Below are 56,416 nucleotides of genomic sequence, written 5' to 3' on the forward strand. Positions count from 1 at the left end.
ATTCCAATTTTAAAACTATTTATAAGATAATTGAAATTTTATTTGATTGTTATTTAATCAATATCAAAGCACTCATAATTGCCATTAAAAGATTTTCAATAAAACTAATAATTCCTAAAGGAGTTTTTGTATATCCGCCAACGCATGCACAATTTAATTTTAATTTATCTAAATAAACAGCTTTAAATACTGATGCCATTCCAACAATTCCTAGAATTAAAGCAATTAAAATAATTGAAGAGGGTGGTGCAGAAAGTAAAAAGCATATGCCAATTAATAATTCGCAAAAAGGATAGATATAAATCCAATTTTTAAATCGAGAAGTAATTAAATCATATTTTTTATAACTCAAACCAAAAGCTTCAATATCCATAAGCTTCAGCATCGCTAAAAGACATATTGATATGCCCATAAAAACTTGGAAGCTTTTAATCAAAGTAATAGTTATAAGAAATGAAGTACCAAATACTGCAACCAATGGTGTAAAAGACTTTAATTGCATTTTTTTAACTTTTAAGAACAGAGTCACAAATACTAGATGGATTTGCCTGCTTAACTATTCTTAGCTTTTTGATAAGAGTGTCTCGATCTATTTGATGTTTTAAATATTTAATACAAAGATTCTTTTCCCTATTTAAATAAGCTTCTGTTCTTAAACTGCTAGCAATAGAGAATAAATTAATAGCAATAATCGCTAATAAAATGCTCATTGGGTATTTTTTGATAAAAGGAAAAACTTTATTTTTCATTATTTATACTCTTTATTTTAATCTAAATAGCATAGCAATATTTTAAATTTCGCAGCCGCGATATGAAGGGTTCTCTTCACACTTAAGTTTCCAATAAATTACTTTAATATTTGCTCCATTATCTATATCGTTAATAGTCCTAAAGTATTTAGGAATGATTGTATAAGGAACTCTTTTATTCATGATTTCCTCCTTCTTACTACACCTATGTTCTAACTACCAACGCATATCATTTATGAGTATCAAAATGTACGGTTTAAGGAAGAATAAAGTACGGGTAGAGGACCAAATTTTGAGACTGTTATTTAATTACCAGTCCTAGGATTAATACATGGTTGTCATGAGGCAGTTGCAGGCATATAACTGAAGCCAACCATAAATTATTTGAGATAAAGTCGAGAGAGAGATATCACTCATCAATCAGTAAATAGATGATTGACAGTGGATCTAAAATATTTAAAAACAAATTCATTATCTTGTGTGAAAAATTATCTAATATCAGGTTTGGTTGATGACTACAGAATAAAGATAAATCTTTTCGCTATTTCTCCTAATCATGCAATAAAAGTGTTTCAGCAGAAGTATCCAGAAGCAACCGATATTTATGTGATACAAGATCTATTTAAAGGGAATAAATGACTTAATAGAACTTTGGGATTTATTAGCAGTCAGAAATACCATAAATAATGTCTGCGATAATGCAGTGATCTGATCCACTAGTTAGGTAGAAATCGTTTTGGACTAGGTTGTTTTTAATTTGCTCTTGGGTCATAAGATAACCATTATCTGCCTTAACTTGGCTTGGGCTTATTAGTGCGATTACCAATCCTGTACCAATTACTGATAAAGCAGTAAATTTCTTAAAAAGATTTGTTTTTTTCATTTGACTAAATAAATTACGTTACATCTTTATGTTGTTCTGAATCTTATTTAGTGATTCCAATTCAGAATCAATAAATTAATTAATAGTCATTAATAGATTATTGATTGGATTAGAGGTATTCACTATGATTCCTGTTAATTAACTCTTTATTTTTGAGAAGGTTTCTACTCCCATTACTAGCTGCTCTCGCTCTACCTACTACTGTTAATGCAGCTAAAATTAACTGTAATTCTCCTGTTTGGAAAAATAAACCGCAATGCAAAAATGAATCTGTAAGAAAAAAGGTAAAAACAATACTTGATGAAGAAACAGGTTTAATGGTTATAGAAATGGAAGCAGATATACCTTGGAGATCGACATCTAATCCAAAAATTCCTTATAAAAATATAGTTAAGCTTACGTCGAGCTTTGACGGAAGTTCGGAATATGTTGTTTTTGATAGAGACTACATAAGAGGTGCATTTAGTAGATTTACTGTTTTAACTAAATGGAGTTCAGATTATTTAAGTGCAACATATTTTTTAGAAAATGATTGTTCCTATGTTTTTAATACATGTTTTGGTGGTATTTCTGATTCTGGTGAATTAGATTCTCCAATTGAATTAAAATTCAATAACCGAAATTACACATTATATGGAGAGGATGGTCAATTCTCATTACCCAATGATTTTATTGAACAAGTAAAAAATACAAGATCATATACCGGGCTCTCGGTAAGAGGTAACAATAGAATTATTCCTATCGGAGAAGTTACTGTTGAGAAATTATCTGAGTTGTATAAAAAAGTTTTAAAAAAATGGACAATACCAGAAATTAACTTCAAAGCTAAAAATATAAAATTAAAACCATCAATTAAAGAGATAGCAGGAAATACACTTCCAAAAGTTGTGACTGTAAGGTCAAGCAGAGGTCAAGGTACGGGCTTTTTTATAAATGATGAGGGTTTACTAATTACAAATAGACATGTAATTGGCGCTGGAAAAAAAATTGATATCCAAATAGAAACTGCTACTGGATCAGAATTAACTGCGAAAACCATTTATGTAAGTAGAAAAGATGACTTTGCAATTCTTAAGGTTCAAGGGGAGATTTTTCCCGAGGCTCTTCCAATTTGTTATGCAACCTATCCTACTGCTGGAGAAGAAGTAATAGCTATTGGTTCACCGAGGGGATTAACAAATACAATTACTAGAGGAATTGTAAGTGCATTTAGGAGATCAGGAAATTATTCAGAGGGTTTTGCTACAACTGGCACCTCATTAATACAAACTGATGCTGCAATAAATCCAGGTAATAGTGGTGGTCCTTTATTAAATGAGAATGGAGAAGTTATTGGTATAAATACTTTCGGAGCAACCTCATCTGGTGGGTCTCAAGGTTTAAATTTTGCTGTTTCAATGATTGATGTACTTCAGCAATTAAATGTTAGAAAACCTGATCTAAAAAATATAAATGAATCATCTATAAATGAATGTGGAAATATTAAATTGTGATTCTCCAGTTAGGGGAAATAAGCCTAGATGTAATTAATAAGGGATCTGCCGTCCAGCTATAGAAGCCCGCATCCAACCCCTATCTATTAAATTAATCAGCTCTAAACTTTTGGCAGAAATTTGTGAGGTGTCGTATTTACGTATAGGCAAAGATGATTACCCCCATGCCACCCCATCGAAAACCACTCATAGATAACTAATCAATTAAAACTTAAAACAAATGGACAGAACACAACAAATTAAGGATGCTCATCCTTGGCTTTCCTACGAAGAAGTAGTGAAGGTAATTCTCTATCATCATCATCAGGGTTCAATGTGGATTCATAACCTTCAGAGAGACAAGCTTGAGAGGTCGATGGAAGCGTTCACAAAGCTTCTTAAATCAAAGAGCATGAAAGCCCTTAAACCCTTTGTAGAGTACGTTCTAGGCGTCTACTACAGGGGTGTAGATAAGTATGGTAATCAGACAGAAGTAAACAAAGAGTCCTTCGAGAATAGATGGCATAAAGCAAGAACAATTTTACTAACAAGCAAATAAGTTTATTGACCTCCAACCTTTACTAATGATATAAATATTAGTACACTTGTACTAACTAATCATGGAGGACTGGCAGGAATGGGAATACTTCGATTATCACGGAGAACTGAGAAGCAAACGCACAAAGATTTGCATTACTTGCACTCACTTTCGTTACAGCACGACAGATCAATGTGTAACTATCTTGACCTGTCCCTTTCACCAGAAGCTTATTCCTCAAGGAGATCATTTAGTTAAGGGCTGTACTTACTGGAGGAAAGATAGTCGAATATTTGCTCCAGAAGCAGCTTAAGGATCTGGCACGTAGTTCAGTAGAGAGAGTATTAAACCTTTTCTATAACTAGGTTTTATATCTCTAGCTGGTATAGATTATTAAAACTGCTGGTATAAAAGACTGTCTAACTCCTTAAAAAGCATTGCAAATACTGGGTTTATTGAACTCAGCAAAAAGTTTGCTCCAAGCGATCTGTTTCTATATTTTTCTAAACTTTCTTCGACCAACTATCTTCGATAAACTAAATAAAATGCTTTGGATTTAGCTGGCTTATGAAAAAGTTAACATAATGCCATACCAGCATCATACCAGCAGCACAATTTCCCGAAAATTATAGACTATGACTGAACCTAACTACTGGCTAATGAAAAGTGAACCAGACGCTTACAGTATTGATACTTTAAAAAAAGATGGAGTTACTTTATGGGATGGCATCCGAAATTATCAGGCGCGCAATTTTATGAGAAGAATGTCTCTTGGAGATAAAGTATTTTTTTACCATTCAAATTGCAAACCTCCTGGAATAGTTGGATTTATGGAGGTTATCGATCTAAATATTATTGACCCAACTCAATTCCAAAAAGAATCTAAATATTATGATCCTAAATCAAGTCAAGAGGAACCAAGATGGGATTGTGTGAAAGTCAAATATCTATTTAAAGCAAATAAATTTTTAAGCTTAACTGAATTAAAAATTTTATTTAATGAGGAGGAACTGTTATTAGTTAAGAAAGGTAATAGATTATCTATTATTCCAATAAAAAAAGAAATAGCTAAATTGATCTTAGAGAAAATTAAATAAAGTTAATTCTTGATTAGTTATCAAAATCCATAGAAAACATTTTACCTATATAAAGCCTTGTGAGATCCCTATTTTGAAATCCTTTTTGCATCAAAAAGCCAGCAATTGCTGCTTGTAAGATTCTATATTGATCCCAATTAGGATGTTCCTCAACAAATTTATTCATAGCTTGTTGAAGGTTTTCATGAAGGTCACATTTAAAGCTAATTATTTCTTCTTTATTGTTGATATTTTTTTGTTTAACATCACAATTTAATTCTTGCATAATTCAAATAGGGGGAAAAGATCAATAGGGCATGGGATCAGTTTTCTCTAAAAAAAGTAAATAGTCAACTTTTTAATATTTATATATGTCTCATTCGTATTAGAGATGAGACCCCTTAAGAAGACTAAGTTTCTATAGAAATTTGTCTGAATAACATAAATCTCATTAAGTAATATAAAAATTGCTTAAAATTACAAGTTTTCCACATAAGGTTGATCTGCAAATATTTTTTTAGAAATTAGCTGTGGAAAAGATGTTAAAAAAGATTTTTAGATCGGGGAATTTTTTCAAAAAATTTCCAATTTAATTAATTTTTCAATCCATTGATTCCCACATTTTTTTTATTTCATAAAATAAATTTTCAGCTATTGGTATAGGCCAATACATTTCAAATGATCGAGTTTGTTCTGAGCTTTCAAATATTAGTCTTAAATTCCATCCATATTTTTTACCCTCCAATTCTGCGTACCAGGGTAATTGTTCTATTTCTAAATTAATAAACTCTTCGTCCATTAATTCATCCTTTATTTCCAACAATTGATTATTCAGTTTTATAAGTAATTTATATAGCAATTCGAATTCATGTTTCTGTAACTCAATAGCCCAATTATTTACACCAATCAAAAAACAAAATTTACCTTTTTTAGTATCTTTAATTAATCTCCAATTATTTTCTTCAAATGACAAAGCTAACCTGGAAGTAAATCTGGTTGATCTTGTTCATCGCTTAATTCAATAATTGATCTTTGAACTGGTTTAATAGCTGATTCTTCTAATAAACCATCAAAATCGTCAAACCTTCTTTGTTTAGCTCTAAAAGCAATTCTTACAGTTGTTAAGTATCTATTTGTAGATTTCCTTATTAAACTTTCGCCTCTTTTTGCAAGATCATTATGATCCATATTGGAATTATTCGATACGTTCATAAAAAAATATTTTTAAATATACAATATAGTTTACATTAATATTAACATCATTAAAATTATAAATTTTCAAACGAACTTAAAAAAATAATAAGAAATCTGTTATGGAAAATAATTGTTCAGGAACCCTTGCTCTTGATTTAGGAAATACTAATACTGTATTAGCTTTTCAAGCGGAGAAAGATAGAGATTTTATTTTAATAGAAATACCAGGTATTACGTCTTCTCCTGGAGTCATCCCATCAGTAGTTTGGTTCGAAGGTGGAGATAATGTTGGAAGGATAGGATTATCTGCATTGAAAAAGAAAAATTTATCTTATTCAGAAAAATATTTTCATTCAAATTTTAAAAGATTAATTGGTAATCCTATTGAAAGGCAAAAAAAGAAAGTTTTAAGTCCCATAGAATCAGGTGAAAAATTTTTCAAAATTCTTTGGGAAAACATTCCACTAGAATTTAACATTAAAAGGCTGGTTTTAACAGCCCCAATTGACACTTATAAGGGTTACAGAAAGTGGTTAATAAGTCTATGTGAAAGTTTACCTATTAATGAGGTAGCACTTGTTGATGAACCAACTGCAGCCGGGATAGGAATGAATGTTCCACTAGGTTCAATTATTATGATTATCGATATTGGTGGGAGTACTATCGATATGAGCGTAATCAAAACACAAGGTGGGGAAGGTAAATCTGCACCTATTGCAGAACTATTAAAGTTCCAAGGAAAGGATGTAAGTGCAATATCAAAGCAAAAATTAAGATGTGCTGAAATAATAAGCAAATCGGGTTCAAAAGTCGGAGGTAAAGATATAGATCAGTGGATTGTTAATTACTTTTTACCATCAAATCAAGATGAGAGGAATTTTTCCATAGCAGAAAAATTAAAATGTAAGCTTAGTGGCCAAGAAATTGAATCTGAGAGAAAATACCTTATCTCTTTATTTACAGCAGAGAACGAAGAAAAAGAATTTTTCATTAGTAAAGAAATTTTTGAAAAGATTATGATGCAGAATAATCTTTTGAGTCACTTAAATTCCCTACTTAAGGATTTATTAAATGAGGCTAGAGGAAAATTTTTTAATTTAGATGATTTAAACTCTGTGATTTTGGTTGGAGGAGGAACACAAATTCCATTAATAAAAAAGTGGATCACTAATAAGATGTCAGGAATACAAATCAATTCTCCACCACCGATTGAATCAATAGCAATTGGAGCTCTTGCTATGACTCCTGGAGTAAAGATTAAAGATATCTTAATTAAAGGCTTATCAATTAGATTATTTAATAAAAGAGAACAAAAACATTTCTGGCATCCAATTTTTTATAAAGGGCAAACATGGCCTACAGAAAAACCATTTGAGTTAATTCTTCAAGCCAGTAAAGATGGTCAGAACATTTTCGAGATAATTATTGGAGAAACTAAAACGAAGAGAAATTTTGATGTAATTTTTGAGAATGGATTACCAAAGTTATCAGAATCTCAAAATGAAGAAGAGGTTTTTAAATGGAATAAAAAACCTCTTCAAATAAATGTGAACAATGAGTGTAAAATTGGAGAAGATAGCTTAAAACTTTATTTCAGCATTAAAAAGGATTCATCTCTTTATCTCAGATGTCTAGATATTTATGAAAAAGAATTAGGTGTATTTAATTTAGGAAATATCTTTTAAATTTTATCCAAGTAGACACCATCTTCTCCATCAACTTCTTTTAAACTTAAATAAACAATTTCCTTTTTGCTAGTCGGAACTTTTCTTCCGCAAAAATCAGGCTGAATTGGTAATTCTCTATGACCTCTATCAATCATTACCAATAACATAATACTTTTTGGTCTTCCCCATAAAAGAAGAGCCTCAATTGCAGCTCGAATTGTTCTTCCTGTATAAATGACATCATCAATTAAAACAATATCTTTTTTTTCTATAGATGTAGGAAAATCAGTTGCCTCTATTAAACGAGTTCCAACTCTATTTTGATCATCTCTATAAAAAGTTGGGTCAATTATTCCTTTTTTTACATCAACGCCTGTTTTATCCAACATTTCTTTTCTCAAAACTTCAGCGAGATGAACTCCTCTCGTAGGGATACCAACCAATAAGAGATTTTCTAAATTTGAGATCTTTTCTATAATTTCGAAAGTTAGTCTAGAGAAAGTTTTTCTTAGCTCATCTTCAGTAAGTATTATGATTTTTTTATCTGGTTTGGACATGATTCATCTAAAAATTAACTTTATTCAATATCCTTAATAAATTAGCAAAAGCTAACTAAATTACATATAAATTGTATGGAACAGCTTTTACGGCTAAATTAAAGATTACTTCTTTAAAACCATGCATTTTAATTAAGAGATGTCAAAGTTTAGCAGCAAGAATATAAATAAAACAAAAGTTCCTGAGAGTCCAGTGGTTCTAGCAATTCTGGACGGATGGGGACATCGTGAAGAGAATTTAGATAATGCCATAAAAAATGCCAATACTCCTATAATGGATTCTTTATGGCACGCTTATCCTCATACTCTTATTAATGCGAGCGGAGCTGATGTAGGTTTACCCAATGGTCAAATGGGTAATTCCGAAGTAGGGCATCTCACGATTGGATCAGGGAGAATCATTCAACAAGAACTTGTAAGAATTACAAATGTTGTGAAAAACAACCAATTAACTCAAGTAAATGAGTTAAAGGAAATGGCTAATTCAATTAAGAAAAAAAAGGGTACCTTACACATAACTGGTCTATGTTCAGATGGAGGGGTTCATAGCCACATTGATCACTTATTAGGATTAATAAAATGGGCTTCAGAAGAACATATAGAAAAAGTAGCTATTCACATTATTACCGATGGTAGAGATACTCCAGCAAAAAGTGCTTATAAATACATAAGACAAATAGAAGATTGCATAAAGAAATTTAAAGTAGGAGAAATAGCATCTATATGCGGAAGATATTGGATAATGGATAGAAATTTAATATGGGAAAGAACAGAAAAAGCTTTTGTAAATTTAACTGATCCAAATGGCAAAAAAATTGACATTTCCCCTGCAGATTATTTAAATAAAAGTTATAACGCAAATATTACAGATGAATTCTTAGAGCCTATAAGAATATCTAAAGACTTTTTAAAAGATGAAGATAGTTTAATTTGTTTTAACTTCCGACCTGATAGGGCCAGACAAATAATAAAAGCTCTTTCGGAAAAAGAATTTGATAATTTTAAAAGAAAAAGTATCCCTGATGTAGATATATTAACTTTCACTCAATACGAAGCAAATTTACCAGTTAAAATAGCTTTTCCTCCTGAGTCTCTCAATAACTTTATTGGCCAAATAGTTTCAGAAAATGGACTTAAGCAATACAGAACAGCAGAGACCGAAAAATATCCACATGTTACTTATTTTTTTAATGGAGGAGTAGAAGTCCCCTCGCCAGGAGAACAAAGACATTTAATTCCTTCGCCAAGAGTTGCAACTTATGATATGGCACCGGAAATGTCTGCCGAAGAATTAACTATTAGTTGCTCAAATGCTATAAAAACTGGACAGTATTCTTTTGTAGTTATAAATTTTGCTAATCCTGACATGGTTGGACATACAGGTAATATGGCCGCAGCTATAAAGGCCATCGAAACCGTCGATAGATGTATAGGTAAGATAGTAAATGCTACAGGAGAAATGGGAGGCAGTATTCTTATTACTGCAGATCATGGCAATGCTGAACTGATGAAAGGTCCTGATGGAGAACCCTGGACAGCTCACACTATTAATAAAGTCCCCTTAATTTTTATTGAAGGTGAGAAAAGAAAAATTCCAAATATGGGAAATGAGATTTATTTGAGAGAAAATGCTGGATTAGCAGATATTGCTCCAACATTATTGCAATTATTAAATCTTCCTATTCCAAAAGAGATGACAGGAAAATCACTTATTAAAGAAATCGAATTAAAAGGATTTAATAAAGTCGTTCAACATGTTTAAATTAGATATATAACAAATACAAAATATGAGTCAAATATTTACTTGGATATGGGTTAGTTCTGGAATACTACTAATACTTTTAGTTCTACTTCATAGTCCCAAAGGCGATGGTATGGGAGGAATAGCAGCTAGTGGAAGCTCAATGTTTACTAGCGCCAGCAGCGCTGAAGCATCCCTAAACAAAATAACATGGACCATTTTAATTATATTTTTATCTCTCGCAATCATTCTTAGTGCAGGTTGGATATAGAAATATTCAATTTAACTATCTTTAAAATAAATCAATAAATAAGAAAGGGATTGTCAAAACAATCCCTTTAAAACTAAAAATTTTAGTTATTTAATAGTCGAAGTCTCCCCCCATTCCTGGAGCTCCAGCAGGTGCTGCATCTTTTTTCTCTGGCAAATCAGCGACTATGCATTCAGTGGTAAGTACCATTCCTGCTATAGATGCTGCATTCTGTAATCCTGAACGAGTAACTTTTGCAGGATCAACTATTCCAGCTGCAGACATATCTACATAATCTCCAGTAGCTGCATTAAATCCATCATTGAATGGTTTTGATTTAACATTTTCAGCAATTACTGCTCCATTTGAACCGGCATTTTCGGCAATTCTCATGAGCGGAGATGTTAATGAGGCCTCAACAATGTTAGCTCCTATTAATTCCTCTCCAGATAAAGCTTTATCAGCCCATTCCTTAAGAATCGGAGCCAAGTGAGCTAAAGTCGTACCACCTCCGGGAACAATTCCCTCTTCAACAGCAGCTTTTGTTGCATTAATAGCATCTTCTAAACGAAGTTTTTTATCCTTCATTTCAGTTTCAGTAGCTGCACCGACTTTGATAACTGCAACACCTCCAGCCAGCTTAGCTAAACGTTCCTGAAGTTTTTCTTTATCGTAGGAAGAGTCCGTTTCATCCATTTGCTTTTTAATCTGATCGCATCTTGCAGTAACAGCCTTTTCATTACCCTCAGCGACAATAGTTGTTGTCTCTTTGTTGATAGTGATTCTTCTACCGGTGCCTAACATCTCTAAAGTTGCGTTTTCTAATTTTAAGCCTGCATCTTCAGTAATTAGTTGACCATTGGTTAAAACAGCCATATCTTCAAGCATTGCTTTTCTTCTATCCCCAAATCCTGGAGCCTTAACTGCAGCAACATTAAGTACACCTCTTAATCTATTTACTACTAAAGTTGCTAAAGCTTCTTTTTCAATATCTTCTGCGATGATCACTAGTGGCTTTCCTGTTTTAGCTATTTGCTCTAGAACTGGTACTAAATCTTGTACTAAAGCGATTTTTTTATCAGTGAGTAAAATGTAAGGCTCATCTAAAACTGCCTCCATACGCTCAGTATCTGTCGCAAAATATGGAGAAATGTAACCTTTATCAAATCTCATTCCTTCAGTAACTTCCAACTCAGTGGTCATTGATTTTCCCTCTTCGAGAGAAATAACACCCTCTTTGCCAACTTTATCCATTGCGTTGGCAATCATTTCGCCAACTTCCTCATCATTACCTGCCGCTATAGTTCCACATTGAGCTATAGCAGTGCTATCACTAATCGGCTTTGAATTCTCTTCAATTTTGCCAACCAAGAATTCTGTAGCTTTATCAATACCTTTTTTAAGCGTAATTGCGTTAGCACCAGCTGCTACGTTTCTTAAGCCAGCTTTTACCATTGCATGAGCTAAAACAGTCGCGGTGGTGGTACCATCACCTGCAGCATCATTTGTCTTTGAAGCAGCTTGTCTGATTAGAGCAACACCAGTATTTTCAATATGGTCCTCTAATTCAATTTCTTTTGCGATTGTTACCCCATCATTAATGATTTGAGGGGCCCCAAATTTTTTCTCTAAGACAACATTTCTTCCTTTTGGTCCAAGCGTTACAGCTACAGACTCAGCAAGGATATCAATGCCTCTTTCAAGCGCTCTACGAGCTTGCTCGTTGTAAATAATTCTTTTAGCCATGTTAGGCAAGTAATTTAATAATAAGTTTTAATAATTTTTGAAACAAATAAATTAGCCAACTACAGCTAATATATCCTTTTCTGAAAGTAAGACGTACTCATCTCCTCCCAATTTGATGTCAGTTCCAGCATATTTGCTGTATAAGACTTTATCGCCAATACTCACTTCGGGAGTTTGTCGAGAACCATCGTCGTTGAGCTTCCCAGGGCCGACCTGAGCAACTTCTCCTACCTGTGGTTTTTCTTTAGCTGAGTCGGGCAAAAGGATGCCACCAGCAGTTTTTTCCTCAGATTCGGAAACTTTGATAAATATTCTATCTCCCAGTGGTTTGACTGTAGAGACTGTAAGTGAAACAGCTGCCATAGATTAATGGTGGATCATAAATGCGACGCAATGCGTCAAAAGTCTGGTGAGAGTATTACTCAAACCGTATGGTAAATAACATAATCTGTTAAGCAGCAATTAAACCACTCTTTAACTGTGCGGTTGGCCGAACCCAGTTAACGAATATACCCTCGGGATGGTAATATTTCGCATTATGAGCTGTTCTAAAATCAGCTAATCCTCACCAAGTCAATAAAAAATGGTAGCAACTCCATCAACTTCAGCACCAGCAAAAGGTGTAGTACGTCAAGTCATAGGTCCAGTTCTGGATGTAGAATTCCCAGCTGGTAAATTACCAAAAATTTTGAATGCTTTACGAATAGAAGCCAAAAATCCAGCAGGGCAAGACATAGCGCTCACCGCAGAGGTTCAACAACTACTTGGGGATCATAGAGTAAGGGCTGTTGCTATGAGCGGCACAGATGGCCTTGTAAGAGGCATGGAGGCGACTGACACAGGTGCTCCAATATCAGTTCCTGTAGGAGAGGCGACTTTAGGAAGAATATTTAACGTATTAGGTGAACCAGTAGATGAACAAGGTCCAGTAAATACTTCAGATATCGCGCCAATTCATAGATCAGCCCCTAAATTAACTGATTTAGAAACTAAGCCTAAAGTTTTCGAAACTGGAATTAAAGTCATCGACTTATTGGCCCCTTATAGGCAAGGTGGAAAAGTTGGTTTGTTTGGAGGAGCTGGGGTAGGTAAAACAGTACTAATACAAGAGTTAATTAATAACATTGCCAAAGAGCATGGTGGTGTATCAGTTTTTGGAGGAGTTGGTGAAAGAACGAGAGAAGGGAATGATTTGTACGAAGAATTTAAGGAGTCAGGTGTCATCAATGCAGATGATTTATCTCAATCTAAAGTTGCGTTGTGCTTCGGCCAAATGAATGAGCCCCCAGGTGCAAGAATGAGAGTCGGCTTATCGGCATTAACTATGGCTGAACATTTTAGAGATGTAAACAAGCAAGATGTGCTTCTTTTTGTAGATAATATATTTAGATTTGTACAAGCTGGCTCTGAAGTCTCTGCTCTGTTAGGAAGAATGCCTTCTGCTGTTGGGTATCAACCAACTCTAGGAACTGATGTTGGAGCATTACAAGAGAGAATTACATCAACTTTAGAGGGTTCCATTACATCAATTCAAGCAGTATATGTTCCAGCGGATGATTTAACTGATCCTGCTCCCGCTACAACTTTCGCACACTTAGACGCTACAACCGTTCTTGCTAGAGGTCTCGCTGCAAAGGGTATTTATCCAGCAGTTGATCCTCTAGATTCAACCAGCACGATGCTTCAACCCTCAGTAGTCGGTGATGAACATTACAAGACAGCTCGCGCGGTTCAATCAACCTTACAAAGATACAAAGAGCTCCAGGATATTATCGCGATTCTTGGATTAGATGAATTATCTGAAGAAGATAGATTGACAGTAAGCAGAGCGAGAAAAATTGAAAAATTCTTATCTCAGCCTTTCTTCGTAGCAGAAATCTTCACAGGAATGTCTGGTAAATATGTCAAACTAGAAGATACAATTGCTGGCTTTAATATGATATTAGCTGGTGAACTGGATGATTTACCCGAACAAGCTTTTTACTTGGTAGGTAATATCGATGAAGTAAAAGCAAAGGCAGAAAAAATAAAAGAAGAAAAATAAATTATCAACTTTCATAAATAATTTTAATCTCTTTAAAAATTTAAATTCATGGCAATTTCACTCAAGGTTTTAGCTCCAAATCAGAATGTTTACGAAGGTGATGCTGAAGAGGTAATTCTTCCAAGCACCACTGGTCAAATTGGGGTACTCCCTGGACATATATCTTTAGTAACGGCTATCGATATTGGTGTCTTAAGACTAAGAATGAATTCCAAATGGAAATCTATAGCTTTAATGGGTGGCTTTGCTGAAATAGAGTCAGATGAAGTTATAGTTCTTGTTAACAGCGCTGAAATTGGGTCCGAAATTAATATCCAAAATGCTGAAGATGCTCTTAAAAAAGCAAAATCCGCAATTAGTAAATTTCCCGAAAATGAGAAAAGCTCAGAAAAGATTAAAGCCCTTAATGAAGTCTCAAAAGCTGAGGCAAGAATTCAAGCTTCAAAAAACTAAATTTTAAGCAGTCCCACAGAAAGCGACTTCAGGAAATTTAAGCTTTGCTTCTTCCAATTTTTTCGTTTTACCTTCTTCTTGCCAGTAATTAATTACTTCAGTAGCTTTATTCAATATTTCAACTCTTTCATTATCTGTAATCCAACTTTTATTCTCTAATTCGCTCTTTAATTTTTCCCATGCGTCATCTCTTGGCCAAAAATAGTAAGCAGTTAATGGACTTGAACCTCCTCCAACTATTTGATCTACTGCCAATGCGACATTATCAGGTAACCATAAGATTTTGATAATAAATCTACCCTCATCTGGTTTTGGAGTATAGCCTGTGGGAACTCCATCTTCATCAATTTTAGCAGCCGCTAAAACGGCGTTTGCTCCCATCATCCCTGCATTTGGTGAGGTTATTTTTGATTTTTGAGAAACATTTTTTTGTTCTTGCTGCTCCTTAGCATTCTCATTACCCTTATCTGATGAAGTCATTCAGTAATATTAGATTTATTTTTATAATTTATCAGTTAATGGTCACTAATTGATCATTTTGATCAAAAATTCTTGCTTTTATTTATTGATTATCACTAAAAGTTAATCTTATCTTTCTCTTGATACTTCATAAAAATCATAAATTTTTGCCTCTAAAGAATCCCAAAGATCTTTAGGAATATCATTTTCTTCTGCAAACATTCCAAGTTGACTAGCCAAGCCTCTTGCTTGAGATAATTTAGAATCATAAGAACTAGTTTTATCCATGTTAAAATTTTTAATTATCTTAAAAAATTAAATCTATTAACTGTAAAAGTCAAATATTCAATACTCTAAATCAGAAATTTCTTTAAGTGCGGCGAAGCTAAGAATTTCTGGCTCTTTTTCATTTACAAGGACATCATCTTCTATTCTTATTCCTATACCTTTCCATTTTTCTTCAATAGTAGGTTGACCTTCTGGAACGGGAATTCTGTCACTTATGTAAATACCTGGTTCGACAGTAAGTATCATCCCATTCTGTAAGGGAACATCATATTCTCCCATCCTATATGCACCAACATCGTGAACATCTAAACCAAGCCAATGTCCAGTTCTATGCATATATAAATGTTTATAAGATCCGTTTTCAATTATTCCATCAGTATCTCCTCTTAATAGTCCAATTTCTTTTAATCCCTCTACCAGAATTCTCAAAGCAATATTATGAACGTTAGTAGAATTAGATCCTTTAACAGAATTTTTGATTGCATTTTTTTGTGCTTCTAAAACAATTTCATAAATAAGTTTCTGCTCCTTAGAAAATTTACCACCGATAGGAAAAGTTCTTGTAATATCACCATTGTAATAATCAATTAATGAACAACCTGCATCTACTAATAATAAATCCCCATTATTCAGCTCAGAGTTATTTAATGTGTAATGCAAAATGCATGCATTATCACCTGAAGCAACGATAGAGTTATAAGCAGGACCTCTTGCACCTTTTTCTAAAAAGAATCCTTCTATTAATCCTTGAATTTGTCTTTCATTTTTCTTTGATGAAATAGATTCCCTTACTAATTCATGGGCTTCAGCTGAAATTTGAGTAGCCTCTCTCATTCTATTTATTTCAAAATCACTTTTAATTAAGCGCATTTCATTGAGATATATTTCAGGCGATTTTATAGAATTTGCTCCTATTCCTACCCTTGACCTAGCTTCTTGTTGTTGAGAAAATATTTCCAAAACAATTTTTTCAACTTTGCTATGTTTACCAATTGAATAAACAATCTCTTCTGATTCACCGATATAAACTGGAAGCAGATCCTTAAACTCATTAATTGAATGAGCTTTATCAGCCTTAAATTCTCTTTCGGCACCTTCTATTCCCCACCTAAAGCCATGCCATACCTCACCTAAAATATCCTTTGGAGCAACAAACAAAATAAACCTTTCCCCTTTTGGCTTATGAGATAAGAAAAGAGCAATAGAATCAGGCTCATCAAAGCCAGTCAGATACCAAAAATTACTGTCTTGTCTAAAAGGATATTCACAATCTGCATGATGCCTAACCAAGCTAGAACTTGGAATAATAGCAGCTTTGCCATTTAATTTTTTGAAGAAAATTTCTCTTCTTTCTTCAAATACTCTACAGTCAGGTTTAAACATAAAATTTTGGATTGGCGAATTTTATAAAAAAATGGAAGAATGAATTAGAAGATATTTAAAAACTAATCTTTTTAATGGAACCAAATGTCTACATTCTAATTTTACTTATAATTATAATTTTAGTAGGTTCAGCATGTTGTTCAGGAGTAGAAGCAGCTTTTTTAGCAGTCAATTCAATAAGGATTTTAGAATTAGCATCAAAACAAAAACCCAAGAGTTCTGCAAATCAACTACTTAAACTTAGAAAACATCTTGGGAGAACTTTAACTGTAATTACCATAACTAATAATGGGTTTAACATAATTGGTAGTCTCCTTTTAGGAGTCTATGGGGCACTAATAATTAAAAGTAGTTTGGGATTAACATTATTTTCAATCGCTTTTTATGTATTAGTTGTATTACTTGGCGAAGTACTTCCAAAAGCATTAGGTACAAGATTTTCCCTACAAATAGCCATGTTTTCTGTTCCTATTTTGAGGATGTTAAATAGTTTAATGAGGCCATTTTTATTATTAATAGAACAATTATTTCCTGTTATAACTGCGGAGAACGAAATATCGACTGATGAAGCAGAGATTAGACAAATGGCGAAAATAGGCTCACAGAAGGGATTTATAGAGGCTGATGAAGCAGAAATGATACTTAAGGTTTTTCAATTAAATGACTTAAAAGCGAAAGATTTAATGATCCCAAGAGTGTCAGCGCCTAGTCTTGATGGGTCCTCAAATCTTGATGAAATTTCCAAACTTATAATTTCAAATAATTCTCCATGGTGGGTTGTTTTGGGAGATAAAGTTGACAAAATACAAGGGATAGCTAAACGTGAGAACTTACTAACTAGTCTTATCAAAGGAGAAAATAAAAAATTAATATCTGAATTATGTGATCCTGTCGACTACATCCCGGAAATGATAAAAGTAGACAAGTTGTTAACAAGATTTGACAAGGATCATAAAGGAGTGAAAGTAGTAGTAGATGAATTTGGAGGATTCGTGGGAATAATCGGATCAGAAGCTGTGCTCTCGGTATTGGCAGGTTGGTGGAAAGAATAAAAATGAAGCAAATTAATATTGATAAAAGTTATTTACTTTTGAAAAAATGGTGGGAAAGTATTGATCTTACAAACTATGAAAAATGTAATTTAAACAATGAAATTATTTCTTTAAATCAACAACTTTTCAGACTTAACGAAAAGCAATTAAGAATTGGAATATATGGCAAAGCAGGAGTTGGTAAATCCTCTATTTTGAATTTAATATTAAATAAAAACGTATTTAAGACAGGCATTATAAATGGGACCACAAAAAATATTGAAAGGGAAGAGTGGAATTTCAAGCATCAAAGTCTAAGAACAATCGAATTAATTGATGCTCCAGGCTTTGATTTTTGTGACATCAAAGATCCAGAAAATATATTCTCGCAAATCAATAGTTCAGAACTAATTTTATTTACAATAACTGGAGATATAAACAGAAATGAAGTATCTCAAATCAATTCATTTATTAAGAATGGGAAAAAAATTATTCTTGTTTTTAATAAAATTGATATGTGGGAAGGGCATGATTTAAAAGAAATTTTAAAAAATATAAGGTTAAAACTTCCACAATATATAAAAATCCCGATAATAATAAATTCGAAAAATAATATTAGGAACCAGTTAAGTGAGTTAATTAATAATTATGGAGAAAGTCTATTGACTTTAAACTCTCTTCAATTAGCTGATAAATTATTCTTAAAAATAAAAGAACAAAGATTAAAAAAAAGACAACGCGAAGCTCAATCGATTATAGGTAAATTTGCAACAATAAAAGCATCAGGTGTAGCATTGAATCCATTGATTTTGCTTGATATTGCAGGAGGTTTTGCATTAGATACTGCATTAGTTAGTGAGTTGAGCAAAGTTTATGGATTAAATCTTAAAGGTGAATCAGTACGAAAAATCATCAAAAAGATTTCTATAAATAATATCTTCCTTGGAGCCACTCAAGTTGGTATAAATACATCTTTTAATTTATTGCGTAAAATTTTCTTGGCCACTGCTCCTTTTACAAATGGTTTATCATTATTACCCTACGGACCTATTGCTATTGTACAAGCAGCTATATCGGTTCGCTCAACAAAAATAGTTGGTAAATTAGCCGCTAAAGAAATATTTAGAAAAAGTAAAGGATATCTTTTAGATCCATCTCACATAATCAAAAAAATCGCAATTAAAGAACCTGAGATTTTTGATTATACAAAGATTTATTTATCTAGTAAAAAGTTAGATAATAATTTTTCTATTTTTCTACCTTGAAATTTGATACTAAAAATCGAATTGCCTTATTTGGGACTAGTGCAGATCCACCAACCATTGGTCACAAAAAAATACTTGAAGAATTATCAAACATTTATTCTTGTGTTATTGCTTATGCAAGTGATAATCCAAAAAAAAAGCATAAAGAAAATATTTTCTTTCGAAACCTTTTATTAAAATCACTTATAAAAGATATAAATAATCCTAAAATCATTTTTAATCAAAAAATAAGTAGCCAATGGGCTATCGAATCTATTGAAGAATGTCAAAAAAATTATCCCTCTAGTAAAGTAGATTTTGTAATAGGAAGTGATTTAATTACGGAAATTTTCTCATGGAAAAATTTTGATAAGATTATTCATGCAGTTAAATTACTTATCATCAAAAGGGAAGGATATCCAATTGAATCTAAGACTCTTAAAATGTTAAAAATTAATAAAGTTATCTTTGAAATTTCTTCATTAAACATTCCCAATATTTCTAGTTCAATGGTTAGATTAAATAATAATTATTCTGATTTACCTGAATCATTAATCGATATAGTGAAGAAGAATAACTTATATAAAACGATTAGGTAGTTGAATGAATTTTTTCATTGCACAATTGAATCCAATTGTGGGAGATCTAGAGGGGAATGCGAAAAAAATACTTACTGAAACTGGTAAAGCATATTCAAATTGTGCTGATATGGTTCTCACCCCAGAATTATCATTATGGGGTTATCCTGCTAAAGATTTACTTCTAAAAAAAAATTTAATTGAAAGACAATATTCTATTTTAGATCAATTATCCATATCAATTTTTAAAAAATATGGGAATTTAAGTGTTGCGGTAGGGATTGCAGAAAAGATTGATGATTCTTTTTTCCCAAATCTTTATAATTCTATTGTTCTTATTGAGCGTGGCAAATGGAAAACAATTGCACGTAAAATTATTCTCCCAACTTATGAAGTATTTGATGAAAAACGATACTTTCGATCTGAGCAAAGAGTATCTGTAATCTCCAAAACAATAAAAAACAAAACTTATAAGCTTGGAATAACTATATGCGAAGATTTATGGGTTAATGAAAATATAGAAGGAAGAGGTATTCATAAAAAGAATCCGATTATAGATTTAAAAAGCAAAAAAATTGATCTTTTATTAAATTTATCTGCCTCTCCTTATACGTTCAAAAAATTCAATTTAAGAAATAAAATTTCAAGTTTTGCTGCTAAATATCTTCAAGTCCCCTTAATATATGTTAACCAGATAGGGGCAAATGATGATTTAATTTTTGATGGAAATAGTTTCATTATGAATAAAAATGGATCAAAAATTAAACAATTAAAATCGTTCTCAGAGGATACCTCTAGTTGGGATATTAACGAAAATTTAAATTTAGTAGACGAAAAAATCTCTTCTGAAATTTCTTCAGTTTTTGATGCTTTAGTTTTAGGAGTAAAAGACTATGCTAAAAAATGCGGATTTAGATCCGCTTTAATTGGCCTAAGCGGAGGAATTGATTCAGCATTAGTTTCAGTAATTGCAACTGCTGCATTAGGAAGTGAAAAAATTTTTTGCGTTTCAATGCCTTCAAAGTGGAGCTCAGAGCATTCTAAAATCGATGCAAAAGATTTAGTCGCAAGACTAAACATAAACTTAAATACAATTTCAATTGAGAATATTATGTCCTCTTTTGAAAAATCTTTTATAGAAAGCTTAAACTTCAAAACAGAAGGAATAACAAATCAAAATATTCAATCAAGGATAAGGGGTACTCTCTTAATGGCTTTAGCTAATCAAGAAAATCATTTGTTACTTTCAACAGGTAATAAATCAGAACTAGCTGTTGGATATTGCACTTTATATGGTGACATGAATGGAGGATTATCTGTAATAGGTGATTTATATAAAACTAACGTTTTTAAATTGTGTAGATGGCTTGATAGTAAAGATTCAATAGAACATAGAAAAGCATATAAATTAGATACCAAAGTCAAAATAATAGGCGATCAAATCTGCAATAAGCCTCCAAGCGCTGAACTTGGTCCTGATCAACTTGATACTGATTCACTACCTCCATACTCTTTATTGGATAAAATTCTGAAGGGAATTATTGAAGAAAAAAAAGATTTACAACTTCTTGAACAAGATGGTCATACCAAAGAACAAATTTTAAAAATAATTACACTTATTAAAAAAGCCGAATTCAAAAGAAAGCAAGCTCCTCCAATACTAAAACTAAGTAGTCAATCACTTGGTAGTGACTGGAGAGTACCAATTGCAATCTCTAATTAAAAAAGCTATTTCTTAAAATTTAATTCTTGGACTTTATTCAACGGTCTTTTAATTGATTTTAGATTAATTCCCTGTCTAAGAGCAAGAATTAAGCCTGCAGCCTCGAAGTAACTATCCACTTCAATGAGTTTGGGATAATTTAAATTATGATTTCCAAGATTTAATATATTTTTATTTTTTACAGAGATTACATTTAAACCTCTCTCAATACAAGCTAATACTCCTTCTCCTCCTAATGCCCCACTTGGAACAACAATAGATTCGATATGACTTGGGTGTAAGGTTATATTTTCATTGTTATCATTCAATTCTATAAGATCTGGTGCATTACTTAATCCAATCAGTACTGATGGCAAAAATGTATATCCTATTTCTTCTGAAGCAGCACGAGGATCTAAATTTTCGTTCAATTCAATTGGACTTAATGCAGGTGCATGTGCACAGGGGACTTTGAGATACTTACTTATCAAGTGACTTATTACAGCCTCCACTCCAGCAATAGGATCTACCCCCTTTCCCTCCCTATATGAATTTGTCTCAATCAAATCAGTATTATCAGGGAATTTGGCTACTATCGCTATTGCAGTTATCCCTTTCTCTATAAGCCTTTCTCCTGCTTCAATTAAAGTATCGGGATTTTCAATCAAACCTTCGCTTATACCTTGTAATTCAGACTCAATAACTATTCCTAGCGGTTCTTTTGTTAAAACATATGAATCAACATCAATCCCTAAAGTTGCGACACAAGCATCTGCGGCTTGTAAATGTCTCATTAATATTTCATGTTCAATACTTGAATCAAAAATTATTCCAATTTTCTGCTGTTTTACACTTTTGAGACCAATTTCTCCTTTAGCAAATCGATCTAAACTATAACCTTCCACGTAAAAAATATCTTTATTCTGTTCAGAAAGAGATCCCCCATTCATGACATTTGGATGAGTAATTAAACATCCACTCGCAGATGCTAATAATTTTGCAGCAGGAAGGGCATCACCAGCGAATCCTCCTATTTCACATCCAATTCCTGTTGGAATAATAAATATTGTGGGGGATATTGACATTGAATTATATTTTTGAATTCACTGGATTTACTAAAACAGCCTTAATTCTTATTTTTTTTATATTAAGGGACTCTACTGAATCTTTAATATCTTCGATAGACCATCTTATAACTTCCCCTTTTTTCATAAGATTTTCAGTAATAAATCTCCTCAAATGAATAATGTTTTTTGATCCTGGCCAATCTAAATAAAAATCAACCTTTTTTAAGTTCATATTTGATATTTACCAAATTGATTATTATATAGATTATCTTCAACTTCATCGCCGATAATAATATGTAGATCAGATTTTGGATACGCAACACATAAAAGAGCAAAACCCTTTTCCTTCAAATCATCATTTAAACCCATTGCATCCTCTTGTTCAACTGATCCATCAATCACCATTGAGGCGCAGCTTGTACATACTCCCGAACAACAACTACTTGGTAAATCAATTCCATTAGCTTTAGCAGCAGATATTATATCTTGATCTTCAGGACATAAAAAAACATACGTCTTTTTTTCTAATTCAACTTTTATATTATATTCCGACATTTTTAAAGATTCCGCTAGACTGCTGAACCTCCAACTACTTCAAGTATTTCCTGAGTTATAGCAGCTTGTCTTGCTTTGTTATAGGTAAGGTTTAGAGTACTTGCTAATTCTTTAGCATTATCACTCGCATTATTCATAGCTGTCATTCTACAGGCAAGTTCTGAAGCAGCTGACTCTTGCAGCGCTCTAAGAATCTGATTCTGTAAGTACAAAGGTAATAAGGAATCTAATAACTGATCAGGACTTTGTTCAAAAACAATATCAGAAGGTAATTTATCTGAATCATTCTTTTCTATATTTGATTTTTCAACGAGTAACTTACTATTTTTTGTAGTTAATCTAAAAATCTCATCATTATCCTCAGCAATTCCTTGAGGATCTAATGGCAACAATGTTTGCACAACTGGGGCACAACTCACGAGAGTGATGAATTTGGTATATATAATCTCTACCCTATCTGAGTTTTCTGATAAAAATTCGGCTAAGACATCATTAGTTATTCCTTCAGAATCTATAGCTGTTGGTACTTGTTCTAGCTCTTTGAATGTACTTTTTATTACGTATCTATCTTTCCTATTTTGGAAATAACCTATTGCCTTTTTGCCAACTAAAATCAAGTTAGGTTCATAACCTTGTTTGATCAACTCTGCGTACCTAATTTCAACCTTTTTAATTATGTTCGTATTGTATCCCCCACATAAACCTCTATCGGCAGTTATGCAAACTAAGGAGATTTTTTTTACGTTCCTTTTGGATAACAGAGGAGAATCTACAGCTTCAAACTGAACCCTAGATTGAATATTCTCGAGGACACGGGCAAGTTTGTCAGCGAAAGGTCTACTTTTTAGTACTTGATCTTGTGCTCTCCTCACCTTTGCAGCCGCAACTAATCTCATGGCTTCTGTTATTTTTCTAGTATTTTTAACAGAAACAATTCGATCTCTGATTTCTTTAAGATTTGCCATGATATCTCCTTAGAATAAATTTAAACTGTGGCAAGCATTGAGGATTTAACTTCTTTTATTACCTCTTTTAAAGTTGTTTCTAAGCCTTCATTAAGTTTCTTCTCTTTAAGAATCTCCTCAATAAATTCCGCTTTATTTAACTTGAGGTATTCTCTAAGTTCAGCAGCAAATTTTGTTACATCTTCAACAGGTACCTCGTCAATAAGCCCCTTAACACCTGCATAGACAACTGCAACTTGTTCAGCAAGATTTAACGGTGAGAATTGTGCTTGTTTTAGCAATTCTCTTAATCTTTTACCTCTTTCAAGTTGTTGCTGAGTAGCCTCATCGAGATCAGAAGCGAACTGAGAAAATGCTGCTAATTCATCAAATTGAGCTAATTCTAATTTTAGTGTTCCAGCAATCTTCTTAATTGCTTTTGTTTGTGCAGCTCCACCAACTCTACTAACTGAAATACCAACATTTATTGCAGGTCTTAAGCCTGAGTTAAATAAATCTGCGCTTAAGAAAATTTGTCCATCAGTAATTGATATGACATTTGTTGGAATATATGCTGAGACATCTCCAGCTTGAGTTTCAATAATTGGCAAAGCTGTCATTGATCCACCACCCATATCGTCTGATAATTTTGCTGCCCTTTCAAGTAATCTGCTATGACAATAAAAAACATCTCCAGGATAAGCTTCTCTTCCTGGTGGCCTTCTCAAAAGAAGAGACATTTGTCTGTAAGCTTGTGCCTGCTTAGTTAAATCATCATAAATAACAAGAGTAGCTTTGCCTTGGTACATGAAATGCTCAGCTATTGCAGCTCCAGTGTAAGGAGCTAAATACTGTAAAGCTGCCGCTTCAGAGGCTCCAGCACTTACCACAACAGTATATTCAAGAGCTCCTTTTTCTCTTAAAACTTCAACAACGTTTGCTACTGATGCAGATTTCTGACCAATCGCTACATAGACGCAGACTACGTCTTGGCCTTTTTGATTAATTATCGTATCAATTGCGATAGCAGTTTTTCCAGTTTGCCTATCTCCAATAATCAATTCTCTTTGACCTCTCCCCACAGGTATCATCGCATCTATAGAAGTGATACCAGTTTGCATAGGTTCATGCACTGATCTCCTCTTAATTATTCCTGGAGCCATTTCTTCAATAAGTCTATTATCACTTGTCGGAATCTCACCTTTTCCATCTATTGGCTGCCCTAAAGGGTTAACAACTCTCCCCTTCATAGCTTCTCCGACTGGGACAGATGCTATTTTTCCTGTTGATTTTACATTACTTCCTTCTTGTACACCCAAAGCTTCACCCATCAAAACTGCACCGACATTATCGTCTTCAAGATTAAGAGCTATACCTTCAGTCCCATCCTCAAATTCTAATAATTCACCAGCCATGACCTGATCTAAGCCGTATATTCTTGCAATGCCATCACCAATTTGTAGAACAGTTCCTACATTGCTTACATTTACGGATTGGTCATAATCAGTTATCTGTTGTTTTAAGATTGAGCTGATTTCATCAGGGCGTATAGATACCATGGATTTAAGAATTTAAGGTTGGATTTTGAATTTACTTGGATAGTGACAAACCAAGCTTTCTAATTTGAGAGGCAAGACTAGCATCAATTACTTTAGATCCTACACTCGCGACGAAACCACCAATGAGGGATGGGTCGATTTTAGTTACAAGTTCTAATTTTTCAGTTCCAGCTATATTGATAATTTTTTTGGTAATTAAACCTTTTTGATCATCAGTAAGCTCAACAGCAGAAGTAACAGTTGCCAAAGCAATATTACTATTTTCTCTGTAAATTTCTAAAAATCTATCGAGAATTGAAGTTACAATTCCAATTCTTTGCCTATCAGCTAATAGTTTTAAAAAATTTAGAAGAGAAGAATTAATCTTTTCTGAAAAAATTTCAATTATTATTTTTTTCTTAGTATCTGTCTCTAAAACTGGAGAAGATAATGTTTTTTCTAGATCAGGGGAATCATTTATTAAGGATAGTAGTTGTTTTACCTCCTTAACCATTTCTTCAGTTTGATCGTTTTCACTAACAACCTGAAGTAAGGCTTCTGCGTATGGGGTAGTAACGGAATTTAAAAGTGGCATTAATTCATCTCAATATTATTTATGGATTGAGTTACCAAATTTTCTTGAGTTGTTTGATCAAGTCTATTTGGTAGAGAATCTAAAGCTTTCTTAATAGCTAATTCAACAGCTTCTTTTCGAAGTTGAGAAATCGCTCTTGAGGCTTCTGAGCTTTCATCAGAGATTGCACTTTGTTTTATTCGTGCCATCTCTTCAATGGCTTTTTTCTCACTTTCCATCCTGATTGATTCAGATCTTTTAAGAGAATCTGCTTTTATTTGACCAGCTTTTTCTTCTGCTAAAGATAAGTCAGTCTTTGCTTTCTCTAAAGCTTGTGTAGCCTTAAGAAGTCGGTCTTCTGCATCTTTTAATTCAAGAAGAATTCCCTCTCTTCTTTTTTGAAGCATTTTCCCTAGAAAGCCTGGTAAAAATTTATAAAGGCCAAAAACAACTACAGCCCAATTAAGAACATTAGTTTCGAATAAATTAAGATTTAATCCAAAACCTTCTGTAGCTAGAAGAGGTAAATTCATTTTTCTAGAATTAATCTATTAACAATAAGTTCGCTTAAGTCATCAGCTTGCTTAAAAAGCTGGTCACGAGCTGAAGATGTCTGATTTTCTATTTCTAACCTTGCTTTTTCCTTAGAAGCGTTTGCTTCATCATTAGCAAGTGCAAGAGCCTCTTTATAAAGCTTATCAGATTCATTCTCAGCTTCGCTCACAATCTTTTGAGCTTCATAGCGAGCGCTTTGGAGCTGACTTAATAAATCAGCTTCTAATTTTTCAACTTCTGAAAGTTTATTTTTGGCATCCATAATATTGTTACTTACAAATTTTTCTCTTTTTTCAACAACATTGCCTACTGGCTTAAAAAAAAGAGAATTTAGTATGTAAGTAAGAGCGACTACTTGTATTGCCATGAGAGGCAAAGTGGCATTTATATCAAATAAACCACCTTCAGTAGCACCAAAAAAATCAAAGGCCAACATATCTTTCAGTTGAAATTAAAAAATTATTTTTAAATATTGCTAATAAGAATTAAAAGCAACATTAACTTTTAGGAAAAAGGATTCGCAAAAAGTAATACTAGAGCAACAACTAATCCATAGATTGTTAATGACTCCATGAAAGCGAAAGATAAAAGTAGAGTTCCTCTGATTTTACCTTCAGCTTCAGGTTGGCGGGCAATACCCTCAACAGCACCTTGAGCTGCGTTACCTTGTCCAAGGCCCGGGCCAATAGCGCCTAAGCCAACTGCTAAGCCAGCAGCTACAACAGATGCAGCGGAAGTAATGGAATCCATAATTTTGAAATAAAGAGCTTAATGCTTGTGATAAATCTTTTTGTCTAACACGCTTGGACATTCTTTTTTTTTTAAGAATGGGTCTGAATTTTTCAGACCTACGCGATTAAATATTTTGCCAGATTACAGGCCCTTTGTAAAAGAGTCTGAATGTATTAAAGAGAAACTAATGATGTTCTTCTACGGCTTCTCCTATGTAGTAAGCAGCAAGTGTAGCAAAGATTAATGCTTGAATTGCACTTGTGAACAACCCTAGAAACATTACAGGAATGGGTAAAACCAGGGGAACTAGAAAAACTAAAACACCAACAACAAGTTCATCAGCAAGAATATTTCCAAAAAGCCTAAAGGATAAAGATAAAGGTTTAGTAAAGTCTTCTAGAATCTTAAAAGGCAACATTATAGGTGTTGGATGAACATAATATTCAAAATATCTCCAACCCTTATTACTAAGCCCAGCATAGAAATAGGATAGAGAAACTAACAATGCCAATGCAATCGTTGTATTAATGTCAGCTGTTGGAGCTCCTAATTCTCCACTTGGTAATTTTATTAATCTCCAAGGTATAAGCGCTCCTCCCCAATTACTTACAAACACAAATAAGAATAGAGTTCCTATAAAAGGCATCCAATCTCTATAAACTTTTTCACCAATTTGAGTTCTTGAAAGATCTCTGATGTAGTCCCATAAAAATTCAAGTAAATTCTGCAATCCCTTAGGATCATTTTCCATTTTTTTTGTCCCTACAGAGATGAAAACTAATAAAGCACCTAATAGGATCCAAGAAGTTAAAAAAACTTGTCCGTGAAGTCTTATATTTCCAATTTGCCAATAAAGATGTTGACCTACTTCTAATGCGGCAAAATTTGTTGGCAAGGAGTTTAAGAACATTTTGATTTAAATAAAAATTAATAAATTTTGAAAAGCAAAATTTATTTAAGAACGTGAGAAATAAAATATAAGAGAAGGCTTATAAATAAAAAAGCCTATCATTGCTGGAAAAATATCTAAGGATCCTAGCTTGCTTGCAAAAAGAAAGAGGCAAACTGGAACCAATAGTTGCAATTGAGATACCCCATTAGATTCTTTCCCTATTTTTCCTATGCTTTTAGCAAGCAAACGTAAATAAAAAATACCAGCAATGGCACCTATAAAAACACTAAAACCAAAAGTATACCCAATTATAATTCCTGTTATAGATGCTACTAAAATGGCAACGATAAAAGTAATACCAAAAATTGTTATTTGCAATTTAGTGTATTCATCATTTTTTGAAAATAATTTTTGGAATTGACTTGCAAAAACTAATTTAATTTTATTAATGAAAGAATTATCCTGGGTAGGGGAATCATGAACATTCTTATCGGGAAGATGCTCAACAATTTTTTTTCTATTTGAGTCCACTGATGTGAACATAATTTAGAAAACCCCCTTCATAAAGATTTAAGTAAGTATATAAACCCACGGAATCTATCATGGGGAGGGGTCTTTTAGCTAGGAATTTTTCGTTTAAAGTCCTAATTCTTAAGAATTGTGATATTTGATATGGATGTTTTTGAAAAACTAAAAATAAATTGAGTTTTATTAATCAAAATCTAAAAACTTAAATTCACTCAAAAAGTATCAAAAAGACTTGGCAAAGTAGTCATTTAACGTCTCAATAGTATATCTACAAACTTTAAATTGGAGATAAGTAAATCAGCTACAAAATTTAATAGTGATTGTAAAAGAAATAGAACTTTTGATTCAATAAACAAACCTAACTATTTAAAGGCAAATTTCTTACCTATACCTTGGGGAATTTGGCCTTATGAAGGGAAACTTTTACTAATTTTGATAGGTATTTGGTCTGTTTTAGGTTTATTTATTCTTGGCTCTGCTAGTTGGTGGGTGGCTAGCAAGGAAATGGGGGATTGGGCGTATTATTTAAAAAGACAAATTATTTGGTGTATTCCTGGATTAACTTTTTTTTATTTTGTTTTAAATACAAATATTAGAGATCTTTTAAAAATTTCAAAAATTATTTTTTACTTTTTAATTTTCTTGATAATTTTAACAATATTCTTTGGCAGTACAGTTAACGGTTCTTCAAGATGGTTAATTCTAGGTCCTCTACAAATTCAACCATCTGAATTAATAAAACCTTTTTCAATATTGGAAGGAGCCAACTTATTTGCTCATTGGAATTTAGTTAAAAATAATAGAAAAATTATTTCATTAAGCACCTTTGGGTTTCTAATTTTACTAATAATGAAGCAGCCAAATTTAAGTACCGCAGGTTTAACAGGAATTCTTTTTTGGGTGATGGGTTTATGTGGGGGAGTTAAATTCAGTTCACTCTTATCAGTAGCTTCATTAGGAGTTTTAAGTGGTTGTATTAGTATTTTGAGTAATGAGTATCAAAAGCTAAGAGTCATATCATTCATAGATCCTTGGAAAGATTCAGAGGGTAATGGCTATCAATTAATTCAGAGTTTACTAGCGATTGGTTCAGGAGGATTATTTGGACAAGGATTTGGGTTATCTACACAAAAATTACAATATTTACCAATTCAAAGCACAGATTTCATTTTTGCTATTTTTGCAGAAGAATTTGGTTTATTAGGATCAACATTATTGTTGAGCTTTTTAGCTCTTTTTTCTTATATAAGCTTAAGAATCGCTATAAAATGTAGGAATAATTATACAAAGTTAGTTGCTATTGGATGCGTAACCTTAGTTATAGGTCAATCTATAATGCATATAGCTGTGGCAACAGGAACAATGCCCACAACTGGGTTACCATTACCTTTTGTAAGTTACGGAGGAAATTCCTTATTGTCCTCATTTTTTGTGATCGGAATGTTGTTAAGGTGTTCTCTGGAATCAACTGGTCATATAGGCATGATTAGTGCACGAAAGTCTCTTCATTAGTTAGAATTTAGAAGATTTAGATTCCTGTTATCGCCTCAATTAATTTATTTGTTTCAGAATTAGCTCAAAAGGGTAATTTACTAATGGAGCAAGGGCTTAATAATCCAGGCCCACTTACCATATTTTTAGTTTTTACTGCAGGCCTTTTAACAAGTCTTGGTCCATGTTCTTTATCTTTACTACCAATCACAATTGCTTATGTGGGTGGTACTAAGAATAATAAGTTTAAACTTATTAGTTTTTCTGGAGGGGTAATTTTTTCCCTCATTACATTGGGTGCCTTGAGCGGATTCTTAGGAAAAATATATGGACAATTGCCCTCTTACTACGCATCTTTAGTAGCTTTAATAGCAATTATTATGGGCTTAAACTTATTAGGAATTTTAAAATTCCAATTACCTAATGGGCCCGATTTGCAATTTATGGAAGATAAGGTTCCTTCTATAATTACTCCTTTTGTAGTAGGTGGAGCTTTTGGTCTTGCCTCTTCACCTTGTATTACTCCAGTACTGGCTACACTCTTAGCATGGGTATCACAAGCAAAAAACCCTACAATTTCAATAATTTTTTTATTCTTCTTTGGCCTTGGTCAAGTAACACCATTAATCCTTGCAGGAGCGACAACTGAAAATTTAAAGCAGTTTCTAGAACTCAGAAAATATAGTCAAGTAATTCCTACTTTAAGTGGGGTATTTTTAGTTTCGCTAGGGATTCTAAATTTAATTTCAAATTGGATCTAAATGGTTATTTTTAAGAAATTTATTCTAAAGATATCAAGTTTAAGATTTGCAATACTATTAATAATTTTCATAGCCATTTCAAGTGGAGTTGGAACGTTTATACCTCAAGGAAATGATCAACAAGAGTATATTGATTTCTACAACGAAACGCCAATATTAGGATTTATTAATGGATCTCAAGTTATAAGACTCCAATTAGATCATATTTATACGAGTAATTGGTTTTTATTTTCATTAATACTACTTTGTATTTCTCTTGCAGCCTGCAGCTTTAGGAGGCAAATACCGTCTTTAAAAGCAGCCTTAAAATGGACTGACTATAAAGATGAAAAAAAATTCTACAAACTCGAATTAATAACTAATTACGAAATAATCCAAGATGCAGATCACATTCTAAAAGCTGATTCTTTACTTAGAAAAAAAGGTTGGAACATTTCCAAATTTGAAAATCGCTTATCAGCAAGAAAAGGCTTAGAAGGAAAACTTGGGCCTATAATTGTCCATATAGGTTTAATTATTTTATTGATTGGTTCTGCATACGGAAATTTCAGTAGTCAATCTAAAGAACAATATTTGAGATTAGGAGAAAGTTTAGATTTAATAAACGAGAGTACAAATTCAAGAGTAAAAATAAAATTAAAAAACTTTTTTATTGAACGTGAAAGTGATGGAAAACCAAAGCAATTTATTTCAAATTTAGAATTTTTTTCGAAACAACAAAATTTGAATGAAATAAAAACAACTCAAGTGAATCAACCTATCAGATTCAAAGGTTTAACTATTTATCAAGCGGATTGGTCAGTTTCAAATATTGTTATGGAAATTGACAGTGTTCTTTACCAACTCCAACTAAAGCCTATTCCTGAGATAGGAGATCAAATATGGGGGCTTTTAATTGAATTGGGTAGAGAAAATAAAAAAAATTATCTTTTAACTATAGATAATGAAAATGGTCCACTTAAAGTCTCAAATATTGAAGATTTTTCTGAAAATTTTGTTTATTTAAATAATAATCCAATAGAAATTAATTCTTCAAAACTATCTTTAAAAAAAATAATTCCTAGTAGTGGTTTGATTATTAAAAATGATCCTTCAATTCCTTTTATTTATTTATCATTTACTTTGATAATTGTGGGAACAATCTTAAGTCTTATTCCCACAAATCAAATATGGATCTTATTTAATGAAAATACAAATAAATTATTTATTGGTGGTTTAAGTAATAGAAATCTTTTAGGTTTTAAGAAGGAATTTCTAAAATTATCAGATGAAATCAAGAATAATTAATTTCTTTTCTGTCCACTATAAATATCTAATTTCATAGAAACATTTCCTCTAGGATTAAAATCAGCGTTTAAATGAATCCAGTGTGGGACTGCTGCTTTTAAAAGATCATCCATAATTCTATTTACCACTTCTTCATGTGATATTTTGAGATCTCTAAATTTATTAATATAAAGTTTTAAGGATTTCAACTCATATACTTTCATATTAGGCTGATAGTAGATATTTAATTTTGCAAAATCTGGATAACCTGAAAATGGGCATTTACAAGTAAATTCAGGTAACTCAATTGAAATTTCATAAATTCTTTTTTTATTAGGATTTTCAAAACAAATTATATTTGATTCTTCTATTATTCTTTCTCCGTATAAAGGCTTGTTAGTCGAATCATGTAAATTAGCTGTACCCATTTTTTATTCAAAAATACCTTTACTAAAACTATATAAAAAGCTAATAATTCGCAAAAAATTAGAATAAACTTAAGTATTACAAATCAATAAGTCAAAGGATATAAAACTTGGTTTTGTATCAATGATAACAATCTTAGTATCGTTAAAAGGGTTTATATGTATTTAGTTTCAAAAAACTTATGGACATCTGTTTGTTAAATATAGACAATAATTCAAATAAATCTCTAAACCCCACTAGTGTTATTGGAATGTTATGGCTCCAGACGCATTTTGAAGATACTCAATGGGAGGCATTATCAAATAATCAAGTAATAATTTCAAAAGAAAACTCTAAGTTACTAGTTAAGGATGCAATTAGCGCTGGTCTAAAGATTAAATCATTTTCTGGAGTTTCAATGCTAGATGTTTTTCAAAAAAAGAATTAAGATTAAATCATTCAAGAGAAAAAAATGAAGAAAATTGAGGCAATCATACGTCCATTTAAACTAGAAGATGTAAAAATTGCATTAGTAAATTCTGGAATTGTTGGAATGACTGTAAGTGAAGTCAGGGGATTTGGAAGACAAAAAGGTCAGGTAGAAAGGTATAGAGGTTCAGAATTTACAGTTGAATTTCTTCAGAAACTTAAAGTTGAAGTTGTAGTAGAAAATGAAAAAGTAAGTTCAGTAATAGATGCAATTGCCGAAGCTGCAAAAACAGGCGAAATTGGAGATGGAAAAATATTTATATCATCTATTGATTCTGTTGTAAGAATTAGAACTGGAGATACCGATGAAGAAGCTCTTTGATTAAAGAGTTTCTTTTACTAAATTTTCTATAAATTTAGTATTTATTATTGGATTAGAAATCCCAAACTTAGACATCCAAGCTAGATATTCATGATTTCCTGCGGGTCCAACTAAAGGCGAAGCTACAAGACCTTGAATATTCCATTGCAATTGATTTGCTGCATTAATAACTGACTCAATAGCCTCAATATGATATTCAGCTTTTCTTACAACGCCCCCTTTACTTACTCGATCTTTCCCTACTTCAAATTGAGGTTTAATAAGAAATATTCCCTCTATAAAATCTCCTGATAATAAATTATTAATAGGTTGTAAAACTAACTTTAGTGAAATAAAAGATAAATCTACTACAACAAAATTTGGTAATAAACTTTCTTCAGAATAGATATCTAAAGGCTTTAAATTTCTAATATTTGATCTTTCAAAGAGTTTCACTTTTGGATTTTTCCTTAGTTTCCAAGCCGTTTGACCATAACCTACATCAATCCCATAAACCATTTTCGCTCCTTGTTGCAACAAGCAATCAGTAAATCCTCCAGTAGAAATTCCTGCATCTATACAAACTCTATCTTTAACATTAATCTTTAATTTTTTAAAAGCCTCCAGTAATTTTTCTCCTCCTCTCGATACAAATTGAGGTTCAGATTCAATAATAAATTCAGTTCCTATTAAAACTTGTTGACCAGGTTTATCGAAAATCTTACCATTGATATCTTTAACCTTTCCTGCAAGAATTAGCCCCTGTGCTTTCTGACGAGTCTCGCATAAACCTTTGTAAATAAGATAAAGATCTAGCCTACTTTTTTTAATCATTTGCTCTAAAAAGGTAACTTTAAAAAATAATTACTGGCTATTTTCAAATTATATTTTTGAAACATAATGCTAATTTAAAATTTTATTAAAAACAAAATACCTACTAGTTATAAAGATAATCCAATCGCAAGATTTAGACATTTTTCAAAATGAAAAGATATTTACAAATCCAAAAGCTTTTATTTATGACAATAATACTTATACAAATATGTTCAATGGCAAGTAGAACTTTTACGTATAGAGCAATTATGAGATTTTAGTTATAAAGTTTAAATTGAAGATGTTTAAAAATTGTGATTGAACGTTACACATTACCCGAAATGGGAAGAATCTGGACTGAAAATGCAAAATTCCAGAGTTGGCTTAAAGTTGAAATTGCAGCATGCGAGGCAAATTGTACTCTTGGAAAAATGCCTGAAGCTGCGTTAAAAGAAATTCGTTTAAATGCAAAATTTGAAGAATCAAGAATTAAAGAAATCGAGAAAGAAGTAAAACATGATGTAATTGCATTTCTAACAAATATCAATGAATATGTTGGAGATTCCGGAAGATACATTCATGTTGGAATGACTAGCAGCGATATCCTTGATACAGGCCTCTCATTACAGCTAAAAGATTCCTGCGAATTGTTATTAGAGGAAATTGAAAAACTAGAAAATGAGGTCAGATCATTAGCAAGAAAGCATAAAAATACTTTAATGATTGGCAGATCCCATGCAATTCACGGAGAGCCTATTTCATTTGGATTTAAATTGGCAGGATGGTTAGCAGAAATATTAAGAGATAAAAAAAGATTATTAATCCTTAAAGAATCTATTTCCATTGGACAAATAAGTGGAGCAATGGGAACTTACGCTAATACAAACCCAGAAATAGAAAAAATTACTTGCGAGTTGCTGGGTTTAAAACCAGATACAGCAAGTACTCAGGTTATATCAAGAGATAGACATGCTGAATATGTTCAAACAATAGCGTTAATAGGAGCTTCACTTGATAGGTTTGCTACTGAGATAAGGAACCTTCAGAGAACAGATGTTTTAGAAGTCGAAGAAGGATTTTCAAAAGGGCAAAAAGGAAGCTCAGCTATGCCTCATAAAAGAAACCCTATTCGTAGTGAAAGGGTTAGCGGTTTATCTAGAATTTTGAGGAGTTATGTTGTAACAGCTCTTGAGAATGTTCCGCTTTGGCACGAGAGAGATATTAGCCATAGTTCTAATGAGCGTATCATGTTACCCGATGTATCTATATGCCTACATTTTATGCTTAGAGAAATGAAAGAAATTATAAATAATTTAAAAGTTTATCCGGACAATATGCTCAAAAATTTAAATATATATGGGGGAGTAATTTTTAGTCAGAAAGTTTTACTTTTACTTGTTGAAAAGGGTATGTCTAGGGAAAAGGCTTATAGCTTGGTACAAAAAAGTGCTCATCAAGCTTGGAATAATGAGAATGGTAATTTCAAGGAAAATATTGAGGGGGACCAAGAGATAATGACATTAGTTTCTGAGAATGATTTAAAGGTATGCTTTGACCCCTCAATCCACCTCAACAATTTAAATGTAATATGGGATAAGTTAAGTATTTAAATCCCTAAATATTATTTGAAGTTTAACCACATTTTTTTTGATGACCAAGAACTTTAGATTTGAAAAAGATAGTATGGGACAGATAAAAGTTCCTTCAGAGGCTTTGTGGGGAGCCCAAACGCAGAGATCAATTATAAATTTTTCTATTGGTGAGGAGTTAATTCCAATTGAATTAATTTATTCACTTACGGTTATAAAAAGAGCAGCCGCAATTTCTAATTTCAAATTGGGTTTAATAAATAATGTAAAAAAAGATCTCATTATTGAAGCCTGTACAGAAATCCTTGATGGGAAACATGATTCTCAATTCCCCTTAAAAATATGGCAAACAGGTAGTGGTACACAAACAAATATGAATATCAATGAAGTCATATCTAATATTGCTGCGTTAAAAACAAATTCAGGACTTGGAAGTCATCATCCTATTCATCCAAATGATGATGTTAATAAATCGCAGTCTACAAATGATACTTTTCCTGCGGCTATTCAGATATCTGTTGTTACTCAAATAATTAAAAAATTAGTTCCATCAATAAAGGAACTTACTAAGGTTCTTGATAGTAAGAGTAATAAATGGAAAGATCTTATAAAAATAGGTAGAACTCATTTTCAAGATGCAGTGCCAATTTCCCTTGGTCAAGAAGTTTCTGCATGGTCAAAACAACTAAAGGACGCTGAAGATGCTCTGATAATTAGTCTTAATGAATTATGTTTCTTACCACTAGGTGGTACGGCAGTTGGTACAGGTATTAATTGTCCAAAAGATTTTTCAAAAGAATCTATAAAATCAATTTCAGAATATACTGGTTTATTTTTTTATAAGTCAAAGAATCATTTCTCTTTAATGGCATCTCATGATCGATTAGCCCAAGTAATGGGTCAAATAAAAATCCTAGCAAGTGCATTATTTAAGATTTCTAATGATATTAAAATATTGTCCTCAGGACCTAGATCTGGCATTTATGAATTAATAATTCCCAAAAATGAACCAGGGAGCTCAATCATGCCTGGGAAAGTTAATCCAACCCAATGTGAAGCATTATCAATGGTATGCACTCAAGTAATGGGTTTTGAATACGCAGTATCAATAGCTAATGCCAGCGGCACTTTACAAATGAATGAATATAAGCCACTAATTGGATTTAATATTCTCACGAGTATAAAATTACTGAATCATGCGATAAGTAACTTCAGACTAAAATTAGTTGAAGGGATACAACCAAACCCAAAAACTATAAAAGCTAATCTTGAAAATTCACTAATGCTTGTAACTGCATTGGTTCCCAAAATAGGTTATGAAAAAGCAGCAGAAATTGCGAATCTTGCTTTTAATGAATCAATCAACTTAAAAGAAGCAACAATAAAATTAGGTTACTTAACTGCTAATGAATTTGAGGATGCTATAAATACTAATAAAATGATTTAATTGAACTACTTTTAGGAATTATTATCAATTCTTTTCGTTGCTGGATTAATATTATCAGAGACTTTTAACAAATCATTCGATTCAGAAACAGGAAATCTATTTATAGCTTTTAAGGCTAACTTTGCTTTATTTTTTAGTTTATTACTTACTCCTACGCAATATTGAATTTGTGATAAAACATCCATAGACCTTCTTAAGATCCTTACAACATCCCCCTCATCTAGAGAAGTATTAAAAATTAGTTCTTTCCATTTTTTACCTCTCGCCCATTCTGAAATTATCCCAGTCAACTCCGTTTCTAAAAAAATTGGAGTGTTAATATTAAACTTATTTTGTTTCGAGGCTACTAATTTTCTTAGGCTCTCTAACTCATTAAAAACATCTATAACTTTTATGGAAGGCTTAAAATTACACCAAAGATTGGGTCTTCTTACATCCACACAAATTGCTTGAATGATTGCGGCTAAATCAGGAGGGGCCAAATCATCCAAGTATCCACTAAGTAAAACAAGTCCAACCCATAATTCATTTTCACTTCTTATTGCACCAACTGATTGCCCTACTTCGGTAAGCTCTAAATCATTTAAACAGCCAAAATGATTCAAAATTTTTATTAAATCAGTAAATTTTATCCAGTTATGATTTTCTTTTTCTTCCATAAGATTATTTTTCATAACTATTTCTTGCTCAATCTCGATAATCCTTTTTCTATATCTTTTTAATTTTTTAGAGTCACCAAATTTATGCGCAGGCTGATTAGTAATTGTTTCTTCCAAATTAGTAATTAGTTTCTTTTGTGCCAAAACTTCAGTTGATAGGTCATATTGAGGAGTTCTTAAATCATATTTTTCAGAAATATCAAAAATTCTATCTACAAAAGTTTGTGATTCATTATCACCTCTTACAACTTCTCCTGAGAAATTCATCTTGGGTTCTTCAAGCCTCAAAATTTCAATTTCTTCTAGATCAGGAAAAATATTGACTATGTAAGAAGGTTTTATAAGGATAAATAAATTATCAATTGTTAAACAAAGCAAACTTTTAATTTTTTTTGATTCATATATTTTTTTACAAATTAAAGCTGGAACAACTTTTCTATTTATTTGAGGGGCTTTTATGGAAATTAAACTTCCATCTTTAATAAAGGTAAGTGCACTAGTAATTTCTTCTGATAATTTTTCAGCTGCTTGTTTTTCTAATATCCTCAACAATCTTCTTTCCTCTTTTAAACGACTTTTCAACTTTTCGTATGAATCGAAATCTTGCCATGAAATATTGGAAGTTATTTTTTTTAGTTCTTTTAAATCTCTTCCTAAATTATAAAGAATAGCAGTCTCTTCTGAAGATTCCCCTAAATATAAAAAGCTCCCAAAACTTCTTTTTATTAACTCTCGAGATTTATCTAAACTATAGTTTTGCAAAAGGTTAAGAACCATTCCATAGCTTGGTGTGAACTGACTAACTAGTGGATTTGGTTCACTAATAGCCAAGGAACTAGCTTCTTTTGCTCCCTCAAATCTAGTTTGTAAGGTTACAACATATCCCTGTAAATCCTTTCCTCTTCTTCCAGCTCTTCCTGACATCTGCAAGAATTCACTACTAAATAATAATCTATGTCCTTCATCAGTCCTTTTTGATAATGTTGAAATTACTGTTGTTCTTGCAGGCATATTAATACCCGCAGCTAAAGTTTCAGTTGCAAAAACAACTTTTATCAATCCTTGCTGAAATAGTTCCTCTACTAACTCTTTCCATGCTGGAAGCAAACCAGCATGGTGTGAAGCTATACCTCGTTTAAGAGCTTCACAATGAAATTTATCTTTTATACCCTCTTCATTATTTTTTAGATAAACATCTAATCTTTGAGATATCAAATTTGCTTCTGAATAACTTACTAAAGATAAATCTTTTATATACTCAACAGCCTTGTCACAACCTCTTCTACTAAAAATAAAATAGATAGCTGGTAACATATTTCTCTCTGCAAGTTTAGAGACTACAAAGGCAATCGGAGGCGCCTTTGGTTGCATTATTCTTCCTACTTTACCCTTCTTTTTTTGCCCTTTTGGTGCTCTCCAAATCTTACAATTTGGATGAATCCCATTACCCTTATTATTCAAAAGAGGATGAAGTCCCTTGGCACTACAGAAAATAAAATCTAATGGAACTGGTCTTTTATTACTGTTCACAAGTACTGTAGGACCATGAACTTTTTCTATCCAATTTTGAAGTTGGTCTGCATTTGAGATAGTTGCTGATAAAGCTATTATCTGTGCTCTACTTGGACAATGAATTATTGTTTCTTCCCAAACTGTCCCCCTTTGAGGATCGTTCATATAATGACATTCATCAAGAATTACAGATTCCAGATTTACCAATGGGTCATCAAATTCTTCAAATTCTCCATAGAGCATATTCCTAAAAATCTCAGTAGTCATTACTAAGATTGGAGCATCTCTATTGATACTAATATCTCCAGTTAAGAGACCTACTTTCTTCTCTCCAAATTGATTAATAAAATCTCTAAACTTTTGATTTGATAAAGCTTTTAAAGGGGTTGTATAAAAAACTCTACTTTCATGGGATAAGCCTCTATAAATAGCAAATTCACCGATTAATGTTTTACCTGAGCCAGTTGGAGCAGTTAAAACAACAGAATTTCCACTATTAATAGCTTTTATTGCCTCTATTTGAAATGGATCTAGTGGGAATGGGAAATATTCCTCTAAATTAAGCAATAATTGTGATTGAAGAGGGGAGGAGTTAACTTCTTAAGATATGATCTATATAGATATTAATAAACAATAGCCACCTTGCACACTTTAATAGTAAATCTAGATCATTTTATAAAAAATATTTAGTTAAAATTACTTACAAATGAATAGAGTAAAAATCCCAAAAAATAGACTTCGTAAATTAAAAACATTCACATTAGGTCAAAAGCCATATGAACTTCAAGGTGTAAATCCAAAGAAAGTTAAAAATAACTTTATTGACTTATGTAGTAATGATTATTTTGGATTAAGTAGAGATAATGATGTAATAAAAGCCTCTTATGAAATAAGCTTATCTGAAGGTCTTGGTTCAGGCAGTTCGAGATTCATAACGGGCTCTAGACCAATACATAAATTATTAGAGACACAACTTGCCGAATGGCTTAATCAGGAAAAAGTGCTTTTATTTCCTAGCGGTTTCCAAGCTAATATTGCTGCCGTGCAAGGTTTAGCTAACAGAAATAGTATTGTAATTGCAGATAAATTTATTCATAATTCTTTATTAGTTGGAGTAAAAGCTGCCGGATCAAAACTAGTAAGATTCGAACATAATGATCTAAAAGACTTAGAAAATAAAATTCTTAAATTCAATTCATCGCAAAAGTCCATTCTTATAATTGTTGAATCCCTTTACAGTATGGAAGGTTCAATTGCTCCTCTCAAAGAAATTGCTGGGATTTGTAAAAAGTATAATGTTGAATTATTAGTCGACGAAGCTCATGCTATTGGGATTTTAGGGACTGAAGGGAAAGGTTTAAGTTTTGATTTATCTGATGAAATAACTATGCTTACTGGAACCTTTGGCAAATCGTTTGGTAGCGGCGGGGCTTTCATAGCTTGCAACTCAAAAATTGGTGAACACCTTATTCAAACGAGTGGGGCTTTTAGATATACAACTGCTCTTTCCCCAGCTTTATCTGCAGGTGCACTTAAATCGCTCCAAAAAATCAAAGCCAATCACGAATGGGGGATTAATTTATTGATCTCTTCTAAAAAATGGAAAAAAGAAATTCTTCGAAATTTAAGTTACCCAGTTAAGGGAGAATCTCAAATCTTATCTATAATTGTCGGACAAGAAGAAAAGGCAATCCTTCTACAAAAACATCTTGAAAAAAACGGTTTTTTAGCTATTGCTATTAGACCACCTACTGTTCCTGTGAACGAATCAAGAATAAGGCTAACAATTAGAAGAGATTTAAATTTAGACATACTTGATAATTTTATTTCTGTTTTAAAAACCTTCAAATGAAACAAGTTATTACTCAGCATGGTTGGGGGTTAGATCAAAGTTTCTGGGATAATTATAAAATTGAATTTCAAAGAAATGGATGGCATTGGCAAGATAATGAAAGAGGATATTTTTCAAAAAATATCAATCAAGCAAAATGGATAAAAAACAATTTGAACGATCAAATCAAGTTAATTTTATGTCACTCTTTAGGTTTCCATTTAATTCAAGAAAATCTTTTAGATGAAGCATCCCATGTTGTCTTTATAAATTCATTTAATAACTTTCTTCCTTCAAGCAAAAAAAGAAACTTAATTTACAGATCTCTTAAGAGAATGGAAAAAAAAATAATGTTATTTGAAGCAGAGGTTATGTTAAAAGAATTTATGCATAGATCTTTTTTGCCCAATAATATGAGCATTATTTTCCAAACTATGTTTTATAAAAACTTAGAGAATTTAAATAATAATCTTCTATTAAGTGACCTTAAAAAACTTTATACAGATAGAAATTCTTTAAAGTCTTTTGAGAAAAATTGCAATGTCATCATTATAAATTCTAAAAACGATTTAATTCTTGACCAAGATTCAAGTGATGACTTTATTGAATTATTAAAAAAAACATTAACTAAAAAGCCAACTTTAATTGAATTAGATAATCAAGGGCATTGTCTAACTAATTTAAATTTTTACCAAATCATCAAAAGAACTCTGGATAATAAATATGAAAAATAAAATCTGGAATGAAACAGTTAAAAATAACTTTAATAATGCTTCAGCAAATTATTTAAGTTATTCAAATATTCAAAAGCATTTTGCTGATAAGATTGTTTATTTCTTAAAAGATCTAAATATTCAAAAAGGTGAATGGATAGATCTTGGTTCAGGAACTGGGTTATTAGCTGATGAAATAGAAAAAGAATTTTCTACAAAAAATATTAGCCGAATTGATTTCAGCAAAAAAATGCTTCTTCAAAATAAGGACTCTAGTAAAAAGATTTTATGGGATTTAAATAATGGTTTACCTCCATCAATTAGAAACTGTCCTCTAATGACATCTAACTTTTGTATACACTGGTTAGACAATCCCGAAAAAATAATAAGAGATTGGTTTAACAAATTAAGATCTGGTGGTTATTTAATAATTTCATATCCCACAATAAATTCATTCCCGGAATGGAAGCAAACTTGCTTAGAAACTAATATTGAATATAGTGGCTTAACTTTCCCTGTTTCAAAAAATATAGTCAAAAGTTTCAACTCTGACGAAATATTCTTCTCAAATAAATACTTATATATAGAAAACTTTCCAGATGTTTATAAACTTTTCAGAAGCATAGTAAACGTGGGAGCTCAATCAACCAAGTGTAAACGTAATAAAGTATGTGAATTAAAAGCAATACAAAAGTTTTGGCCTAAGACGGCAACTAATTCAGTTAATCTTACATGGGAAATTAATATTGAAATATTAAAAAAATCATGAGCGCTATAAAGAATAAATTCCAATTTGTTATTTGTGGGACAGATACTGATATCGGAAAGACATTAATTAGTTCTTTTTTTGTAAGAGGATTAAATTCTTTTTACTGGAAGCCTATTCAAAGTGGCATTGAGTCAGAGACTGATAGTCAAGCTGTTGCACGACTTGCAAAAGTGAACAAAGCAAAAATAATCAGTGAAGCTTATATCTTTAGAGAACCTGTTTCTCCTCATTGGGCGGCAGAAATAGATCAAAAAGTTATAAATTTTCAGCTATTAAATTTACCAAATATCGATGGGTCATTAATTGTAGAAACAGCGGGGGGCTTAATGGTCCCAATTACAAGAAATTATTTGCAAATAGATCAAATCAAGAAATGGGATATCCCTGTAATACTTATATGCAAGAGCGGCCTTGGGACTCTTAATCACACTCTTCTTAGTATTGAGGCATTAAGAAAAAGAAATATTAAAATTCTAGGTCTAGTTATAAACGGAAAAAAACACTTAGATAATCCAAAAACATTAACTGAATTTAGTAGTCTTCCTATAATTGCGGAATTTCCATATATCCAGAAAATTGACTCTAATAATTTAGATATACTTTGGGAAGAGCTCAATATTAAAAATAAATTGATCACCTTATTAAATCAAAAAAAATAATAAATGAAATCTCCAGTTTTAAAAAATCCTAATCAAGATTGGCATCCTAATATATGGCCGCCTTTTACGCAGATTATAAATAGCAAGCCTCAATTAGAAGTTACTCATGGAAAAAATGCTTTAATTTATACTAAAAATCCAAAACAAGAACTCATTGATGGAATAAGTAGTTGGTGGGTTACTCTACATGGTCATAGTAACGATTACATAGCAGATGCAATTTATCATCAAGCCAAGACTCTAGAGCAAGTTATATTCGCCGACTTCTTACATCCACAGGCTCAAATATTATCAGAGAGACTCAGTGGCTTAACTAAATTAGAAAGACTATTTTTTTCTGATAATGGATCTACCGCTGTAGAAGTAGCTTTAAAAATTGCCTATCAATCTTGGCAAAATCAAGGTGAAACAAGAAACCAAATAATTGCTTTTGATGGTGCTTATCATGGTGATACATTTGGAGCAATGGCTTTAGGGGAACGAAATATTTTCAATGAGAATTTTGATAATCTAATGTTCCCTGTTAAAAGAGCCCCATGGCCTTCAACTTGGATAAATGATGAAGAGGTTGAAAGAAAAGAGAATAACGCGATTCAAATATTAACTAAACTTCTTAAAAAGCCGACTGTAGCAGTCATTCTTGAACCATTAGTACAGGGTGCGGGAGGAATGAATATGGTTAGGCCTGAATTTATCAGACGAGTTTCAGAAGTAGTAAAAAATAATAATTCTTTATTAATAGCTGATGAAGTATTAACTGGATTTGGGCGATGTGGAAGTCTCTTTGCATTTCAAAAGGCAAATATAATTCCTGATCTAATTTCTATTTCGAAGGGTTTAACAGGAGGATTCCTACCTATGGGAATCACATTAGCTAAAGAGACAATTTTCCAATCTTTTATTAGCGATTCTCCTAAAAAAACTTTTTGGCATGGTCATAGCTTCACTGCAAACCCTTTAGGGTGTGCTGCAGCTAATGCGAGCCTTGACTTATTAGAAAAAGATCCAATAAAGTATCTTTCTTTTGAGGAAAAGCACCTTTCCCATCTAAAGAAAATTAAAAAATTACCATTTGTAAAAAACATAAGAGTCACAGGAACTATCGCCGCATTTGATATTGAAATAGGTAAAAATGAAGGTTATCTAAACAATGTTGGCAAAAGGATAAAAGCATTATCAATTAAAAAAGGTTTATTTATTAGGCCACTTGGTAATGTTATCTATCTATTACCCCCTCTTTGTATTACAGACAGACAGTTAGAAAAAAGTTACAGAATTATTTTTGAAATTTTAAGCGATCTTTGAAAAACAAAATTAAGGCCCCTGTAAAATAGCATTTTCTATATCTTCTCTATTAATACAATAAGAAAATAGTCTTTTAGTTAATTTACCTCCACTCTCCCAGACAACACTTAAATCTTCTTGTTCAAAAATAATAGTTGCATTCCAATTAGAAAGTAACAAATACCATTTAGACGGATTATCAATATCTTTAGTTGCACCTAAATCTTTTAACCATAATTCTAATGATTGAAGTGAATGTTGATTAATTGGGGTGTCAGATGGGATCACAGAATTTCTTTAAATTATTATCTCAAAAGCCAAGTTGGAATTGACTGTATTTCTTTGCCAGCAAAAGAAGCGATTAAGATAGCTAAAAATAAACTTATCAAAATAATAATAATCAACAAAAATAATGAGAACATTTCTCCATTTGAAAATGGTCTCCTATTTCCTACTAACTGCTGATTATTAGCATCCATTACTAAAGGATTCAAGACATTTAAATTTGTTTTATTTGGTTTTTTAGAATTTACTTGTAATTTTTCATCATAAATTTTCCTCAAATTAGAATTATTTAAATTTTCATAGGCCTCTAATACTTTTTGAAATTTATTTTTTGCATCTTCTAATTCTAAGGAAGTTGTATCAGGATGTAATTCTATCGAGAGTTTACAAAAAGCTTTTCTTAATTCGTTATTTGAGGCATTTTCATTAACGCCTAAAATCTTATAATAAGTTATCTCGCCTTTCAAAAAAATTTAATTATCATTAAAAATATTCTAGTCATTTTTGATAAAATTGAATATTTTTAATTATCAAGAATAAGAAACTACTTGAAACTCAATGACAAAAGAAAGTATCCCTAATGAACTTCTCAATTTATTAAATGAAGAGGAAATAATAATGTTTAGAGAATTACAGATAAAAATCCAAGAACTAAATTATAAAACCAACTTAACAAGATTAATTGAAGGAGATGATTACTGGATATCACAAGTCTATGACAGCCTTTGGACATTTAAAGAAAATACAAATAAAAATTTTGATAATAAAAAATTTATTGATATTGGATCAGGTTGTGGTTTCCCAGGATTTGCCTATGCGATAACACATCCTAATTCAGAAATATATCTAGTGGATTCCTCTAAAAAAAAAACAGATTCACTAAAAGAAATTATCAAAAGTATTAAATTCAAAAACGATATATTTGTAATTAATGATCGTATTGAAAACATTGGCCGTCAATCTTCATTTAAAAATGGCTTTAATATTGCGACAGCAAGAGCAGTTAGTAATCCTTCAACAGTTTCTGAATATATATTACCTATGTTGAAATCAAATGGATTAGGTATTTTATATTGTGGGAAGTGGACCAATGAAGATAATAAAAATTTAGAAAAAACATTAAACGTATTAGAAGGGCAAATTTTAGAAATTAAAAGTAATTTTCTTCCCAGAGAAAAAGGGATGCGTAATGTTATTTTTATTGAGCCAAAAGCATCTTGCCCTGATATTTATCCTAGAAGTATTGGCAAGGCTGAAAAATATCCACTCAAAGGTTAATTCTTTGATAGCCTTTTTAATGATTTATCCCCAAACTTGTCTTTTAGGACTCTTAATTTCTTTATAACCTTTTTGGGTTTTATATGCCTTTCTAAAACTTTTAATAATTGACTTTCGCATACATTAACATCTAACAAATTTGCATTATTGCCTGGAAACCAATGACTTCCATTACCAAGTAATTGGTATCTAGATTTTGCAAATTCTTCTAAATCAAAGGAATCTATTAAATTCGCGAGCCAGAGAAGAACCGGAATATTTATTCCTCCTGGTGTATTTTTCCAATTTGGTAAATTTTTATCCCAACTTTTATACCATTCTATACCTAATGAATTTATTGATTCCTCTTTTAATCTATTTAGTATTTTAGGAATATAATGATCAGATTCTGACAATAATGAAACTGCTTCTAAATGTAAATTAAAGTCTTGCTCTTTGGCTATCCCGACACTAATTGTATGAACATATTTATTCCTTAAGCAAAAAAGATCGTTAAATACTATTGGGTGTAAAGGGCTGCAAAGTTCCAAAATTTTTGTTGATGGAGTGTGAAGATGTCCTCCTTTATCGGTAGGACTTATTATAAAAACTCCAAGATCATATTTATGAGCCAACTCAATTAACTTGGAATTCGTTTGATTGATAAAATACCAGTGCAAATTAATATAATCAAATAAATTTGTAGTTATCGCTTTTTCTATAAGAGATAATTCTCCATGAGTCGAAAATCCTATATATCCAATTAAATTTTCTTGTTGGAATTTTTTTAAAATATCAATACAGCCTCCATCTTTTACAGCTTGATGAAGATGTTCAGGTGTATTTATGCCGTGAATTGCTAATAAATCAATTTTCTTTACTTGCAATTTTTCAAAGCTTTTCAAAAGTTCTGCTTCGAATAATTTCGGATCACGATTAGGAGGGATTTTTGTTTGAATGATTTTTGGTTTTTTTTCAATACTCTTGAAACCCATACCTAACTGTATTTCTGAAGTCCCATAATACTTAGCTGTCTCTATGTGATTAAAACCAAATTTATTGGCAAGATTCAATATATTTTCAACTTTATTCTGTTCTTTTCGTGAAATCTCTGAAAATTTCAATTCATCCCAACTTTTTTGAAATCTCATGCCTCCTAAGGATAAAACAGGCATTTTTAGATTGGTTCTACCAAATCTGCGACAAGGCAACTCCATTAGAAATTAATGCTTATTCATTCTTGGTAGTTTTCCTAGTGATTGAAACATATCCCTATCAAGACTACTTTCTAGATCTTCTAAGTTTCCAAATTCAACCCAATGAATACAATCCACTGGACAAGTATCAATAGCTTCTTGCACCGTTTCAAGATTATCTCCATCTTGTCTTATTGCTCTACTCCGTCCATAATCATCATCAACTACAAAAGTATTAGTAGCTACATGAGCACAATATCTACAACCTATACATCTACTTTCATCAACCCAAACTGCTTTTTCAGTTAATTCTCCTCCTAGGACAGGCTCATAACCTGTTAGTTCTTTAGTTTCAACATAATTATCAAATGCACTTAAGGAATTACTATCCAATTATTAACTTTCCCACTTAGTGAGAACCAATTCGATAGATCCATCATTTTTGTTTTTTTGTTCAACTATTTGGTATCCGTCCTCTTTTGTTTTAGAAATAATTGTATGGTAAGCATACATTTGAGTAACTTTTGAAATGAACCTTTCAACCGGTAAATCAAACTTCCAAAGGTCGAGATCAGTAACTAATTCATAAGAGTTAGAGTTATTATCCCATTTGAATCCAACTTTTGTTTCGCTAGGCAAATCCATGCTTATATCAACAGCTGTAAATTGTCCTCTGTAACCTTTGACAAACTTTTTTTCCTGATTTACTACGTAACCTAGTTGGTCTAAAGCTTTAATAAGTGGTTTTACTTCCTTAAGTTGAGTTTTGATAGTACTAAAATGTGACATTAGATTCGTTGTTAATTTGATTTGATTTTTCGCTTTGGTTAGAGATAAATGCCTCTGAGGTTTTATTCTTGACTTTTACTTCCCCAAGAGCGTCTTCAACATTTTTTGTTGCACTATTACATGCATTGCCGTTGAATCCTTCAACAGTTTCTTCAACTCTTCCATCTTGATGAATTTTGAATCTTAATGTTCTTTGAGGCATTAAAATCAAGTACTAAGTACTAATACTTTATACACGATAACGAAAAAAATTTGTTTCAGTTGGTACAAGTTAATTAAAATATATTTTTTTATATTGATTACTTAATAAATATAAAACTCTATTTATAAAACCCTTTCATCCCCATTGAATCTAAAGCAGTTTTAGCTTCTTCCATAACTGAAGGTTCTTTATCAAAAAGAGCAATTTTTGTACATTCATCAACAAAACTCTCTTGCGAAATTTCATTTAATTTTTCAAACAATCTACATAAAGACCATATACAGTTACTTCTTACCACGGGCTCATTATCTATTTTTAAGCTAATTAATAATTGTTCAGCCGCTAATTGAGCGTTAAAGGATGAAGTACTTCCAATTTCCGCTAGAGAACTAGATGACCATAATCTTACTGAAGCCACATCATTTTTCAATGAGTTTATTAATGGCTTCAAAACAATTTCATTATCATAATTAGCTAGACTCCAAGCAGTAGCTCTTCTTACATATGCATTGTCGTCTGTTTCTAATAGACTGACTAATTTTTCTACTGCGCTAGGAAATGGATTTCTACCTAAAGCATATACAGCACTCATTCGTTCTACTGGGCAAGGTTGATCAAGTAAAGGAAGTAAAAGAGGGAAAGATCTTTTATCTCGATATTCACAAAATATTCTTAAGCCTTGAATTCTTTGCTCTCTGTCACCCTTAAGTAATTTCAAGGCTTCATCGCATTCTAAATTTTTATCTAAAGTTCCTCTTGAGAAACCATCTTTATCAATCTGTTCTAAAGGATCAATTTCGAGCTCTACAGATAATTCTTTAGCTAAAACATCTGGATCTATTGCTATTTCTGCCAAACTTTCATTTTGTATATCCTTTCTTTTAGTCATTATCAAATAATAATAAAGATTAATTAATCGGAGCAGGTGACATCATATCTCCAGGTAGCCAAATCCTTGCACTAACAGCAAAAAAAGCAACGCCGAATAAACTAACAATTGCAAAAGGTAAAAGTTTAGTTCTAATAAATCCCAATAATAAAAAAAAGAATTAAATCAATAATAACGTGTTTAAGTTAAATTTAATAAAAAGTTTTTAAATATGATTATTTGATCTTGTCATTTTGCCTTAACTGACCACATGCTGCATTCCTATCTGAGCCTCTACTTTTTCGAAAACTAACATTAATCCCACTATTAGAAAGTCTGGTTTGAAAGAGTTGAGCATTTTTTATAGGGGTTTGCTTAAATTCAACTTCCTCAATGTGATTATATTGAATCAAATTCACATGGCATTGGAAACCTTTTATTAGATTACTTAATTCATCAGCATGTTCTAATTTATCATTAACTCCATGGAGCATTAAGTATTCGAAACTCACTCTTCTGCCAGTCTCTCTTACATATTCTCTACAATCATCAATAATATTTTTAATATGATAATTTTTTGCACTCGGTATGATAGCTTCTCTTATTTTTTGATTTGAAGCATGCAAACTTATTGCAAGCGTAAACTGACATTTACCCAAAACTTGAAAGGACAGTTCTGATAATTTACTTATCATTTTTGGAATAGCGACAGTGCTTACTGTAATCTTTCTCTGACTAATAGCGAAATCCTCATTGATTGATCTAATTGACAGAAGTAACTCATCAATATTTAACAAGGGCTCACCCATTCCCATAAAAACAATATTAGATACTTTCTGATTCATTTGATTTTCAATAAATAAAATTTGATCGAGTATTTCACTTACTTTTAAAGATCTTTTTAATCCTTCTTTACCAGTAGCACAGAATTTACAATCCATTGGGCATCCTACTTGACTTGATAGGCATGCAGTTAATCTTTTCTCAGTTGGAATACCAACGCATTCAACACTTTCATTATCTCTAGTATTTAATAACAACTTTAAGGTTCCATCTGTTGCTAAATACTTTTCTTTTAAGGTTAATTCTCCAAATAAAAAGGCTTCATTTTTTAATTGATCTCTAAACTTTAATGGCAAGACATTAATTTCATCAATACTTTTAGACCTGTTTTTATAGTTATAAAGCCAATTATAAATTTGACGTCCCCTAAAAGCCGCTTGACCATAATTCAAAGCTATTTTTTCTAGATCTTTAACACTACATCCAAGAAGATTCTTCAATTTATTAATAAACTTATTTAATTAGGAGCATCACCATAATAATAATCCATGTTTTAAAAATAATTCAGTAAGAATAAGTGCTATAAAACCAATCATCGCCATTCTTCCATTAAGTTTTTCATTATAAAAATGAAACCCGTAACGAGGTAGTTTTCTTTTAGGAACAATATCAGGCTTAATCATTAATTAAAATTTAAAATAGCATTCTAGTATCTGAAAATGAGAATAGCCTTTATCCATCAGAGAGAAGTCCTTCCTCTTGTAACCCTTCCAAAGCTGCAGGATCAGGTAATTGATCTTCAGAAAATTGATTTTCAGCATTTGGCCTTGCAAAAGCAGCAAAATTGCTGGATGTAGGATCAATTCCATGTCTATTCCTAGTAGTTTCTAAATCTTCATCACTTGGGTCATCAAGAATAGCAGTAGAACTTACAATGGGTGTTTGCGGCATGTCAACTGTATAGTCTGGCCTTAAATTCTGGGTCCTTCTATACCCACCGGATTCTTCTGCAAGAATATCAGGATGAGGTCCAGCTTCTGAGGCTAATTCTTCAACAAACCCACTAAAACCTGTACCAGCAGGTATCAGTCTTCCAATAATCACATTCTCTTTTAGACCTCTAAGCCAATCAGATTTACCTTCTATAGCAGCCTCAGTGAGAACTCTTGTGGTTTCTTGGAAAGAGGCTGCTGAAATAAAGCTATCTGTATTTAGTGAAGCTTTAGTTATCCCTAATAATACTGGAGTAAACTCTGCGGGTGCCCCCCCAGTAATAGACATTGCTTGATTTGTATCTTCTACTTGTCTTAACTCTATTAATTCACCAGGAAGAAGGGTGGTATCTCCTGCATCTTCAATACGAACTTTACTTGTCATTTGTCTTACTATGACTTCAATATGTTTATCACTAATTGCTACGCCTTGGGACTTATAAACATTCTGAACCTCGTTTACCATCTTTCTTTGTAATTTTGATATGGATTCTTGCGCCGCTTCCATTAAAGGTTTTTGATCTTTTAAATCTGTAAATAAACAATCTAGTAAATCGTGAGGATTAATAGGACCATCAGTTAAGAGTTCTCCACCGGTAACTTGCTGACCATCACTTACCATAATATTCTGTCCCATTAAAAGTTGATACTCACTAATAGAATCATCTCTCTCAATAACAGATAATGATACTGATTCTTCATCAGTCCCTTCTTTAATTTGCACAACTCCAGATTTCTTGCATAAAATTGAAGAATCTCTTGGTCTTCTTGCTTCTAATAATTCTTCAATTCGAGGCAAGCCTTGAACAATATCCCCAGTTTTCTGCCTTTCAAAAACTAATAATGCTAAACCATCGCCTCGAAGAACTAAATCTCCATCTTTCACATGCAAAACAGAATCAGGAGAAACCATATAGGGTCTTCCAATCCTTAAGATCACATATTCGCTAGAAACTTCTTCTATTTCTCCGCATGAAGTAGATTTTACTCCCTTACTAATTAAATCTCCATCGACAACACGATCTCCAGTTTTAACAACTGCTTTATCTTTAATATTAATTTTTATTTTATCTTCGTTTCTTTCGACAATAAGTCTTCTAATTGGTTCACCTTCAACTGAATCTGGTAATTGCAATACCCCTCTCTCTTTACAAAGAATTTGAGTAGTAGCAATTACATCACCAGCTTTAACAAGCTGATTATTGTTTATTTGTAGTTCAGTATGAGTTGAACCATGACTTGAGTCAGAAATTGTATCCCTCCTTACCAAGATAGATTCCAAAATAACTAAATTTAATCTATTAATTGATTTATCACTTTTATCTTGAATTGTCTCTACATCAATTGTCATCTGAGGGGTAGCATCAAAACTTTCTATACTCAAATTAGTTTTAAGTAGTTCTACACCCTCCACAGATTTTATTAATTCACCATCTTTATAAGAAAGCCTTTGAATAGCTTTCAAAGCTAATGATGGTCCTTTTTCCTGTTTAACATGAGATAATTCAGGTAACTCAGCCTCATTAGGTATGGTGTATTCTTCTACAGTTCTCAAAAGTAAACCCTTACCCTTTGATGTTTCTAATTTTTGAACAAACAGAATTTCGTCATTATCTACTCCATCTATAATTTTTTCGCCTGGATTAACCAACTTTCCTTCTTCAGTAAATCGACTCAATATCTCTTCATCTTCACACTCATGAAAAGAACCATTTCTAACAGTAATTTCACGCAAGATATCATTTTTTTGAGTCACTGTAACTATTCCTGATGTTTGGCTAAATATATCTTTGACAACTTCTGTTCCTGCTTCAATCCATTCCATATCCTCAGTCATGAGTAAGGATATATCTTTATTTATTTCATGTGTCTCTTGAGGAATCCAAAGCAATGTTCCACCTTGACTAACTTCAAAACCATTTTTAGATGATCTTGCTTTTTTAACACTTAAACCAGGTGCATATTTCACCAGCCCGCCAGTTTTTGTTCTGAATCTTTCATCTGCTAAATCAGCAATAACTTCACCACTACTAATTTTACTTCCAGGTGAAGTATTTAACCTGTAAATAGTTCCATCATTAGACTCTAAATGAAATAGTTCACCTGAATGAGTAGATTCTTCAATTAATTTAAAATTACTTAATAGCATTGAAGTTGTTACGATCTGAACTTCTCTTGAATCGCCTACTGATTCCCGCAAACGCACTTCTCCACCGAACTCACTTGATTGGCTTGCTTCTGCTAAAACAGTTCCTTGTTCTACCTTTGTTTCTGTAGAAACAACAGGTTTAGCATTTGGAGGTAGATTATATACATCTCCAGCTAAGACCCATAACCTTCCTAATCTTTGTGCTTTCAAAGTGATATTACCCTGCCTATCAGTAACTTCCTTTGGTTGAATTACTTTGTCATACCTTACTTCTCCAGCTAAATCACAAATAACATCTTTAGTAGCTTTTTCAACACTTTTCTTTACAGCTCCTGAGGTAATTTGTGCAACGGTTATATCTGAGTCAATATCTTGACCATCTTCTACAAATAAAAGAGATCCACTTGTTACTTCGATTTTTTGGGCTTTGTTAGTAATACTTCCAGTTGGAATAATCTTTAATAAAAAATCTACTTCAGCTTGTTTAGCCTCAACTCCATGCGGGGTTCTATATCCTCTGATTTTTGCTTTTGAACCGAATTCAACTTTACCTTTAATTTTAGATCTTACAACTCCACTTTCTGCAGTAGATACACCTCCAGTATGAAAGGTTCTCATAGTCAATTGGGTTCCAGGTTCTCCAATTGATTGCGCAGCAATAATCCCTACAGCTTCTCCTAAATCAACTAAATGATTATGAGCCAAAGCCCATCCATAACATTTTCTACAAACAGAACGGTTAGCCTCACAAGTTAATGGGGACCTAATATTTACTTTTGAGATTAATGATGTCTCTAAAGTCTTAGATAAAGAAGGGTCTATCGCAGTATTCTTTGGCACAATTAAATTACCTTCAGAATCTAAAATATCTTCAGCAGAAAGTCTTCCGATAAGCCTTGAACCAAATTTTCCATCTTCAGAATTTATAACTATCGACCGTTCAGTTCCGCAATCTTCCTCTCTTACAATTACATCTTGTGCCACGTCAACCAATCTTCTGGTCAAATAACCTGAGTCTGCAGTTCTTAATGCTGTATCAACTAAACCTTTCCTTGCACCATAAGAAGAAATTACATATTCAGTAACCGTAAGCCCTTCCCTAAAGTTAGTTCTAATGGGTAAATCAATAATCTCTCCTTGAGGATTAGCCATCAATCCCCTCATCCCAACTAGTTGTCTTACCTGTGACATGTTACCTCTAGCCCCAGAATTAGCCATCATCCAAACTGAGTTAAGTGGATCATTTTGATTAAAATTATTCTTAACTGCATCTACTAATCTCTCATTAGTTTCAGTCCACGTATCAATAACCTTGGTATGTCTCTCAACTTCTGTAATTTCTCCAAGTCTATAACATTCTTCAGTAGCTGTAATTTGGGCTTCTGCCTGTCCAATTAAATCTTGCTTAGCTTCAGGAACTTTTAAATCATTTACTGAAATAGAAACAGCTGCTTGTGTAGCATATTTAAATCCTAAATCTTTTAGATTATCAGCCATTGCAGCAGTAACGGCGGTTCCATGGGTTTTATAAGCCCATGAAACTAAATTCTTTAAAGCTTTTTTATCTACTACTTTATTTTTGAATGATGGCGGTGTTTTTGGCAATAAAGGCATCATTGTATTATGATTTTTTTTTGAATTTTTTGTAGTTTTACGTACTCTTGAACTTTTTTTTGGTTTAGATGATGTCATGTTTTTATGAATGAATAGTTAGTTTTTTAAGGATTACGTTTTTGAAACAGAATCGATGATCGTATGATTCATAACCACCCTTCCTACTGTTGTTAAAATAAATCTACTTATAAGATTATTTTGAGAATCAAATCTGTCTCTTCTAAAGTTCCAAGTTTCTAACCTTGAACCATCCTCCAGTTCTTTAGATTCTTTGGGTTTATTCGCTTCTTCATCATCATCAACTTCACCATTAAATCTTACCCAGACCCATTCATGTAAACCAACTCTTTTATCTTCAAAAGCAAAAATAACATCTTCTAATGAAGCATAAGTTTTTTGATTGTCACCAAAATTTGGTTTTTTAAAGTTTGGCTGTAATGCAGTTAGATAATAAGAACCTAAAACCATATCTTGTGAGGGAGTTACAATTGGTTCTCCTGTAGCTGGTGATAGTATATTATTGCTTGCTAACATAAGCATACGTGCCTCTGTCTGTGCTTCTAATGCTAAAGGGACATGGACAGCCATTTGATCTCCGTCAAAATCAGCATTAAAGGCAGGACATACAAGTGGGTGTAGTTGGATCGCTCTACCTCCAACCAATTTAGGTTCAAAAGCTTGAATTCCTAACCTATGAAGAGTTGGAGCTCTATTTAAAAGTATTGGGTGACCTTCAATAACTTCTTGGAGTACTTGCATGACTTCATCATCGCCTTTTTGTATTAATTTTTTTGCTGCTTTAATATTATTTACAATATTTTGACGGATTAATCTATGTATCACAAAAGGTTGAAAAAGCTCAATAGCCATTTCTTTAGGGAGTCCGCATTGATGCATCTTTAACTTTGGACCAACAACTATGACAGACCTTCCAGAATAATCAACACGTTTACCAAGTAAATTCTGTCTAAATCTCCCCTGCTTACCCTCTATTATATCGCTGAGAGATTTTAGAGCTCTATTATTAGCCCCAACAACTGTTCTACCTCTTCTTCCATTATCAATAAGTGCATCAACAGCTTCTTGCAACATTCTTTTTTCATTTCTGACAATGATCTCAGGAGCTAAGATTTCTTGAAGCCTAGCCAACCTATTATTCCTATTTATGACTCTTCTATAAAGATCGTTTAAGTCGGATGTGGCAAACCTACCTCCATCAAGTTGGACCATTGGTCTAAGATCAGGAGGAATAACAGGGATTGCATCTAGTACCATCCATTCTGGCTTTGCGTTAGTTGCCAGGAAATTATCAATTACCCTTATCCTTTTAATGAGTTTTGCTCTTTTTTGACCTTTACTGTTTGTAATTTCTTCTCTAAGTTCTTCAGCAATTTGGTTTAAATCAAGATCCTCAAGTAATTGCTTAAGAGCTTCTGCACCTATACCAACAACTGGTTCATTTTCAATAGTAGAGTCTTCTGCATAAACTTCATCTTCTATTTCTAACCATTCATCCTCAGTAAGGAGTTGCTTATATTTAAGATCTTTATGATCCCCAACATCCAAAACAACATAACAATTAAAGTAAACTATCTGTTCTACATCTCTAAGAGGAATATCTAGCAGAATTGCGACATAACTCGGTATACCCTTTAAATACCAAACATGGGAAACTGGAGCTGCCAGTTTTATATATCCCATTCTATGCCTTCTTACTCTACTTTCAGTTACTTCTACACCACATCTTTCACAGACAATTCCACGATGTCTAACTCTTTTATATTTACCGCAGTGACATTCCCAGTCTTTGGATGGTCCAAATATTTTTTCACAAAAAAGTCCGTCCATTTCT

Annotated in this window: 67 protein-coding genes (2 of these 67 running past the window's edge); 27 read left to right on the top strand and 40 right to left on the bottom strand. The window is 32.2% G+C overall.

What is annotated here, in order from left to right; genetic code table 11:
• The 4 genes in view from TX50_RS07665 to TX50_RS09500 are tightly spaced (at most 42 nt apart) and all read right to left on the bottom strand, a layout consistent with a single transcriptional unit that may run on beyond the window.
• On the bottom strand, positions 1-7 hold the start of the coding sequence (locus tag TX50_RS07665) for a DUF411 domain-containing protein (RefSeq protein ID WP_225866755.1). 530 nt of this gene lie to the left of the window's left edge; 7 of the gene's 537 nt are visible here — the first part of the coding sequence; its start codon is at positions 5-7; the stop codon falls past the left edge of the window.
• A gap of 42 nt (positions 8-49) precedes the next feature.
• Positions 50-502, bottom strand: a complete 453-nt coding sequence (locus tag TX50_RS07670; protein WP_011133052.1) for a MauE/DoxX family redox-associated membrane protein — start codon at positions 500-502, stop codon at positions 50-52.
• Between the two features lie 4 nt (positions 503-506).
• On the bottom strand, positions 507-749 hold the full coding sequence (locus TX50_RS07675) for a hypothetical protein (RefSeq protein WP_011133053.1): 243 nt from the start codon (positions 747-749) through the stop codon (positions 507-509).
• Positions 750-791: 42 nt separating this feature from the next.
• Positions 792-932: a hypothetical protein gene (locus TX50_RS09500; RefSeq protein ID WP_157859397.1), complete on the bottom strand. Its 141-nt coding sequence runs from the start codon at positions 930-932 to the stop codon at positions 792-794.
• 297 nt (positions 933-1,229) lie between these two features.
• Here TX50_RS09500 and TX50_RS09845 point away from each other — a divergent pair, with 297 nt between their 5' ends.
• On the top strand, positions 1,230-1,388 hold the full coding sequence (locus TX50_RS09845; RefSeq protein ID WP_173028062.1) for a hypothetical protein: 159 nt from the start codon (positions 1,230-1,232) through the stop codon (positions 1,386-1,388).
• A 22-nt stretch (positions 1,389-1,410) separates the two neighbouring features.
• Here TX50_RS09845 and TX50_RS07680 read toward each other — a convergent pair whose 3' ends face one another.
• The gene (locus tag TX50_RS07680; protein WP_036930671.1) at positions 1,411-1,632 is read right to left on the bottom strand and encodes a hypothetical protein; all 222 of its coding nucleotides are present in this window, start codon (positions 1,630-1,632) and stop codon (positions 1,411-1,413) included.
• Between the two features lie 152 nt (positions 1,633-1,784).
• Between TX50_RS07680 and TX50_RS09215 the strand changes: the two genes are divergently transcribed.
• The 4 genes from TX50_RS09215 (at position 1,785) to TX50_RS07695 (ending at position 4,739) form a co-directional block, all read left to right on the top strand.
• Entirely contained in the window at positions 1,785-3,125 is a 1,341-nt protein-coding gene (locus tag TX50_RS09215; protein ID WP_011133054.1) for a S1C family serine protease, read from the top strand.
• Positions 3,126-3,345: 220 nt separating this feature from the next.
• Positions 3,346-3,663 (top strand): hypothetical protein, encoded by a 318-nt coding sequence (locus tag TX50_RS07690; protein ID WP_011133055.1) that lies wholly within the window; start codon positions 3,346-3,348, stop codon positions 3,661-3,663.
• Positions 3,664-3,724: 61 nt separating this feature from the next.
• Positions 3,725-3,955: a hypothetical protein gene (locus TX50_RS09330; RefSeq protein WP_011133056.1), complete on the top strand. Its 231-nt coding sequence runs from the start codon at positions 3,725-3,727 to the stop codon at positions 3,953-3,955.
• Between the two features lie 322 nt (positions 3,956-4,277).
• Entirely contained in the window at positions 4,278-4,739 is a 462-nt protein-coding gene (locus tag TX50_RS07695) for an EVE domain-containing protein (RefSeq protein ID WP_011133057.1), read from the top strand.
• 13 nt (positions 4,740-4,752) lie between these two features.
• On the opposite strand, the gene TX50_RS07700 is transcribed toward TX50_RS07695, so the two are convergent.
• The 3 genes from TX50_RS07700 to TX50_RS07710 form a co-directional block, all read right to left on the bottom strand.
• Positions 4,753-5,004, bottom strand: coding sequence for a DUF2811 domain-containing protein (locus tag TX50_RS07700; RefSeq protein WP_011133058.1), 252 nt, complete (start codon positions 5,002-5,004; stop codon positions 4,753-4,755).
• Between the two features lie 315 nt (positions 5,005-5,319).
• Positions 5,320-5,691, bottom strand: coding sequence for a DUF1818 family protein (locus TX50_RS07705; RefSeq protein ID WP_011133059.1), 372 nt, complete (start codon positions 5,689-5,691; stop codon positions 5,320-5,322).
• 2 nt (positions 5,692-5,693) lie between these two features.
• Entirely contained in the window at positions 5,694-5,930 is a 237-nt protein-coding gene (locus tag TX50_RS07710; protein ID WP_011133060.1) for a DNA-directed RNA polymerase subunit omega, read from the bottom strand.
• 101 nt (positions 5,931-6,031) lie between these two features.
• On the opposite strand from TX50_RS07710, the gene TX50_RS07715 reads away from it, so the two are divergent.
• On the top strand, positions 6,032-7,597 hold the full coding sequence (locus tag TX50_RS07715; protein ID WP_011133061.1) for an Hsp70 family protein: 1,566 nt from the start codon (positions 6,032-6,034) through the stop codon (positions 7,595-7,597).
• Here the strand turns inward: TX50_RS07715 and pyrR are convergent.
• Complete coding sequence (gene pyrR, locus TX50_RS07720; protein WP_011133062.1) at positions 7,594-8,136, bottom strand: bifunctional pyr operon transcriptional regulator/uracil phosphoribosyltransferase PyrR; 543 nt, start codon at positions 8,134-8,136, stop codon at positions 7,594-7,596. The two genes, TX50_RS07715 and pyrR, sit on opposite strands and share 4 nt — an antisense overlap.
• A 139-nt stretch (positions 8,137-8,275) precedes the next feature.
• Between pyrR and gpmI the strand changes: the two genes are divergently transcribed.
• A complete protein-coding gene (gpmI, locus tag TX50_RS07725; protein ID WP_011133063.1) occupies positions 8,276-9,898 on the top strand; it encodes a 2,3-bisphosphoglycerate-independent phosphoglycerate mutase in 1,623 nt (540 codons plus the stop codon).
• A gap of 25 nt (positions 9,899-9,923) precedes the next feature.
• A complete protein-coding gene (secG, locus tag TX50_RS07730; protein WP_011133064.1) occupies positions 9,924-10,148 on the top strand; it encodes a preprotein translocase subunit SecG in 225 nt (74 codons plus the stop codon).
• A gap of 90 nt (positions 10,149-10,238) precedes the next feature.
• On the opposite strand, the gene groL is transcribed toward secG, so the two are convergent.
• Both groL and groES read right to left on the bottom strand, forming a co-directional pair.
• On the bottom strand, positions 10,239-11,873 hold the full coding sequence (groL, locus tag TX50_RS07735; protein WP_011133065.1) for a chaperonin GroEL: 1,635 nt from the start codon (positions 11,871-11,873) through the stop codon (positions 10,239-10,241).
• Positions 11,874-11,924: 51 nt separating this feature from the next.
• Entirely contained in the window at positions 11,925-12,236 is a 312-nt protein-coding gene (gene groES / locus TX50_RS07740) for a co-chaperone GroES (RefSeq protein WP_011133066.1), read from the bottom strand.
• 220 nt (positions 12,237-12,456) lie between these two features.
• Here groES and atpD point away from each other — a divergent pair, with 220 nt between their 5' ends.
• A complete protein-coding gene (gene atpD / locus TX50_RS07745; RefSeq protein ID WP_011133067.1) occupies positions 12,457-13,917 on the top strand; it encodes a F0F1 ATP synthase subunit beta in 1,461 nt (486 codons plus the stop codon).
• A gap of 48 nt (positions 13,918-13,965) precedes the next feature.
• Positions 13,966-14,370, top strand: coding sequence for an ATP synthase F1 subunit epsilon (gene atpC, locus TX50_RS07750; protein WP_011133068.1), 405 nt, complete (start codon positions 13,966-13,968; stop codon positions 14,368-14,370).
• A gap of 3 nt (positions 14,371-14,373) precedes the next feature.
• Here atpC and TX50_RS07755 read toward each other — a convergent pair whose 3' ends face one another.
• The 3 genes from TX50_RS07755 to TX50_RS07760 all read right to left on the bottom strand — a co-directional run bounded on the left by TX50_RS07755 (position 14,374) and on the right by TX50_RS07760 (position 16,500).
• On the bottom strand, positions 14,374-14,850 hold the full coding sequence (locus TX50_RS07755) for a 30S ribosomal protein PSRP-3 (protein WP_011133069.1): 477 nt from the start codon (positions 14,848-14,850) through the stop codon (positions 14,374-14,376).
• A 108-nt stretch (positions 14,851-14,958) separates the two neighbouring features.
• Positions 14,959-15,117, bottom strand: a complete 159-nt coding sequence (locus tag TX50_RS09850) for a hypothetical protein (RefSeq protein ID WP_011133070.1) — start codon at positions 15,115-15,117, stop codon at positions 14,959-14,961.
• Positions 15,118-15,174: 57 nt separating this feature from the next.
• Positions 15,175-16,500 carry an aminopeptidase P N-terminal domain-containing protein gene (locus TX50_RS07760; RefSeq protein WP_011133071.1) on the bottom strand — a complete coding sequence of 442 codons (1,326 nt, stop codon included), beginning with the start codon at positions 16,498-16,500 and terminating at the stop codon, positions 15,175-15,177.
• A 74-nt stretch (positions 16,501-16,574) separates the two neighbouring features.
• On the opposite strand from TX50_RS07760, the gene TX50_RS07765 reads away from it, so the two are divergent.
• From TX50_RS07765 to TX50_RS07780, 4 genes are read left to right on the top strand one after another with little or no spacing between them, the layout of a single operon-like run.
• Entirely contained in the window at positions 16,575-17,552 is a 978-nt protein-coding gene (locus TX50_RS07765) for a CNNM domain-containing protein (protein ID WP_011133072.1), read from the top strand.
• A gap of 2 nt (positions 17,553-17,554) precedes the next feature.
• The gene (locus tag TX50_RS07770; protein WP_011133073.1) at positions 17,555-18,796 is read left to right on the top strand and encodes a GTP-binding protein; all 1,242 of its coding nucleotides are present in this window, start codon (positions 17,555-17,557) and stop codon (positions 18,794-18,796) included.
• A complete protein-coding gene (locus TX50_RS07775) occupies positions 18,793-19,374 on the top strand; it encodes a nicotinate-nucleotide adenylyltransferase (RefSeq protein ID WP_011133074.1) in 582 nt (193 codons plus the stop codon). Before TX50_RS07770 ends, TX50_RS07775 begins: the two co-directional genes overlap by 4 nt.
• 4 nt (positions 19,375-19,378) lie before the next feature.
• The gene (locus TX50_RS07780) at positions 19,379-21,076 is read left to right on the top strand and encodes an NAD+ synthase (RefSeq protein WP_011133075.1); all 1,698 of its coding nucleotides are present in this window, start codon (positions 19,379-19,381) and stop codon (positions 21,074-21,076) included.
• A gap of 5 nt (positions 21,077-21,081) precedes the next feature.
• On the opposite strand, the gene TX50_RS07785 is transcribed toward TX50_RS07780, so the two are convergent.
• The 11 genes from TX50_RS07785 to TX50_RS07835 form a co-directional block, all read right to left on the bottom strand.
• A complete protein-coding gene (locus TX50_RS07785; RefSeq protein WP_011133076.1) occupies positions 21,082-22,140 on the bottom strand; it encodes a DUF3326 domain-containing protein in 1,059 nt (352 codons plus the stop codon).
• Between the two features lie 4 nt (positions 22,141-22,144).
• Positions 22,145-22,354 (bottom strand): hypothetical protein, encoded by a 210-nt coding sequence (locus TX50_RS07790; RefSeq protein WP_011133077.1) that lies wholly within the window; start codon positions 22,352-22,354, stop codon positions 22,145-22,147.
• Complete coding sequence (locus TX50_RS07795) at positions 22,351-22,677, bottom strand: 2Fe-2S iron-sulfur cluster-binding protein (protein WP_011133078.1); 327 nt, start codon at positions 22,675-22,677, stop codon at positions 22,351-22,353. The genes TX50_RS07790 and TX50_RS07795 overlap by 4 nt, the downstream gene beginning before the upstream one ends.
• A gap of 14 nt (positions 22,678-22,691) precedes the next feature.
• A complete protein-coding gene (locus tag TX50_RS07800; protein ID WP_011133079.1) occupies positions 22,692-23,642 on the bottom strand; it encodes a F0F1 ATP synthase subunit gamma in 951 nt (316 codons plus the stop codon).
• Between the two features lie 20 nt (positions 23,643-23,662).
• The gene (gene atpA / locus TX50_RS07805; protein ID WP_011133080.1) at positions 23,663-25,180 is read right to left on the bottom strand and encodes a F0F1 ATP synthase subunit alpha; all 1,518 of its coding nucleotides are present in this window, start codon (positions 25,178-25,180) and stop codon (positions 23,663-23,665) included.
• Between the two features lie 31 nt (positions 25,181-25,211).
• Positions 25,212-25,754, bottom strand: coding sequence for an ATP synthase F1 subunit delta (gene atpH, locus TX50_RS07810; protein WP_011133081.1), 543 nt, complete (start codon positions 25,752-25,754; stop codon positions 25,212-25,214).
• Positions 25,754-26,266 (bottom strand): F0F1 ATP synthase subunit B, encoded by a 513-nt coding sequence (locus TX50_RS07815; RefSeq protein ID WP_011133082.1) that lies wholly within the window; start codon positions 26,264-26,266, stop codon positions 25,754-25,756. The genes atpH and TX50_RS07815 overlap by 1 nt, the downstream gene beginning before the upstream one ends.
• The gene (locus tag TX50_RS07820) at positions 26,263-26,724 is read right to left on the bottom strand and encodes a F0F1 ATP synthase subunit B' (RefSeq protein WP_011133083.1); all 462 of its coding nucleotides are present in this window, start codon (positions 26,722-26,724) and stop codon (positions 26,263-26,265) included. Before TX50_RS07820 ends, TX50_RS07815 begins: the two co-directional genes overlap by 4 nt.
• Before the next feature lie 68 nt (positions 26,725-26,792).
• On the bottom strand, positions 26,793-27,038 hold the full coding sequence (gene atpE / locus TX50_RS07825; protein WP_002805169.1) for an ATP synthase F0 subunit C: 246 nt from the start codon (positions 27,036-27,038) through the stop codon (positions 26,793-26,795).
• A gap of 166 nt (positions 27,039-27,204) precedes the next feature.
• Positions 27,205-27,930 carry a F0F1 ATP synthase subunit A gene (gene atpB / locus TX50_RS07830; protein ID WP_011133084.1) on the bottom strand — a complete coding sequence of 242 codons (726 nt, stop codon included), beginning with the start codon at positions 27,928-27,930 and terminating at the stop codon, positions 27,205-27,207.
• Positions 27,931-27,975: 45 nt separating this feature from the next.
• On the bottom strand, positions 27,976-28,455 hold the full coding sequence (locus TX50_RS07835; RefSeq protein WP_011133085.1) for an ATP synthase subunit I: 480 nt from the start codon (positions 28,453-28,455) through the stop codon (positions 27,976-27,978).
• A gap of 267 nt (positions 28,456-28,722) precedes the next feature.
• On the opposite strand from TX50_RS07835, the gene TX50_RS07840 reads away from it, so the two are divergent.
• From TX50_RS07840 to TX50_RS07850, 3 genes are all read left to right on the top strand, one after another.
• The gene (locus TX50_RS07840; protein ID WP_011133086.1) at positions 28,723-29,952 is read left to right on the top strand and encodes an FtsW/RodA/SpoVE family cell cycle protein; all 1,230 of its coding nucleotides are present in this window, start codon (positions 28,723-28,725) and stop codon (positions 29,950-29,952) included.
• An 83-nt stretch (positions 29,953-30,035) separates the two neighbouring features.
• Positions 30,036-30,692, top strand: a complete 657-nt coding sequence (locus TX50_RS07845) for a cytochrome c biogenesis CcdA family protein (RefSeq protein ID WP_011133087.1) — start codon at positions 30,036-30,038, stop codon at positions 30,690-30,692.
• Positions 30,693-31,979, top strand: coding sequence for a cytochrome c biogenesis protein ResB (locus TX50_RS07850; RefSeq protein WP_011133088.1), 1,287 nt, complete (start codon positions 30,693-30,695; stop codon positions 31,977-31,979). It abuts the gene before it with no gap.
• On the opposite strand, the gene queF is transcribed toward TX50_RS07850, so the two are convergent.
• On the bottom strand, positions 31,976-32,386 hold the full coding sequence (gene queF, locus TX50_RS07855; protein WP_011133089.1) for a preQ(1) synthase: 411 nt from the start codon (positions 32,384-32,386) through the stop codon (positions 31,976-31,978). The genes TX50_RS07850 and queF overlap by 4 nt on opposite strands.
• Before the next feature lie 179 nt (positions 32,387-32,565).
• On the opposite strand from queF, the gene TX50_RS07860 reads away from it, so the two are divergent.
• Both TX50_RS07860 and TX50_RS07865 read left to right on the top strand, forming a co-directional pair.
• Complete coding sequence (locus tag TX50_RS07860; RefSeq protein WP_011133090.1) at positions 32,566-32,811, top strand: hypothetical protein; 246 nt, start codon at positions 32,566-32,568, stop codon at positions 32,809-32,811.
• 24 nt (positions 32,812-32,835) lie between these two features.
• Positions 32,836-33,174 carry a P-II family nitrogen regulator gene (locus TX50_RS07865; RefSeq protein ID WP_011133091.1) on the top strand — a complete coding sequence of 113 codons (339 nt, stop codon included), beginning with the start codon at positions 32,836-32,838 and terminating at the stop codon, positions 33,172-33,174.
• Here TX50_RS07865 and TX50_RS07870 read toward each other — a convergent pair whose 3' ends face one another.
• Positions 33,175-33,987 (bottom strand): TlyA family RNA methyltransferase, encoded by an 813-nt coding sequence (locus tag TX50_RS07870; protein WP_011133092.1) that lies wholly within the window; start codon positions 33,985-33,987, stop codon positions 33,175-33,177. It abuts the gene before it with no gap.
• Positions 33,988-34,280: 293 nt separating this feature from the next.
• On the opposite strand from TX50_RS07870, the gene purB reads away from it, so the two are divergent.
• Together purB and TX50_RS07880 are read left to right on the top strand one after the other, a co-directional pair.
• The gene (gene purB, locus TX50_RS07875) at positions 34,281-35,576 is read left to right on the top strand and encodes an adenylosuccinate lyase (protein WP_011133093.1); all 1,296 of its coding nucleotides are present in this window, start codon (positions 34,281-34,283) and stop codon (positions 35,574-35,576) included.
• A 40-nt stretch (positions 35,577-35,616) separates the two neighbouring features.
• The gene (locus TX50_RS07880) at positions 35,617-37,002 is read left to right on the top strand and encodes a class II fumarate hydratase (RefSeq protein ID WP_011133094.1); all 1,386 of its coding nucleotides are present in this window, start codon (positions 35,617-35,619) and stop codon (positions 37,000-37,002) included.
• Between the two features lie 11 nt (positions 37,003-37,013).
• Here the strand turns inward: TX50_RS07880 and TX50_RS07885 are convergent, their stop codons facing one another.
• On the bottom strand, positions 37,014-39,740 hold the full coding sequence (locus TX50_RS07885; protein ID WP_011133095.1) for a DEAD/DEAH box helicase: 2,727 nt from the start codon (positions 39,738-39,740) through the stop codon (positions 37,014-37,016).
• Positions 39,741-39,879: 139 nt separating this feature from the next.
• Here TX50_RS07885 and TX50_RS07890 point away from each other — a divergent pair, with 139 nt between their 5' ends.
• From TX50_RS07890 to bioA, 5 genes are read left to right on the top strand one after another with little or no spacing between them, the layout of a single operon-like run.
• Complete coding sequence (locus TX50_RS07890; RefSeq protein WP_011133096.1) at positions 39,880-41,025, top strand: aminotransferase class I/II-fold pyridoxal phosphate-dependent enzyme; 1,146 nt, start codon at positions 39,880-39,882, stop codon at positions 41,023-41,025.
• Positions 41,022-41,738, top strand: a complete 717-nt coding sequence (locus TX50_RS07895) for a hypothetical protein (protein ID WP_011133097.1) — start codon at positions 41,022-41,024, stop codon at positions 41,736-41,738. The genes TX50_RS07890 and TX50_RS07895 overlap by 4 nt, the downstream gene beginning before the upstream one ends.
• Positions 41,728-42,486, top strand: a complete 759-nt coding sequence (locus tag TX50_RS07900; RefSeq protein ID WP_011133098.1) for a methyltransferase domain-containing protein — start codon at positions 41,728-41,730, stop codon at positions 42,484-42,486. Before TX50_RS07895 ends, TX50_RS07900 begins: the two co-directional genes overlap by 11 nt.
• Entirely contained in the window at positions 42,483-43,145 is a 663-nt protein-coding gene (bioD, locus tag TX50_RS07905; RefSeq protein ID WP_011133099.1) for a dethiobiotin synthase, read from the top strand. The genes TX50_RS07900 and bioD overlap by 4 nt, the downstream gene beginning before the upstream one ends.
• A 3-nt stretch (positions 43,146-43,148) precedes the next feature.
• Entirely contained in the window at positions 43,149-44,450 is a 1,302-nt protein-coding gene (gene bioA / locus TX50_RS07910) for an adenosylmethionine--8-amino-7-oxononanoate transaminase (protein ID WP_011133100.1), read from the top strand.
• 9 nt (positions 44,451-44,459) lie between these two features.
• Here bioA and TX50_RS07915 read toward each other — a convergent pair whose 3' ends face one another.
• Complete coding sequence (locus tag TX50_RS07915; RefSeq protein ID WP_011133101.1) at positions 44,460-44,717, bottom strand: DUF3143 domain-containing protein; 258 nt, start codon at positions 44,715-44,717, stop codon at positions 44,460-44,462.
• Between the two features lie 17 nt (positions 44,718-44,734).
• On the bottom strand, positions 44,735-45,181 hold the full coding sequence (locus TX50_RS07920) for a J domain-containing protein (RefSeq protein WP_011133102.1): 447 nt from the start codon (positions 45,179-45,181) through the stop codon (positions 44,735-44,737).
• A gap of 91 nt (positions 45,182-45,272) precedes the next feature.
• Here TX50_RS07920 and rsmG point away from each other — a divergent pair, with 91 nt between their 5' ends.
• The gene (gene rsmG, locus TX50_RS07925) at positions 45,273-45,992 is read left to right on the top strand and encodes a 16S rRNA (guanine(527)-N(7))-methyltransferase RsmG (protein WP_011133103.1); all 720 of its coding nucleotides are present in this window, start codon (positions 45,273-45,275) and stop codon (positions 45,990-45,992) included.
• On the opposite strand, the gene TX50_RS07930 is transcribed toward rsmG, so the two are convergent.
• The 10 genes from TX50_RS07930 to TX50_RS07970 form a co-directional block, all read right to left on the bottom strand.
• Positions 45,989-47,188, bottom strand: coding sequence for an aldo/keto reductase (locus TX50_RS07930; protein ID WP_011133104.1), 1,200 nt, complete (start codon positions 47,186-47,188; stop codon positions 45,989-45,991). The genes rsmG and TX50_RS07930 overlap by 4 nt on opposite strands.
• A 6-nt stretch (positions 47,189-47,194) precedes the next feature.
• Positions 47,195-47,560 (bottom strand): ferredoxin, encoded by a 366-nt coding sequence (locus TX50_RS07935; protein WP_011133105.1) that lies wholly within the window; start codon positions 47,558-47,560, stop codon positions 47,195-47,197.
• A 3-nt stretch (positions 47,561-47,563) separates the two neighbouring features.
• Positions 47,564-47,956, bottom strand: a complete 393-nt coding sequence (locus tag TX50_RS07940) for a DUF1257 domain-containing protein (protein WP_011133106.1) — start codon at positions 47,954-47,956, stop codon at positions 47,564-47,566.
• Positions 47,943-48,158 (bottom strand): DUF2997 domain-containing protein, encoded by a 216-nt coding sequence (locus tag TX50_RS07945; protein ID WP_011133107.1) that lies wholly within the window; start codon positions 48,156-48,158, stop codon positions 47,943-47,945. The genes TX50_RS07940 and TX50_RS07945 overlap by 14 nt, the downstream gene beginning before the upstream one ends.
• 118 nt (positions 48,159-48,276) lie before the next feature.
• The gene (locus TX50_RS07950; RefSeq protein WP_011133108.1) at positions 48,277-49,047 is read right to left on the bottom strand and encodes a HEAT repeat domain-containing protein; all 771 of its coding nucleotides are present in this window, start codon (positions 49,045-49,047) and stop codon (positions 48,277-48,279) included.
• Between the two features lie 19 nt (positions 49,048-49,066).
• On the bottom strand, positions 49,067-49,192 hold the full coding sequence (locus TX50_RS09980; protein ID WP_268741257.1) for a hypothetical protein: 126 nt from the start codon (positions 49,190-49,192) through the stop codon (positions 49,067-49,069).
• Between the two features lie 70 nt (positions 49,193-49,262).
• Positions 49,263-50,309 (bottom strand): 23S rRNA (adenine(2503)-C(2))-methyltransferase RlmN, encoded by a 1,047-nt coding sequence (gene rlmN, locus TX50_RS07955; protein WP_011133109.1) that lies wholly within the window; start codon positions 50,307-50,309, stop codon positions 49,263-49,265.
• A gap of 30 nt (positions 50,310-50,339) precedes the next feature.
• On the bottom strand, positions 50,340-50,492 hold the full coding sequence (locus TX50_RS07960; RefSeq protein ID WP_011133110.1) for a high light inducible protein: 153 nt from the start codon (positions 50,490-50,492) through the stop codon (positions 50,340-50,342).
• 49 nt (positions 50,493-50,541) lie between these two features.
• The gene (locus tag TX50_RS07965; protein ID WP_011133111.1) at positions 50,542-54,642 is read right to left on the bottom strand and encodes a DNA-directed RNA polymerase subunit beta'; all 4,101 of its coding nucleotides are present in this window, start codon (positions 54,640-54,642) and stop codon (positions 50,542-50,544) included.
• A gap of 33 nt (positions 54,643-54,675) precedes the next feature.
• On the bottom strand, positions 54,676-56,416 hold the 3' portion of the coding sequence (locus tag TX50_RS07970; RefSeq protein ID WP_011133112.1) for a DNA-directed RNA polymerase subunit gamma. 164 nt of this gene lie beyond the right edge of the window; only the last 1,741 of its 1,905 coding nucleotides appear in the window; the start codon falls outside the window, past its right edge; its stop codon occupies positions 54,676-54,678.

This window comes from Prochlorococcus marinus subsp. pastoris str. CCMP1986 (genome assembly GCF_000011465.1).
Taxonomy (GTDB): domain Bacteria; phylum Cyanobacteriota; class Cyanobacteriia; order PCC-6307; family Cyanobiaceae; genus Prochlorococcus_A; species Prochlorococcus_A pastoris.

Excerpts from the sequence above, each read along its gene's own strand:
- TX50_RS07670 (WP_011133052.1), bottom strand. The coding sequence starts at position 502 with ATGCAATTAAAGTCTTTTACACCATTGGTTGCAGTATTTGGTACTTCA.
- TX50_RS07675 (WP_011133053.1), bottom strand. The coding sequence starts at position 749 with ATGAAAAATAAAGTTTTTCCTTTTATCAAAAAATACCCAATGAGCATT.
- TX50_RS09500 (WP_157859397.1), bottom strand. The coding sequence starts at position 932 with ATGAATAAAAGAGTTCCTTATACAATCATTCCTAAATACTTTAGGACT.
- TX50_RS07680 (WP_036930671.1), bottom strand. The coding sequence starts at position 1,632 with ATGAAAAAAACAAATCTTTTTAAGAAATTTACTGCTTTATCAGTAATT.
- TX50_RS07690 (WP_011133055.1), top strand. The coding sequence starts at position 3,346 with ATGGACAGAACACAACAAATTAAGGATGCTCATCCTTGGCTTTCCTAC.
- TX50_RS09330 (WP_011133056.1), top strand. The coding sequence starts at position 3,725 with ATGGAGGACTGGCAGGAATGGGAATACTTCGATTATCACGGAGAACTG.
- TX50_RS07695 (WP_011133057.1), top strand. The coding sequence starts at position 4,278 with ATGACTGAACCTAACTACTGGCTAATGAAAAGTGAACCAGACGCTTAC.
- TX50_RS07700 (WP_011133058.1), bottom strand. The coding sequence starts at position 5,004 with ATGCAAGAATTAAATTGTGATGTTAAACAAAAAAATATCAACAATAAA.
- TX50_RS07710 (WP_011133060.1), bottom strand. The coding sequence starts at position 5,930 with ATGAACGTATCGAATAATTCCAATATGGATCATAATGATCTTGCAAAA.
- TX50_RS07715 (WP_011133061.1), top strand. The coding sequence starts at position 6,032 with ATGGAAAATAATTGTTCAGGAACCCTTGCTCTTGATTTAGGAAATACT.
- pyrR (WP_011133062.1), bottom strand. The coding sequence starts at position 8,136 with ATGTCCAAACCAGATAAAAAAATCATAATACTTACTGAAGATGAGCTA.
- gpmI (WP_011133063.1), top strand. The coding sequence starts at position 8,276 with ATGTCAAAGTTTAGCAGCAAGAATATAAATAAAACAAAAGTTCCTGAG.
- secG (WP_011133064.1), top strand. The coding sequence starts at position 9,924 with ATGAGTCAAATATTTACTTGGATATGGGTTAGTTCTGGAATACTACTA.
- groL (WP_011133065.1), bottom strand. The coding sequence starts at position 11,873 with ATGGCTAAAAGAATTATTTACAACGAGCAAGCTCGTAGAGCGCTTGAA.
- groES (WP_011133066.1), bottom strand. The coding sequence starts at position 12,236 with ATGGCAGCTGTTTCACTTACAGTCTCTACAGTCAAACCACTGGGAGAT.
- atpD (WP_011133067.1), top strand. The coding sequence starts at position 12,457 with ATGGTAGCAACTCCATCAACTTCAGCACCAGCAAAAGGTGTAGTACGT.
- atpC (WP_011133068.1), top strand. The coding sequence starts at position 13,966 with ATGGCAATTTCACTCAAGGTTTTAGCTCCAAATCAGAATGTTTACGAA.
- TX50_RS07755 (WP_011133069.1), bottom strand. The coding sequence starts at position 14,850 with ATGACTTCATCAGATAAGGGTAATGAGAATGCTAAGGAGCAGCAAGAA.
- TX50_RS09850 (WP_011133070.1), bottom strand. The coding sequence starts at position 15,117 with ATGGATAAAACTAGTTCTTATGATTCTAAATTATCTCAAGCAAGAGGC.
- TX50_RS07760 (WP_011133071.1), bottom strand. The coding sequence starts at position 16,500 with ATGTTTAAACCTGACTGTAGAGTATTTGAAGAAAGAAGAGAAATTTTC.
- TX50_RS07765 (WP_011133072.1), top strand. The coding sequence starts at position 16,575 with ATGGAACCAAATGTCTACATTCTAATTTTACTTATAATTATAATTTTA.
- TX50_RS07770 (WP_011133073.1), top strand. The coding sequence starts at position 17,555 with ATGAAGCAAATTAATATTGATAAAAGTTATTTACTTTTGAAAAAATGG.
- TX50_RS07780 (WP_011133075.1), top strand. The coding sequence starts at position 19,379 with ATGAATTTTTTCATTGCACAATTGAATCCAATTGTGGGAGATCTAGAG.
- TX50_RS07785 (WP_011133076.1), bottom strand. The coding sequence starts at position 22,140 with ATGTCAATATCCCCCACAATATTTATTATTCCAACAGGAATTGGATGT.
- TX50_RS07790 (WP_011133077.1), bottom strand. The coding sequence starts at position 22,354 with ATGAACTTAAAAAAGGTTGATTTTTATTTAGATTGGCCAGGATCAAAA.
- TX50_RS07795 (WP_011133078.1), bottom strand. The coding sequence starts at position 22,677 with ATGTCGGAATATAATATAAAAGTTGAATTAGAAAAAAAGACGTATGTT.
- TX50_RS07800 (WP_011133079.1), bottom strand. The coding sequence starts at position 23,642 with ATGGCAAATCTTAAAGAAATCAGAGATCGAATTGTTTCTGTTAAAAAT.
- atpA (WP_011133080.1), bottom strand. The coding sequence starts at position 25,180 with ATGGTATCTATACGCCCTGATGAAATCAGCTCAATCTTAAAACAACAG.
- atpH (WP_011133081.1), bottom strand. The coding sequence starts at position 25,754 with ATGCCACTTTTAAATTCCGTTACTACCCCATACGCAGAAGCCTTACTT.
- TX50_RS07815 (WP_011133082.1), bottom strand. The coding sequence starts at position 26,266 with ATGAATTTACCTCTTCTAGCTACAGAAGGTTTTGGATTAAATCTTAAT.
- TX50_RS07820 (WP_011133083.1), bottom strand. The coding sequence starts at position 26,724 with ATGTTGGCCTTTGATTTTTTTGGTGCTACTGAAGGTGGTTTATTTGAT.
- atpE (WP_002805169.1), bottom strand. The coding sequence starts at position 27,038 with ATGGATTCCATTACTTCCGCTGCATCTGTTGTAGCTGCTGGCTTAGCA.
- atpB (WP_011133084.1), bottom strand. The coding sequence starts at position 27,930 with ATGTTCTTAAACTCCTTGCCAACAAATTTTGCCGCATTAGAAGTAGGT.
- TX50_RS07835 (WP_011133085.1), bottom strand. The coding sequence starts at position 28,455 with ATGTTCACATCAGTGGACTCAAATAGAAAAAAAATTGTTGAGCATCTT.
- TX50_RS07845 (WP_011133087.1), top strand. The coding sequence starts at position 30,036 with ATGGAGCAAGGGCTTAATAATCCAGGCCCACTTACCATATTTTTAGTT.
- TX50_RS07850 (WP_011133088.1), top strand. The coding sequence starts at position 30,693 with ATGGTTATTTTTAAGAAATTTATTCTAAAGATATCAAGTTTAAGATTT.
- queF (WP_011133089.1), bottom strand. The coding sequence starts at position 32,386 with ATGGGTACAGCTAATTTACATGATTCGACTAACAAGCCTTTATACGGA.
- TX50_RS07860 (WP_011133090.1), top strand. The coding sequence starts at position 32,566 with ATGGACATCTGTTTGTTAAATATAGACAATAATTCAAATAAATCTCTA.
- TX50_RS07865 (WP_011133091.1), top strand. The coding sequence starts at position 32,836 with ATGAAGAAAATTGAGGCAATCATACGTCCATTTAAACTAGAAGATGTA.
- TX50_RS07870 (WP_011133092.1), bottom strand. The coding sequence starts at position 33,987 with ATGATTAAAAAAAGTAGGCTAGATCTTTATCTTATTTACAAAGGTTTA.
- TX50_RS07880 (WP_011133094.1), top strand. The coding sequence starts at position 35,617 with ATGACCAAGAACTTTAGATTTGAAAAAGATAGTATGGGACAGATAAAA.
- TX50_RS07890 (WP_011133096.1), top strand. The coding sequence starts at position 39,880 with ATGAATAGAGTAAAAATCCCAAAAAATAGACTTCGTAAATTAAAAACA.
- TX50_RS07895 (WP_011133097.1), top strand. The coding sequence starts at position 41,022 with ATGAAACAAGTTATTACTCAGCATGGTTGGGGGTTAGATCAAAGTTTC.
- TX50_RS07900 (WP_011133098.1), top strand. The coding sequence starts at position 41,728 with ATGAAAAATAAAATCTGGAATGAAACAGTTAAAAATAACTTTAATAAT.
- bioD (WP_011133099.1), top strand. The coding sequence starts at position 42,483 with ATGAGCGCTATAAAGAATAAATTCCAATTTGTTATTTGTGGGACAGAT.
- bioA (WP_011133100.1), top strand. The coding sequence starts at position 43,149 with ATGAAATCTCCAGTTTTAAAAAATCCTAATCAAGATTGGCATCCTAAT.
- rsmG (WP_011133103.1), top strand. The coding sequence starts at position 45,273 with ATGACAAAAGAAAGTATCCCTAATGAACTTCTCAATTTATTAAATGAA.
- TX50_RS07930 (WP_011133104.1), bottom strand. The coding sequence starts at position 47,188 with ATGGAGTTGCCTTGTCGCAGATTTGGTAGAACCAATCTAAAAATGCCT.
- TX50_RS07940 (WP_011133106.1), bottom strand. The coding sequence starts at position 47,956 with ATGTCACATTTTAGTACTATCAAAACTCAACTTAAGGAAGTAAAACCA.
- TX50_RS07945 (WP_011133107.1), bottom strand. The coding sequence starts at position 48,158 with ATGCCTCAAAGAACATTAAGATTCAAAATTCATCAAGATGGAAGAGTT.
- TX50_RS07950 (WP_011133108.1), bottom strand. The coding sequence starts at position 49,047 with ATGACTAAAAGAAAGGATATACAAAATGAAAGTTTGGCAGAAATAGCA.
- TX50_RS07960 (WP_011133110.1), bottom strand. The coding sequence starts at position 50,492 with ATGATTAAGCCTGATATTGTTCCTAAAAGAAAACTACCTCGTTACGGG.
- TX50_RS07965 (WP_011133111.1), bottom strand. The coding sequence starts at position 54,642 with ATGACATCATCTAAACCAAAAAAAAGTTCAAGAGTACGTAAAACTACA.